This window comes from Pseudoalteromonas sp. SG43-8, from assembly GCF_014164245.1.
GTDB classification, from domain to species: domain Bacteria; phylum Pseudomonadota; class Gammaproteobacteria; order Enterobacterales; family Alteromonadaceae; genus Pseudoalteromonas; species Pseudoalteromonas distincta.
In genome coordinates this window covers 765,213-822,883 of sequence record NZ_JACJEX010000001.1, presented here as the reverse complement: position 1 = coordinate 822,883, position 57,671 = coordinate 765,213, and the positions used below count along the sequence as shown (strand labels likewise).

Annotated in this window: 51 protein-coding genes and 5 pseudogenes (1 of these 56 only partly in view); 28 read left to right on the top strand and 28 right to left on the bottom strand. The window is 37.9% G+C overall.

Translation table 11 applies throughout. The features are described 5' to 3' along the window. The 3 genes in view from H5122_RS03740 to H5122_RS03730 are tightly spaced (at most 10 nt apart) and all read left to right on the top strand, a layout consistent with a single transcriptional unit that may run on beyond the window. On the top strand, positions 1 to 549 hold the end of the coding sequence (locus H5122_RS03740; RefSeq protein WP_182681313.1) for an enoyl-CoA hydratase/isomerase family protein. It extends 603 nt beyond the left edge of the window; the window shows 549 of its 1,152 coding nt (coding positions 604–1,152); the start codon falls outside the window, past its left edge; the stop codon is at positions 547 to 549. A 10-nt stretch (positions 550 to 559) separates the two neighbouring features. Next, complete coding sequence (gene mmsB, locus H5122_RS03735) at positions 560 to 1,459, top strand: 3-hydroxyisobutyrate dehydrogenase (RefSeq protein WP_182675611.1); 900 nt, start codon at positions 560 to 562, stop codon at positions 1,457 to 1,459. A gap of 9 nt (positions 1,460 to 1,468) precedes the next feature. Further along, positions 1,469 to 2,239 carry an SDR family oxidoreductase gene (locus tag H5122_RS03730; protein WP_182675612.1) on the top strand — a complete coding sequence of 257 codons (771 nt, stop codon included), beginning with the start codon at positions 1,469 to 1,471 and terminating at the stop codon, positions 2,237 to 2,239. Positions 2,240 to 2,482: 243 nt separating this feature from the next. Here H5122_RS03730 and H5122_RS03725 read toward each other — a convergent pair. Further along, positions 2,483 to 3,454: pseudogene (locus H5122_RS03725) on the bottom strand (integron integrase). A 242-nt stretch (positions 3,455 to 3,696) separates the two neighbouring features. Between H5122_RS03725 and H5122_RS03720 the strand changes: the two are divergent. The 5 genes from H5122_RS03720 to H5122_RS03700 all read left to right on the top strand — a co-directional run bounded on the left by H5122_RS03720 (position 3,697) and on the right by H5122_RS03700 (position 7,371). Next, positions 3,697 to 4,158, top strand: a complete 462-nt coding sequence (locus H5122_RS03720; protein WP_182675886.1) for a hypothetical protein — start codon at positions 3,697 to 3,699, stop codon at positions 4,156 to 4,158. 145 nt (positions 4,159 to 4,303) lie between these two features. Next, positions 4,304 to 4,534: a hypothetical protein gene (locus H5122_RS03715; protein WP_131692412.1), complete on the top strand. Its 231-nt coding sequence runs from the start codon at positions 4,304 to 4,306 to the stop codon at positions 4,532 to 4,534. Between the two features lie 120 nt (positions 4,535 to 4,654). Then, a complete protein-coding gene (locus H5122_RS03710) occupies positions 4,655 to 5,182 on the top strand; it encodes a hypothetical protein (RefSeq protein ID WP_182675836.1) in 528 nt (175 codons plus the stop codon). Positions 5,183 to 5,314: 132 nt separating this feature from the next. Further along, the gene (locus H5122_RS03705) at positions 5,315 to 5,536 is read left to right on the top strand and encodes a hypothetical protein (RefSeq protein ID WP_002961860.1); all 222 of its coding nucleotides are present in this window, start codon (positions 5,315 to 5,317) and stop codon (positions 5,534 to 5,536) included. Positions 5,537 to 6,213: 677 nt separating this feature from the next. Then, positions 6,214 to 7,371: a DUF547 domain-containing protein gene (locus H5122_RS03700; protein WP_182675837.1), complete on the top strand. Its 1,158-nt coding sequence runs from the start codon at positions 6,214 to 6,216 to the stop codon at positions 7,369 to 7,371. Positions 7,372 to 8,009: 638 nt separating this feature from the next. On the opposite strand, the gene H5122_RS03695 is transcribed toward H5122_RS03700, so the two are convergent. Then, the gene (locus tag H5122_RS03695) at positions 8,010 to 9,038 is read right to left on the bottom strand and encodes a methionine synthase (RefSeq protein WP_182675838.1); all 1,029 of its coding nucleotides are present in this window, start codon (positions 9,036 to 9,038) and stop codon (positions 8,010 to 8,012) included. A gap of 78 nt (positions 9,039 to 9,116) precedes the next feature. Continuing rightward, positions 9,117 to 10,094: a DUF1852 domain-containing protein gene (locus H5122_RS03690; RefSeq protein WP_182675839.1), complete on the bottom strand. Its 978-nt coding sequence runs from the start codon at positions 10,092 to 10,094 to the stop codon at positions 9,117 to 9,119. A 609-nt stretch (positions 10,095 to 10,703) separates the two neighbouring features. On the opposite strand from H5122_RS03690, the gene H5122_RS03685 reads away from it, so the two are divergent. The 7 genes from H5122_RS03685 to H5122_RS03655 all read left to right on the top strand — a co-directional run bounded on the left by H5122_RS03685 (position 10,704) and on the right by H5122_RS03655 (position 17,759). Beyond that, positions 10,704 to 11,453, top strand: a complete 750-nt coding sequence (locus H5122_RS03685) for a spermidine synthase (RefSeq protein ID WP_182675840.1) — start codon at positions 10,704 to 10,706, stop codon at positions 11,451 to 11,453. Positions 11,454 to 11,589: 136 nt separating this feature from the next. After that, positions 11,590 to 12,603, top strand: coding sequence for a DUF5924 family protein (locus H5122_RS03680; protein ID WP_182672636.1), 1,014 nt, complete (start codon positions 11,590 to 11,592; stop codon positions 12,601 to 12,603). A 72-nt stretch (positions 12,604 to 12,675) separates the two neighbouring features. Beyond that, entirely contained in the window at positions 12,676 to 12,912 is a 237-nt protein-coding gene (locus H5122_RS03675; protein ID WP_182675841.1) for a hypothetical protein, read from the top strand. Between the two features lie 375 nt (positions 12,913 to 13,287). Continuing rightward, positions 13,288 to 14,091: a hypothetical protein gene (locus H5122_RS03670; protein WP_182681312.1), complete on the top strand. Its 804-nt coding sequence runs from the start codon at positions 13,288 to 13,290 to the stop codon at positions 14,089 to 14,091. Positions 14,092 to 14,366: 275 nt separating this feature from the next. Beyond that, positions 14,367 to 15,026 (top strand): NADPH-dependent FMN reductase, encoded by a 660-nt coding sequence (locus H5122_RS03665; RefSeq protein ID WP_182681311.1) that lies wholly within the window; start codon positions 14,367 to 14,369, stop codon positions 15,024 to 15,026. Between the two features lie 267 nt (positions 15,027 to 15,293). After that, positions 15,294 to 15,743: a hypothetical protein gene (locus H5122_RS03660; protein ID WP_182681310.1), complete on the top strand. Its 450-nt coding sequence runs from the start codon at positions 15,294 to 15,296 to the stop codon at positions 15,741 to 15,743. A 198-nt stretch (positions 15,744 to 15,941) separates the two neighbouring features. Further along, positions 15,942 to 17,759 carry a protein kinase domain-containing protein gene (locus H5122_RS03655; RefSeq protein WP_182681309.1) on the top strand — a complete coding sequence of 606 codons (1,818 nt, stop codon included), beginning with the start codon at positions 15,942 to 15,944 and terminating at the stop codon, positions 17,757 to 17,759. Between the two features lie 106 nt (positions 17,760 to 17,865). Here H5122_RS03655 and H5122_RS03650 read toward each other — a convergent pair whose 3' ends face one another. Next, positions 17,866 to 18,396: a hypothetical protein gene (locus tag H5122_RS03650; RefSeq protein WP_182681308.1), complete on the bottom strand. Its 531-nt coding sequence runs from the start codon at positions 18,394 to 18,396 to the stop codon at positions 17,866 to 17,868. Between the two features lie 13 nt (positions 18,397 to 18,409). After that, complete coding sequence (locus H5122_RS03645; RefSeq protein WP_182681307.1) at positions 18,410 to 19,414, bottom strand: YHYH protein; 1,005 nt, start codon at positions 19,412 to 19,414, stop codon at positions 18,410 to 18,412. Between the two features lie 205 nt (positions 19,415 to 19,619). Between H5122_RS03645 and H5122_RS03640 the strand changes: the two genes are divergently transcribed. Beyond that, positions 19,620 to 20,051, top strand: a complete 432-nt coding sequence (locus tag H5122_RS03640; protein WP_182681306.1) for a DUF3859 domain-containing protein — start codon at positions 19,620 to 19,622, stop codon at positions 20,049 to 20,051. A gap of 98 nt (positions 20,052 to 20,149) precedes the next feature. Here the strand turns inward: H5122_RS03640 and H5122_RS03635 are convergent, their stop codons facing one another. From H5122_RS03635 to H5122_RS03625, 3 genes are all read right to left on the bottom strand, one after another. Then, positions 20,150 to 20,566 (bottom strand): VF530 family DNA-binding protein, encoded by a 417-nt coding sequence (locus H5122_RS03635; RefSeq protein ID WP_149592379.1) that lies wholly within the window; start codon positions 20,564 to 20,566, stop codon positions 20,150 to 20,152. 72 nt (positions 20,567 to 20,638) lie between these two features. Next, a complete protein-coding gene (locus H5122_RS03630) occupies positions 20,639 to 21,631 on the bottom strand; it encodes an MDR family oxidoreductase (RefSeq protein ID WP_182681305.1) in 993 nt (330 codons plus the stop codon). A 49-nt stretch (positions 21,632 to 21,680) separates the two neighbouring features. Further along, positions 21,681 to 22,316 carry a TetR/AcrR family transcriptional regulator gene (locus H5122_RS03625; RefSeq protein WP_182681304.1) on the bottom strand — a complete coding sequence of 212 codons (636 nt, stop codon included), beginning with the start codon at positions 22,314 to 22,316 and terminating at the stop codon, positions 21,681 to 21,683. Positions 22,317 to 22,715: 399 nt separating this feature from the next. Here H5122_RS03625 and rmf point away from each other — a divergent pair, with 399 nt between their 5' ends. Next, entirely contained in the window at positions 22,716 to 22,886 is a 171-nt protein-coding gene (gene rmf / locus H5122_RS03620) for a ribosome modulation factor (protein ID WP_002960897.1), read from the top strand. Between the two features lie 65 nt (positions 22,887 to 22,951). Here rmf and fabA read toward each other — a convergent pair whose 3' ends face one another. Continuing rightward, on the bottom strand, positions 22,952 to 23,467 hold the full coding sequence (gene fabA / locus H5122_RS03615; protein ID WP_002960896.1) for a bifunctional 3-hydroxydecanoyl-ACP dehydratase/trans-2-decenoyl-ACP isomerase: 516 nt from the start codon (positions 23,465 to 23,467) through the stop codon (positions 22,952 to 22,954). A gap of 203 nt (positions 23,468 to 23,670) precedes the next feature. Here fabA and H5122_RS03610 point away from each other — a divergent pair, with 203 nt between their 5' ends. Genes H5122_RS03610 through H5122_RS03600 form a run of 3 tightly spaced genes read left to right on the top strand, consistent with a single transcriptional unit; the run spans position 23,671 to position 25,776 of the window. Then, positions 23,671 to 24,528: a 6-carboxytetrahydropterin synthase gene (locus H5122_RS03610; RefSeq protein WP_024595367.1), complete on the top strand. Its 858-nt coding sequence runs from the start codon at positions 23,671 to 23,673 to the stop codon at positions 24,526 to 24,528. Further along, positions 24,521 to 25,339 (top strand): M23 family metallopeptidase, encoded by an 819-nt coding sequence (locus H5122_RS03605; RefSeq protein WP_182681303.1) that lies wholly within the window; start codon positions 24,521 to 24,523, stop codon positions 25,337 to 25,339. Before H5122_RS03610 ends, H5122_RS03605 begins: the two co-directional genes overlap by 8 nt. A 5-nt stretch (positions 25,340 to 25,344) precedes the next feature. Beyond that, positions 25,345 to 25,776: an acyl-CoA thioesterase gene (locus H5122_RS03600; RefSeq protein ID WP_002960891.1), complete on the top strand. Its 432-nt coding sequence runs from the start codon at positions 25,345 to 25,347 to the stop codon at positions 25,774 to 25,776. 271 nt (positions 25,777 to 26,047) lie between these two features. On the opposite strand, the gene H5122_RS03595 is transcribed toward H5122_RS03600, so the two are convergent. The 5 genes from H5122_RS03595 to H5122_RS03575 are packed head-to-tail and all read right to left on the bottom strand — an operon-like array spanning position 26,048 to position 31,644. Then, entirely contained in the window at positions 26,048 to 27,370 is a 1,323-nt protein-coding gene (locus H5122_RS03595) for a Na+/H+ antiporter family protein (RefSeq protein ID WP_182681302.1), read from the bottom strand. A gap of 8 nt (positions 27,371 to 27,378) precedes the next feature. Next, the gene (locus tag H5122_RS03590) at positions 27,379 to 29,349 is read right to left on the bottom strand and encodes a DUF3488 and transglutaminase-like domain-containing protein (protein WP_182681301.1); all 1,971 of its coding nucleotides are present in this window, start codon (positions 29,347 to 29,349) and stop codon (positions 27,379 to 27,381) included. Further along, positions 29,349 to 30,335, bottom strand: coding sequence for a DUF58 domain-containing protein (locus H5122_RS03585; protein WP_182674268.1), 987 nt, complete (start codon positions 30,333 to 30,335; stop codon positions 29,349 to 29,351). Before H5122_RS03585 ends, H5122_RS03590 begins: the two co-directional genes overlap by 1 nt. Before the next feature lie 6 nt (positions 30,336 to 30,341). Then, positions 30,342 to 31,247, bottom strand: coding sequence for a MoxR family ATPase (locus H5122_RS03580; RefSeq protein ID WP_182681300.1), 906 nt, complete (start codon positions 31,245 to 31,247; stop codon positions 30,342 to 30,344). A gap of 13 nt (positions 31,248 to 31,260) precedes the next feature. Continuing rightward, positions 31,261 to 31,644 carry a response regulator gene (locus H5122_RS03575; protein ID WP_007582739.1) on the bottom strand — a complete coding sequence of 128 codons (384 nt, stop codon included), beginning with the start codon at positions 31,642 to 31,644 and terminating at the stop codon, positions 31,261 to 31,263. Positions 31,645 to 32,173: 529 nt separating this feature from the next. Between H5122_RS03575 and H5122_RS03570 the strand changes: the two genes are divergently transcribed. From H5122_RS03570 to H5122_RS03545, 6 genes and pseudogenes are all read left to right on the top strand, one after another. Beyond that, positions 32,174 to 33,502 (top strand): hypothetical protein, encoded by a 1,329-nt coding sequence (locus H5122_RS03570; protein ID WP_182681299.1) that lies wholly within the window; start codon positions 32,174 to 32,176, stop codon positions 33,500 to 33,502. Positions 33,503 to 33,654: 152 nt separating this feature from the next. Continuing rightward, positions 33,655 to 34,958: pseudogene (locus H5122_RS03565) on the top strand (ABC transporter substrate-binding protein). 133 nt (positions 34,959 to 35,091) lie between these two features. Then, positions 35,092 to 35,923: pseudogene (locus H5122_RS03560) on the top strand (carbohydrate ABC transporter permease). A gap of 2 nt (positions 35,924 to 35,925) precedes the next feature. Continuing rightward, positions 35,926 to 36,755, top strand: a pseudogene (locus tag H5122_RS03555) (carbohydrate ABC transporter permease). A 10-nt stretch (positions 36,756 to 36,765) separates the two neighbouring features. Continuing rightward, entirely contained in the window at positions 36,766 to 37,767 is a 1,002-nt protein-coding gene (locus H5122_RS03550) for an ABC transporter ATP-binding protein (protein ID WP_182681298.1), read from the top strand. A gap of 248 nt (positions 37,768 to 38,015) precedes the next feature. Continuing rightward, positions 38,016 to 38,975 (top strand): sugar-binding transcriptional regulator, encoded by a 960-nt coding sequence (locus H5122_RS03545; RefSeq protein ID WP_182674272.1) that lies wholly within the window; start codon positions 38,016 to 38,018, stop codon positions 38,973 to 38,975. A 419-nt stretch (positions 38,976 to 39,394) separates the two neighbouring features. On the opposite strand, the pseudogene H5122_RS03540 reads toward H5122_RS03545, so the two are convergent. The 6 genes and pseudogenes from H5122_RS03540 to H5122_RS03515 all read right to left on the bottom strand — a co-directional run bounded on the left by H5122_RS03540 (position 39,395) and on the right by H5122_RS03515 (position 43,236). Then, positions 39,395 to 40,218, bottom strand: a pseudogene (locus tag H5122_RS03540) (alpha/beta fold hydrolase). Between the two features lie 198 nt (positions 40,219 to 40,416). Continuing rightward, positions 40,417 to 40,842: a response regulator gene (locus tag H5122_RS03535; protein ID WP_010552799.1), complete on the bottom strand. Its 426-nt coding sequence runs from the start codon at positions 40,840 to 40,842 to the stop codon at positions 40,417 to 40,419. A 3-nt stretch (positions 40,843 to 40,845) separates the two neighbouring features. After that, positions 40,846 to 41,385 (bottom strand): pilus assembly protein N-terminal domain-containing protein, encoded by a 540-nt coding sequence (locus H5122_RS03530; RefSeq protein ID WP_259395730.1) that lies wholly within the window; start codon positions 41,383 to 41,385, stop codon positions 40,846 to 40,848. 212 nt (positions 41,386 to 41,597) lie between these two features. After that, positions 41,598 to 42,170: a tRNA-(ms[2]io[6]A)-hydroxylase gene (locus H5122_RS03525; RefSeq protein ID WP_182681297.1), complete on the bottom strand. Its 573-nt coding sequence runs from the start codon at positions 42,168 to 42,170 to the stop codon at positions 41,598 to 41,600. Between the two features lie 47 nt (positions 42,171 to 42,217). Beyond that, positions 42,218 to 42,850, bottom strand: coding sequence for a sulfotransferase (locus tag H5122_RS03520; RefSeq protein ID WP_182674273.1), 633 nt, complete (start codon positions 42,848 to 42,850; stop codon positions 42,218 to 42,220). Positions 42,851 to 42,864: 14 nt separating this feature from the next. Then, on the bottom strand, positions 42,865 to 43,236 hold the full coding sequence (locus H5122_RS03515; protein ID WP_002962524.1) for an MAPEG family protein: 372 nt from the start codon (positions 43,234 to 43,236) through the stop codon (positions 42,865 to 42,867). A gap of 152 nt (positions 43,237 to 43,388) precedes the next feature. Here H5122_RS03515 and H5122_RS03510 point away from each other — a divergent pair, with 152 nt between their 5' ends. Further along, a complete protein-coding gene (locus tag H5122_RS03510) occupies positions 43,389 to 44,741 on the top strand; it encodes a DUF2254 domain-containing protein (RefSeq protein WP_182681296.1) in 1,353 nt (450 codons plus the stop codon). 3 nt (positions 44,742 to 44,744) lie between these two features. On the opposite strand, the gene H5122_RS03505 is transcribed toward H5122_RS03510, so the two are convergent. From H5122_RS03505 to ggt, 3 genes are all read right to left on the bottom strand, one after another. Continuing rightward, positions 44,745 to 45,470 (bottom strand): SIMPL domain-containing protein, encoded by a 726-nt coding sequence (locus tag H5122_RS03505; RefSeq protein WP_182681295.1) that lies wholly within the window; start codon positions 45,468 to 45,470, stop codon positions 44,745 to 44,747. Positions 45,471 to 45,624: 154 nt separating this feature from the next. Then, a complete protein-coding gene (locus tag H5122_RS03500) occupies positions 45,625 to 47,319 on the bottom strand; it encodes an NAD-dependent malic enzyme (protein WP_182681294.1) in 1,695 nt (564 codons plus the stop codon). Between the two features lie 142 nt (positions 47,320 to 47,461). Continuing rightward, positions 47,462 to 49,240 carry a gamma-glutamyltransferase gene (ggt, locus tag H5122_RS03495; RefSeq protein ID WP_182681293.1) on the bottom strand — a complete coding sequence of 593 codons (1,779 nt, stop codon included), beginning with the start codon at positions 49,238 to 49,240 and terminating at the stop codon, positions 47,462 to 47,464. A 97-nt stretch (positions 49,241 to 49,337) separates the two neighbouring features. Here ggt and rrtA point away from each other — a divergent pair, with 97 nt between their 5' ends. Continuing rightward, positions 49,338 to 49,922 carry a rhombosortase gene (gene rrtA / locus H5122_RS03490; RefSeq protein ID WP_182681292.1) on the top strand — a complete coding sequence of 195 codons (585 nt, stop codon included), beginning with the start codon at positions 49,338 to 49,340 and terminating at the stop codon, positions 49,920 to 49,922. A gap of 81 nt (positions 49,923 to 50,003) precedes the next feature. On the opposite strand, the gene H5122_RS03485 is transcribed toward rrtA, so the two are convergent. The 5 genes from H5122_RS03485 to H5122_RS03465 form a co-directional block, all read right to left on the bottom strand. Then, positions 50,004 to 52,508, bottom strand: a complete 2,505-nt coding sequence (locus H5122_RS03485) for a prolyl oligopeptidase family serine peptidase (protein ID WP_182681291.1) — start codon at positions 52,506 to 52,508, stop codon at positions 50,004 to 50,006. Positions 52,509 to 52,630: 122 nt separating this feature from the next. Next, positions 52,631 to 53,794, bottom strand: coding sequence for an endonuclease/exonuclease/phosphatase family protein (locus H5122_RS03480; RefSeq protein ID WP_182681290.1), 1,164 nt, complete (start codon positions 53,792 to 53,794; stop codon positions 52,631 to 52,633). 112 nt (positions 53,795 to 53,906) lie between these two features. Then, positions 53,907 to 55,058: a 5-(carboxyamino)imidazole ribonucleotide synthase gene (locus H5122_RS03475; protein WP_182681289.1), complete on the bottom strand. Its 1,152-nt coding sequence runs from the start codon at positions 55,056 to 55,058 to the stop codon at positions 53,907 to 53,909. Positions 55,059 to 55,060: 2 nt separating this feature from the next. Next, positions 55,061 to 55,543, bottom strand: a complete 483-nt coding sequence (gene purE, locus H5122_RS03470; protein WP_002962540.1) for a 5-(carboxyamino)imidazole ribonucleotide mutase — start codon at positions 55,541 to 55,543, stop codon at positions 55,061 to 55,063. A gap of 151 nt (positions 55,544 to 55,694) precedes the next feature. Then, complete coding sequence (locus H5122_RS03465; RefSeq protein WP_076914937.1) at positions 55,695 to 57,284, bottom strand: ABC-F family ATPase; 1,590 nt, start codon at positions 57,282 to 57,284, stop codon at positions 55,695 to 55,697. Between the last annotated feature and the right edge of the window lie 387 nt (positions 57,285 to 57,671).

Genomic DNA, 57,671 nt, shown 5'->3' with positions numbered 1-57,671 from the left:
AGCAACAAATATGATGGCATGCTTTCGCAAATTTTAGCAGCTAAATGGGGCAAAACCGCAAGCTTAAATCATGAGCGTTTAACTAAGTTATTAACCGATTTAGACAACCAATCTGCGCGTATGCCAAAAGGCAATATAAAAGCTAATTTAAAAACGATTCAAAAGCTGGGTGAATTTACAACCTTGCAGGAGCAAGTTGATTATATTTTAGGGCTAGCTACTGACGATAAATGGCTACAACGCGCCCAAAAGTCACTTAAACACGGATGCCCACTAAGTTGCGCACTCGTTAGTGAGCAATTAAAAACAAGTAAAGGCAAAAGCTTATTAGCGTGTTTTAAAATGGAGCTGGGTATGTCGGTTCGTGCTGGCGAAGTAGGCGAGTTTCAAGAAGGTGTAAGGGCGCTATTAATAGATAAAGACGGCGCACCTAATTGGCAATACAAAACATTAAGTGATGTACCACAAACAATAATAGACAGCTTTTTTGTTAATCGTTTTGGCGAAAACCACCCACTTAATGGCTTAGACACGCCAATACACAAATAAAGGAAAGACGATGACTAAACTCAATATCGGTTTTATCGGCTTAGGCAATATGGGCGGCCCAATGGCGGCTAACTTAATTAAAGCTGGACATACTGTGAGCGTGTTCGATTTAAACCAGTCGGTCGTAAATGAACTTGCAAGCAAAGGCGCAAAAGCCGCAGTTGATGCAAAGCAGTGCGCAACAAATGCTGACGTACTTATTAGCATGTTACCTGCGGGCAAACATGTTAAATCGTTGTATTTGGGTAATAACGACGACAGCGGCTTAATTAACGTGCTAAGCAATAATACATTAGTCATTGATTGCTCAACAATAGATGCAGAATCAGCACGCACTGTAGGCAGCGCACTTGGTAAACAAGGCATCAGCTTTGTAGATGCACCGGTATCGGGCGGCGTTGCAGGCGCAACTGTTGGCACTCTTACTTTTATTGTAGGCGGCGAAAAAACAGCGTTTAATAAAGCAAATACAGTGCTGAGTGATATGGGTAAAAACATATTTCATGCAGGCGATATTGGTGCAGGGCAAGTAGCAAAAATATGTAATAACATGCTACTTAGCATTTTAATGGCAGGCACTAGCGAAGCACTGCAAATGGGTATCAACAACGGCCTCGATCCTAAAGTACTTAGCGACATCATGACCGCAAGTTCGGGCCGTAACTGGACGCTTGAACTTTACAACCCTTGCCCAGGTGTAATGGATACAGCCCCTGCAAGCAACGATTATAAACCAGGCTTTATGGTTGATTTAATGGCTAAAGACCTAGGCCTTGCCATGGAAGCCGCGCAGCAAAGTAATTCATCAACCCCAATGGGTTCAATGGCTAAAAATTTATACACTATGCTACAGCACCAAGGTGCGGGTAGTGATGACTTTAGTGCCATTTTTAAACTGTTTTCTAAGTAGGAGCAACGCGTGGAAATTAAAAATAACACGGTAGTAATAACCGGTGGCGCACAAGGTTTAGGCTTTGCAATGGCGCAAAAGTTTGCACTTATGGGTGCCAACATTGCTTTAATAGATATGGCGCAAGACTTATTAAACAACGCATGCGAGCAATTAACGCAGCTTGAAGGTGTAACTAGCAATATTAAAGGTTATGCCGCAAACGTAACAAATGAGAGCGAAGTAGAAAACGTATTTAATACCATTAATAGCGATTTTGGCCACATTGGTGTGCTAATAAACAACGCCGGTATTTTACGCGACGGCATGTTTATAAAGGCTAAAGACGGCAAAGTCGTTAAAAAAATGTCTCTTGAGCAATTTCAATCAGTGATTGATGTAAACCTAACAGGTGTGTTTTTAGCCGGGCGGGAAGCTGCAAGCCACATGATTGAATCTGGTAAAGGCGGCGTTATAGTTAATATGTCGAGCGTAGCGCGCGCAGGTAACATAGGCCAAACAAACTACGCGGCATCAAAAGCAGGCGTAGTGGCACTTACCACCACATGGGCTAAAGAACTTGGCCGATTTGGTATACGTGTAGGCGCTATTGCACCAGGTGTAATAAGTACCGCCATGACCGACGCCATGAAGCCAGAAGCCAAACAACGTATGCTCGCGGTAACGCCAGTAGGGCGCTTAGGGGAAAGCGACGAAATTGCGCATACTGTACAATACATAATCGAAAACGACTTTTTTACCGGTCGCGTGGTAGAAATAGACGGCGGCATTCGTTTGTAAACCGAGGTTGATTAAGGTTGATTAAAAAAGCATGGCTGTTTTGGGCTGTGCTTTTTTGTTTTAAATCGGGGAGTTTATAATCTTGAAAAAGGCTAATAACGGCGTTGGCAATTTGTTGTAAAACATGGGTAGTATACCCGCTGAATTAAAACGTAGAACATTCTAGCGTTCCAATTAACGGCGTTAAAAACTTCTCATATAGATAAACTATATAACCCAAATTTTGCCTTGTTACTGAGATATTTATAATCTTGAAAACGGGCTAATAACCCCGTTGGCACCTTGTTGTAGTACATGGGTATATATTTGTGTGGTACGCACGTCACTGTGACCTAATTGTGTTTGTACTGTACGTATATCAGCACCGCTTTGCAGTAAATGCGTAGCGAAAGAGTGGCGTAAAGTATGTGGCGTAACATGTTTGTTAATATGTGCATCAAAAGCGGCTTTTTTAACAGCGCGTTGTAATTGTTTTTCATCGATATGATGACGTCTTAATTGCTTACTCTCAGGATCAATGCTTAATTTATGTGATGAAAATAAATATTGCCAGCCCAGCTGTCTATTGTGGTTTGGATATTTTTTACGTAATAAATGAGGCATGTAAGCGCCGCTATACAAGGGGTTTTTCAGATCTAATTGCAGGTAACTATCAACTAATTGTATTTGAGAACGTAATTGCGGTGTGAGCTCTACGGCAAGGGTTACAACACGATTTTTGCCTCCTTTGCCATCCCAAATTCGAATGCAGTTATAGTCAAAGTCAATATCGTGTACCCGTAAACGCAGTACCTCCATTAATCGCATACCACTGCCATAAAGTAATCCACAGGGTAAATAATGCTTTGCAGAGCACACTTTAAAAAAATTATTTATTTCTTGCTGCGTTAAAACTACCGGTAGTTTAGTTGCTCGTTTGCTCTTAATAAAACTTAATGATAATGAAAGTGGCTTTTTAATCACTTCTTTAAATAAAAAGCTCAACGCATTTAAGGCTTGTGTTTGAGTGTTAGGAGCAACATTTTGTTGGTTGACTAAACGAGTTTAAAAAGCTAAAAAAAGTTCGACCTCATTGTCTCCCATCGTTGTTGGGTGCCTCATAGAGTTAAATCGAATAAACGAAGCTATCCAGTATATATACGCTTTAATAGTACTTTTAGCATAACGCTTTAGATACATTTGTTCGGCTATCATAGTTAAAAAAGGTGATTTCATGATATGAATCTCTAGTAAAAGTTAACTGTATATATAGACAGTGCTTGTTGTTTTGTCCAATATTACTGATCTCCACCATTTCGGTGTATTTGTGCATTGATTAAAAATAATTTCCAGTTAACTAATTGTTTACAGTTGTTTATTTGATGGTTAAGATAAATGCACTGTAATATATGGACATTTGTCGGTTTATAAAACGACAAATGTCGTAGACAAAGTTGTTATATTTCAGGGAGAGTCACATGAAGTTTTTAGTAGTCTTATTCACATTGTTGTTTTTACTTGGGTGCTCTTCTACTGGCCGAAATGCTAATTTGTATTCTCCACCACTAGAGACCGTTCCAAGTGTCGTTTTTTGGGGTGAAGATAGTCCTGGGAAGTTCCTGGGGAAAGGACATGAAAAAGTCTATTTATGTCGAGTCGATGGTGCCTTCCAAAACAGTTTTACTTTTGATAAACCGACGAGAGTTGAATTGGGGGAGAGGGAAATAAGCATTTGTTACAATGAAGGAGCAAACCACGCTGAGGCTCCCATCAAAGCAACTTTTGATAGGAAAGCTGAATACCAAATAAAATTAGGCGAACATAGTTGGACAGAAGTTAACTTTTCTGTCGTAGATAAGAACACTGGAGAGTTGGTTATAGGGCCAATTAGTGTACCCAAAGTAGCTGGTGATATCCCCTTATTGATATTCGCGCAATGAAATATAACAAATACATGAACCGGATTTTGGCAAGAGCAGCCAAAACCGGTTATGTAGGGTGTTATGTGCTAGGGAGTTAGTATTGGTCAAAATAGTAGAAGAACTAATTGTTAGCGGGAAATGGCTCTATGATGAAGCTGTAGATATGGAGGCTCATATTATTAAAACTAATTTCAAGCCTGGTTCTGGCGACCACGAAGATGAACCTGTCGTTAGAGAGGATCGTTTTGGTGAGTTTTATGGTCTTCATATTGGCGCATACTCAAATACTTCTACTTTTCAGGGAGGAGCATATTCGTCAATTGAAGAAGCACAAAAATATGCGTCAACGGTGTGTCCATCACTAGTATGGAACAAGCGTGAGCCTCGCACATAACAAACAGCTCAATCCGACCTCCACTGCGTTGCTCGTTTTGTGCTTTTCCGCTACGCTCGCACAAAACAATCAACTCCGTTCCGGCGGCTTAGCTGGGCGTTATATGCACAAGGAGGTTCGGTGAAGTTTTTAACATTAACGTTCTTAATTTTATTTTCGACTATATCACTAGCTAAACTCGCCCCATCTAAATGGAGTGATTTAATCCATAATTCAGAGTTTATCGTTTATGGAGTAGCTCAAGAAATTAAAATTACTGACTTAGGAACTGGTCAGGCTAAGTACAAAATAATTGAAAGTATTAAAGGTAAATATACTGAGAAGTACATTACGGTGCATTGGTCTTCAGAAGTGCATGACCAAAGAGTTTATGAAATTAACACTAGTAGCGTACTTTTCGTTAAAAAAGACTCTAAAGGTAACTACGTTGGTACTTCCTACGGAAGATCTTTCTGGAAGGTCAATATAGATTATTCAAATAGAGAAAATAGTTATATTAATCTATTCGGTTCTTTGGGTTTGGTTCAAGATACTCCTGAATCAATTACTGAGTATTTTTACCCAGAAAGATGTGGTGAAATAACGGACTATAAAGCTCGAAAAATAAATTTAAATAAATTAATTCAATATATTTCAGAAAGCTATTAAGTGGCTTGGTCGAACTATAAGAATTTCAAGAAGGACAAAATACAGTTGGCTTTTTGTTCACTACGTTCACCTATTTTAGCCAACTTTATTTTGCCTCTTAAATAGGCGTTATAACCAAAGGAGCTGTAGTGGATGGAATCAAAAGTAAAGTTAACTGGTGGCACGTTATTCGTAATAGCGTTAATTGTTCTCTTTTTGGGGAATGCACGTTCCATAGAAATTGTAGAAAAACTAGATGAGATACAGTCTGATGTTTCTAGCTTAAAAAGTGAAGTTGCATCTTACAAGCAGCAAGTTGAAATATTGAAAAATGAAAACCTTAACTTAAAAGAACAGCTTAGAAGTGGTAATTAGTTATAACAAGCTGTTAAACAAGGACAATGCTCCTGACCCGTTTTAGTGGACACCTCCTCATCACTTTGAGGAAAATAATGATTAGGATGACACCTATCCTAATCATTAGGAAAAAAGCCAACAAAAACAGTATGAAGAGTGCATTATTATAAATAATGAATCACGCAAAAAGCTGAGCTATGTAGACAAAATGAAAGTAAAAATAGACAGCCCAATCGGGCTACGATAGCTGTTTATTAAAGAATGGCAAACGACTCGGCTGTATAGAACCGGCTTTCCTTTAAATAAAAAGCGGAATATTACAGTGAATAAAGGCATGAATAAATTGACCTTACGGGGTCAAAAAAAGTGAATGCCTTTACTTTACACTGCGGCAACTGTATTGCCTTGTTCATAAAATAGAAAAGTTGCAAAAGACGATGAATTAAGAAAGGGAGGCCCTTTTACCCTAAATTAAAGCTACTCAACCAGCCGCAACCCCTTCCAAAACGCCAATTAAAGCAATATCAAACACTTTTTTATATTCTGCGTAAAATTACAGTAATCAATTGAACGAAAATAGGAACTCAGCTATGGTTTGTTTATCAATAAAAATAAATAAAAAACGAGTTAATCTACAGACTCGTTAGGTTGCTCATGAAGAATGTGGGCTATTCTACTCAAAATAAGGATTTTTTATGAGTTTATTTAAATTAGTTAGTTTATTGATCAAGTTTAGTTGTTTGTTGTTGCTTTTAAGCGCCCCAAAATATCTTCATGCTGAGGATAAAGCCTACCCTCAATTTAGCGGTTATTCACCTAAATCTAAGTTAACAATAAACTTTGAACCTGTGAACATATTATTAGAATCGAATGTTCTTGATATGGGGCCATCCAGAAGAATAAATGCTAAACTTGACAAACCTCCGATAGGTACTAGGTTAAGAAATGTTTTCCCCAGTGCTACCCATAATGAAAGTAACAGATTCACATATGAGTTGATAAAATCTCCTAAACAAAAAAGTTTAGTCAATGATGTTAAAAAATATTTAGAATCATTGCCCGAGAAAAACAACCTTAATTTATATTCAAAACAAGAGCAATTGGCCTATTGGCTTAATCTTTATAACATTACTTTAATTAACGAAATTGTTAAGCGGTATCCAATAGTTAGTTTAGAAAAAATATTAACTGGTCCTGACTCACTATTGGATAAAAAGCTAGTAAATATTGGTAGTCTTCAGTTGAGTCTCAGTGACATACAGTATGGGATTTTAGATAAAAACTATAGTAAAGAACCTTTAATTATTTATGGTTTATATCAAGGGTATATCGGCAGCCCAAATATCAATAAAAAAGCCTTTTCAGGTAAAAATGTATATAAGCTATTAAAAAATAATGCAACAGATTTTGTCAATTCGAATAGAGGTACAAAAATTGATTCTCTAAATAGTTTAGAGGTCTCAAGTTATTATGCGAGAAATGCTGATTATTTTCCTAATTTTAGCAATGACCTCAAACTTCATCTGTTGCAATTTGCTGATAAAACAACCCAAGAAATAATAAATAAGTCGGATAAAATTGAGCCCATTATAAATAATTGGGCAATTGCTGATCTATTTGGAAGTAAAAGAGTCTTTGGTGGGGGCATATCTACTAACTCAGCAGCATCAATAGGAATGTCAAGAAATTATGCGTTGACCGATAAAGTCACTAAAGACGCGAACACAGGTGGAAAGTTCAGACTTTCAGCTAGAGAAATAACCAGGTTAAAGGAGTTAATGAGAGTAAGAGCTAAGAATTACGGTGAGACATCCGTAACGATAACAGACCTAGAATTACAAGATGAAAACTAAAATTTACAATATATGAACAGTAGCTCAGTATTGTGAGCAAAAAATAAACAAAATAAACTAGGCACCCATCCTAAATTTCATGAAAAACACTAATAGATTGAACCAAAATAGGAAGTCAGCTATGGTTTTTTATCAACAAAAAAAAATAAAAAACGAGTTAATCTATAGGCTTGTTAGGTATACAAGGAAGTATTGAGTTTGGTGTTGATCCTTAAAGAAAAATTCAAAACTATTTTTGAGTCTACTTTCTTAATCGTTGTATTCTTACTTTGTGGGTTGGCAATTAGTGAGATCCTAATTCAGCCGTTTGCAAAACTCGTATTAATATCTATATTCTTTTTAGCATGGTTTATATTGCTAATTTATGGCTTAATTTACAAAGAGTCTTATATGTTTAAGTGTTCTGTAAAAAGTAGATTATTAATATACTTAGCTGAGCAGTTTATATATTGTTCTTTGATCATAATTACAGGTATTGTTCTCTTTCGAGCAGTGTATACCTAACAACACCTCTGAGGTGGACAGCAAGCTCTAAAGCTCACTTCCCACCGCAAGTTTTAACAGTGGTGATCTCTTACTTTTCAATGCCGCTAGGTAAGTTGATTCATCTTAGGGCGTATGTAGATTTAAACCCTATTTTACTTATTTAGTTCTTTTCTTATAATTTCAGCTCCAGCGCTCAAGGCATTTAATTTGCCGTTAGCTATATGGTGAGGTAGTGGAGCCATACCGCAGTTTGTACACGGGTAGAGTTTGTCGGCATCTACAAATTGCAGTGCTTTACGCAGCGTATTAGCTACTTCCTCTGGCGTTTCGATAGTGTGATTTGCTACATCAATTGCGCCTACCATTACTTTTTTACCGCGAATGAGTTCTAGTAAATCCATTGGTACATGCGAGTTATGGCACTCTAGTGAGATAATATCGATATTAGATTGCTGAAGCTTAGGAAATGCTTCTTCGTACTGTCGCCATTCAGATCCTAGTGTTTTTTTCCAATCTGTATTTGCTTTAATGCCGTAGCCATAGCAAATATGCACGGCGGTTTCGCATTTAAGCCCTTCAATTGCGCGCTCTAAACAGGCAATTCCCCAGTCGTTTACTTCATCAAAAAATACGTTAAACGCGGGCTCATCAAATTGGATGATATCAACGCCTGCAGCTTCTAACTCTTTTGCTTCTTGATTGAGAATTATGGCAAATTCCCACGCTAGTTTTTCGCGGCTTTTATAATGATCGTCGTAAAGCGTGTCAATCATGGTCATTGGGCCTGGTAATGCCCATTTTATTGGTTGCTTGGTTTGCTTGCGTAAAAATTTAGCGTCTTCAACAAACACTGACTTTTGGCGGCTCACAGGGCCAACAACAGTGGGTACGCTTGCATCGTATCGGTCACGAATTTTTACTGTTTTACGTTTTTCAAAGTCAACGCCATTTAGGTGCTCTATAAATGTAGTTACAAAGTGTTGCCTTGTTTGCTCACCATCGCTAACAATATCAATGCCTGCTTGTTGTTGGTCGAATAATGACAAGCGTAGGGCGTCGTGTTTGCCTTGAGTTAATTCATCACCTTGTAATTTCCAAGGTGACCAAAGTGTTTCTGGCTCTGCAAGCCATAAAGGCTTAGGTAAACTGCCAGCGGTAGATGTAGGTAGTAAGTTTTTCATAATAAATAATGCCGTATATTTTAGTTAATTATTAAACGTAGCGTTAAGCGCGTTATTACTGGTTGTTACTATTAGTTGTTATGACAGATAGCGAGTAGAGAATTGCTCAAGGACCGTTTGGTACGGCTTGATAAAATGCTCTTGCGCAAACTTGCCTTGCTCACTGGCTAACTTGCCGCGCTCTTCTCGGTCATACACAATTTGCGTTAGTGAGTGATCCAAGTTTTTTAAGTTTGGTTTATATGATTTACCCGCTGTTGCGTTGGCATTATAAATCTCTGGTCTGTAGATTTTTTGAAACGTTTCCATCGTACTAATGGTGCTTATAAGCTCAAGATTGCTGTAATCATTAAGTAAATCACCAAAGAAAAACAATGCTAAAGGCGCGGCACTATTTGGTGGCATAAAATAACGTACCTGTAAGCCCATTTTTTTGAAGTATTGCTCAGTTAAAGACGATTCATTTGGTTCGTATTCAACGCCAAGTACCGGGTGTTGGTTTTCAGTGCGGTTGTAGGTTTTGTTATCTGACACACTTAGGCATATAACAGGTGGTTTTTTAAAGTTTTGTTTGTATGTATCCGAATTTACGAATGACTGAAATAGTTTGCCATGTAAAACCCCAAAGTCATCAGGAATACTAAATTGAGGCTTGCCTTTATTGTGCTCTTGTAGGAGTACGCTAAAGTCGTAGTCACGCACATACGATGAAAAGTTGTTTCCTACAATGCCTTCAATGCGCTTATTAGTTTTATGATCAACAATATTTGTTTTTAATATTTCGATTGATGGGAAGCTTTCGCCGCCGTCTTCAATACCTATCTCAACAGAGACAATTTCAAGCTCTACAGCATAACGCTCACCTTTGGTGTTATCCCAGTGGGCTAGGGCATTAAAACGGTTGTTAATCATGTTTAAGGCGTTACGCAAGTTTGCTTTGCGGTATTCACCTCTGGCTAAATTAGCAAAGTTGGTTGTGATACGCGTATTAGTTGATGGATGATAATTTTCGTCGAGTGAAACGCTCTTAATATTAAATGTAAAATCTTTTTTCATCGTGTTTATATCCAATTTTATAATTTAAACCTAATTGATGCTCTGCGCTTTATTAGCCTTGCAACTTACTTAGCTGGTTTTGTTCAGCGGCTTTAAGTTGTTAGTAATAGTGTTTAGCACTAAGGGATGAGTAATTTATACGTGGATTGGCATATGAAGAAAAACGGTTTAATTTCACATAAAACATGAGTCATATTCATTACACATTATTGTTAGATGCGATTACGTAGTAATTGACGAAAAAAAGGCATATATCGATAAAAATAAAGTATGGATGTTTAGCCGTTTAGACTTCTTTGGTGTTGATGTGTACTTTATTCATGTTGAACATGAGGAATATTCAAAGAGTTTTTTTGTAGCTATATCAGTATATTAGTTTGTTTTTAGCGTATTGCGTCGCTGTTTATAATAAATGTCATCACGGGTAAGTTCCAGCTAGCTATATAAGTAGATACCTTAGCTAATCTAATCTCAAAAGATAAAAAGACTTTTCTGAGTACGTATATAAATGCCTGTAAATTAATAAAAGGCTATAAATCATATTAATAGCCATGGCAGTACGTTAAGTAAGTTATACTCGTTTTTCATCACCTCACCTATTGAGTATTCGTGGATATCAAAGGCACTTGTATTGCATCAACTATTGATGAGCATGGCCCTGTTTATGTATATCAAACAAAAAAGAGTCTTATTCTCAGCTTTGACGGAAAAATTTATCAAAGCTGTATTAAATTAAATAATATTAATGGGTTAAGCTTAGCTTATACGCAAGCTATGATGGCTGCGCTTTTTTTTATTCCGCACTTAAAAACCGCGATGATAATGGGACTTGGGGCGGGCTCTATCGCAAAAAGTCTTTATCATGCGTTTCCCGCGCTGACTATACATACCGTTGAATATCGTAAAGCCGTTGCTGATATGGCTATAAAATATTTTGAAGTTCCCGTGTCAGAACGTTTGTTTATTCATATTGATGATGCGGCAAACTACATGAAAAACACGCAGATAAAAACGGATGTTATTTTTTCTGATTTATACAGCTCAGAAGGGATGGAGTCAGATCAGGTGCAATCATCCTACTTACGTGATTGTAAAAACGCGCTCACTTTTGATGGTGTTTTAGTACTTAATATTTGCCATACCAAAGTTGGGCAAAGAGAAGCGTTTGATCAACTACTTGAGAAAGAATTTGCAGGACAGATTTTTAGTTTTATTATTGAAGGCGGGAATAAAATTGTTTTTGCTTTTAACAATAAAATGCCTGTACTTAGTGAGGATGAATTACTTGCTAAGGCTTACGCGTTACAAAAATTAATAAACGTCCCAATGACGCGCTATGCCGAGCTTTTATTTAATTAAAAATGGTTAGTTTGATGTACTGTTAAATGGCGCGTTTAAATCCATCCATCTATCTGTTGTTCATTTAAACTTGGTTAAACTAATCATTCTCTGAATAAAAATAATAAAGTACGTACCCGTACGGAAACACTCATACATGGATTACTGTAAAAATATAATCGCTAAATTTATAAGCGCGATGCAAAAGCGGCCTGGATTATTGGCTGTGTTGGCGTTTTTGTCGGGCGTAGCCAGCTTTGCACTTGTAGATAGAAAAGAGTCTTTTTCGCAAGTTATTGCGATATTTTTACTTATTAGTTGGTTGTGGCTAATTATTGATAATTGGCTACGAGACAAAGTAGAAGAAAAATTTGGTGTGGCTGTATCTCCTAATGTAATGCGTTTTGCTCTACAAATGGTACAACAAGAAAGTCTATTTTTTGCTTTGCCGTTTTTTTTAGCGGTTACGCAGTGGGACCATCCTCAAGCGTTTTTTACCTCCCTCATTGTGGTGTGTGCGGTTATATCGGTAATCGACCCCTTTTATTATAAGAAGCTTGCTAAAAACCGTACGTTATTTAGTGTGTTTCATAACTTTGCTTTATTCGTTGTTTTACTTGTTACCCTACCTATTTTGTTAAACCTTACCACGAGCCAAAGTTTAGCTGCAGCCCTTGTAACGGCTGTAGTGGTTACTCTTCCGAGTTTAAACAATTTAATGCCTAATGCACGCTGGTGGCGCTTTCCTATTCTTGTATTGATTTTATGTGCTTTGAGCACTGCTGTGTGGCAGTTAAGAAGCTATGTGCCTCCTGCTGCGCTGCGATTAACCGATATTACGTTAGCTCATGAAGTTGATTTACAGCATAAAAAGCCAGTTGGGAGTATTAAACAGTTAGACTCTTATACACTGCATCATCAAGGTTTATATAGTTGGACCGCTGTTAAAGCACCAAGAGGCTTAAATGAAAAAATATTTCATGTGTGGCTTCATAATAAAAAGGAAGTTGATCGGATCACGTTAAATATAAACGGCGGGAGAGAGCTAGGTTACAGAGCATGGACCCACAAGGTAAATTTTCCTAGCGACTCTGTTGGTAAGTGGCAGGTAAAAGTAGTCACCGAATCAGGTCAGCTAATAGGTTTAACGAAATTTACTGTTACACCTTAATTAACTTAGCTGGCTGTATTTCAAACACATAGCTGATATAGTTTTTGTATTCCAAACTAATGGACATAGTTGATGAGTATTGCATTTGAGATTTTTATTTGGCTAATAGTTGATACTGGCTTGAGCTTTTTATTTTACTCGACCGGTTGGCTACTATTAAAAGTGGTTACGTTTGGGCTGTATAAAAGCGAGTTTAAAGACTTTGCATCTTATAAAGCGAGTAAAGCTAGAAGAGTCGACTTAACCTTCTTACTAGGTTTTGGTTTTTATGTTGCACTCATTGCCGTTATGGCTTATTTAAGTCATTAAATTTGCTAATAAATTAGGTTAAGAATAAGCAGCCTATTGAGTTGTTGCTGCTTATGTTTGTCCCGTTACCGCACTTTTTTTCCTACTTATACTTTTCCTGTTTTTGCAATAGGGAACACCTCACCGTGAGTACTATAACTATCATTTTAGCTATTAAATTAAGTACCTGCTAGAGAATTGCTCGGTGCGTATATAGCTTTGGTTTGCTGGTTAAAACCCGAGCTAATTGCAACTTGTAGTTTATGGGTAATACTTAGTAAATACTTCAAATCTAATAAATAAAACAATATATATGCATCTATTTATTTCGCTAACACGTTTTATAACAATACTATGCGCCACTTTTACCATTTATGATGGTTTTGGATTTAATAAATGACTCACTATTTAAAATATGTATTTGTTATTACGACTCTAGCGGTAGCAAATACAGCTTACGCACAAGCAAAAACACAAGAGCACTACCAAGAGCTTGAAGTGGGCGTAGGCGGAAATATTAAGCATACCCATACTGACGTAAATTATAAAAATAAAGAGTTTGATTTACATATTCACCCATTATGGGAGAGCCGATATGTTACCGAAGGTCGAGATAACCTTGTCGGTAATGGCATTGCATCAATTGCTACTGAGGTTAACTATAAAAACTTTGCGGTGATACCTTGGGCGGCAAAAGGTATTAGTAGTGATTATTCAGAGCTTAATTTAAATGCTATTTATACCGCTCACTTATCTGAGCGGATAGAGATGTATGTAGGCTATAACTATATTAAAGCTCGCGAAGATGGCATTGATGCTCACGATAATGAGCTAAGCCTCGACGTTGCGTATTTTTATGCAGACGATATTCAATTATTAAGTAGTGTTTATCATTCATTTGATGCCAGCGGTACATTTTTGGAGATGGCAGTAAAAAAAGGTTTTTATATTAACGATTTACTATCAGTAGATATTCAATCAGGCGTGGGGTTTAATGCGGGGTATGTTAGTGATGGGCACAACGGAGTAAACAACGTTAAGTTTACTGCAAACTTGTCGTATCAGCTTTTTAATCAGTTAGCCCTATACACATATTCAAGCTATAGCATTGCAGTTAATAAAGATGAAAAACGCTTTGCAGGTGACGAGACACTTCGAAATATATTTTGGGGTGGTGTAGGGCTAAGTTATCAATACTAGGGCGTACTTTTTCAAGGATGAGTTTGAAGCAGTGTGTTTTACTTTTAGGCAGTTCAGAGCCTACTGGGTAAAACTCTTGCTGCATGATTAAATCGATCTTAGGATCAAATAGTAACACACGATAAAATATGTTTAACGGCGCGGTTGTTGCTAAATTTCAGTTTTAAATTTAATTATTATTATGCTTTGAATCAATAAACAATGCGTATGTGTAATACACAATAACTAAAAAATGTTAGTGTTTAGCTATCGTTTAAAAAAGTTGAGAATTACATATGAAGTTTTTAGTATTTTTAGGCACAGTACGCGATAGCACTCCACCAAAACCAGCTCGCTTAGGCTTAAGGGTTTCTAGGGCTTGTATAGAATGCTTAACAGAGCATTTTGGCGATCATGAGTTTGAGCTAATTGATGCGTTGGACTTTCCTAGCGAAAACGTATTTAAACCACACTTTGCATACGCTAAAAGTAATGCACCTACAGAGCTCACTCTATTAGCTGATAAAATTAAAGCCGCAGATGGGTATATAATGATTAGCCCTGAGTACAATCACAGCATGAGTCCAGCTCTCGCTGACTTACTTAATCATTTTGGTAGCTCACTGTTCTCGTATAAACCAAGTGCAATAGTAACTTACTCAGCAGGACAGTGGGGTGGTGTAAGAGCGGCCATTAGTATGCGCACGTTTTTATCTGAACTTGGCTGTTTGCCGGTATCGGCTATGATCCACGTGCCAAAAGCGCAAGATGTGTTTAGTGAGGATGGCAAACCTGTTGCAGGGGAGAGTCAATCATCGTGGTTTAATTATTTCTCACGCACGTTTGGCCAACTAGTATGGTGGGCGCAGGCTGCTAAAGAGCATACCGAGGTGGTTGACCCACAAAGTTTTCTAAAAAGCTTTAAAACAGATCCTTCTCAGCGCAATGCCCCTTAATATGCGCTAATTAATTGTTTGGATTGATTATAGAAACATAGCTGCATATAGTGGTATCATTAACGCTACATATTTTTAATAATGCATAATACCAATTCGCAATAATAGTTAATCAATTTAAGGGATTAAATCGCTAACTGCATTAAAAATTTTTGATATAGAACAACTCAATAACGAAATTTTTGCTTTGTTATCAACACGATTTTCTTGCCTCAAAATAGATCACTGAATTATGCGTATTGGTGTAAGAAACAAGGAAATTGTGTCTTGAAATATCTAGCCTTACTAAGTGTGCTAACGCTTAGTGCATGTAGTTCTGTTCCCCATAAAGTTGAAATGAGCCAAAGTACAACTGCAAATATGAACCTTATCGCTTTAACTGAGCAAAGTGCACCAAAGGGTGTTGCTGGCACTTACCAGTTTCAAATTAAAGCGGCGGGAGCTCAGGGGAGTTGGTTGTATTTAAATACAGAAACAGATTATCGCGACAGGCGTTCTATTACTATATCAATACAGCCTAATGTGGTAGCAGAGCTTCAAAGTAAATACGGACAACCAGCAGACACCTTTTTTATTGATAAAACAATAGAAGTAACAGGCGAAGCTAAACGAGTAACTATCGATTTTATGAGCCGTGGTAGAGCCACTAATAAATATTATTATCAAACGCACATAGCTGTGTCATCAATTAAGCAGCTTCGTGTTATAGAAAGTTAGCAAAAAGCAATGCACTGTATTCATATACAGTGCATCGTAAAAGCTTACTTTGAGCTTTAACGTTTACACTTAAATTTACTGCTATGGCGCTACTTTAGCGCTGTTTTATTCCACGATATCAAAACTCTTATTTAACCTATTGTAATCTCATTACATAAAACTAATAATTGGTTAGTTTTATAAATTTGAGTACCTGTATTGAAAGCCAAAGAAATCCGCAATTTTTATATCAACGAAGAGCAATCTGTTTATTTGCTTTCGCACCGCGATGCTAAAAAACACCGCCAGTGGCTTAATATTTGTATTAAGCAGCTAACACTGCTGGGCTACAAAAACGTTGAAATGATTGGCTCGGGTGCTTTTGGTTTTGTGTTTGCAGGTGACGACGATAACGGCTCACCTTGGGTATTTAAGTTTTCGCGTATTACGCTTGCCCAAAGTGTACGCGACCGCCTAGAAGACGAAGCGTATATGCTTTCGCAAATTAATAACCCCTTAGTGCCTACCTTTTATGCATTTGAGCGAATTAAAAAACAAGGGATTTTAATGATGGCTCGGGCCATTGGAGAGGACCTTGAAAAAGTATCGCTTAAAACAGGGCGCTTTAGTGCCGCGCAAATAATGGCGTTAGCTGTTAGGTTACGTAATGTATTAATTGATTTACGTAGTCACAAAAACGGCGTTAGCCCACAACCTATAGTGCATGGCGATATAAAACCTTCGAACCTTGTTTGGGATGCAAACACTGACGCGCTTTCGTTAGTGGATTGGGGCAGCTCTGTGTATGCACAGCTCGATAGTGATGGTAACCCTGTTGCCAGTAACTTTATGGATTTAATGTCGGGCGATTTAAGCACAACGAATGCTCGTATGGGCGATGTGTACTTTATTGGTGAAGCGCAAATGTCGGGAGAGCAATCATCCCCACGATTTGACGAACAAGGTGTAGCCGCTACGTTGTATGCGCTAGCGTCGGCGCAGTCGTGCCGCTTTGGTGCGCAAGCCATCCCTGCAAGCAGCTTAGGGCTCCCAAAAGAGCTGGCTAAAGTGATTGATGGCATGCTGTCAAAAAGTAAGGCCATACGTGACGGTGCTGGTGATTACTTTATGCGTAACATTACAACTATGGCCAAAATGTATTTACCTGAGCTTGATAAAAAACAAAAAAAAGCAGATATCCCTTTTTGGTATGGCAACGATGAGCAGCCCGACACGGTGGTATATAGTTCACGAAAACAGTTTTTACGCCAAGCCGATCTTAACCAGCAATTACTTGATATAAATGATGCGCAACTTGACCGCTACTATAAAGAGTTTTTGTTTGATACAGGCGATACCGAAAAAGCATTTTTAGCATCAATAAGCCGATTAGCTAAGTACCCTGTAGTAGGTGGGCTTAGTTTTCATTGGAAGGATGAGTCAATGTTTGTTGAATCGTCTTTAATTATGCATGACGAATCATTGGGTGATGCCTTTAGTGATGCGATTAATAACACAGTGATGCTAGCCCAAGCGATTAATCAAAAGGGGTTATTTAAGTGTTGTTTGTTTGACGCCCGTAAAACCATTCAACTAGAGCGAGATGGAACCGGTGCATTTAAGTTTGATAGCCTACCAGAGCTTGAATACGAAGTTGTAAGCATGAAAGCAAACGACATAACCCGCCCGCATTCATACTTTGAAGACGGTAAAGACCCTGATGAGCAACTACAGCTACCAAAAAAAGTTATTAAGTGCGTATTTGAGCTTAACCAAATTCATCATACGGGGTGTATTATTTTTGAAGCACTGCCGGACAGAATGAAAATTCACCATTACTACCGTTTACTCGATTCGAGCAAAGAGGTTGAGTTTAAACGTTTGCTAAATAAACTAATGCAATACGCGGTAAATATTACGGACGTGGGTGTTGCGGGCTTTATGAAGTTACCATATAAAAACACCCGTGAGTTTAGTTTATGTGAGCAGCAACAAGAGCATTATTTTCCTAAAAATCCCAAGCTTGTATCTTTATAGAAAGAACCCTTCACTAAAGAGTATTAAATAAGAAGACAAAGATAAAAAAGAGCACAAATTGGTTTAACTTGTACTCTTTGCTACTTAATTATTTGGGTAAGTATTACTAATTATTAAACACCTTACTAAAGGGCGACGTTGGTGATAGCTCAAATTGATGAGTTAGCTTTTGCGTTTTATTAGTCGCTGTAATTTGATAATGCTGCTTATGCTCATTGTTACTAAATAGCTTAACGTTAAAGTTAACTTTGGTTAGTTTACTTGGCAAAGAGTAGCGCCCAGTAATGGTTACTTGGTCTATATTGTCGCTTTTATGTTTATGCGACGCTTCTGGGTTTAGTAAAAGTCCGTCAATAGTAAATTTATACTGATGATCTGCTAAATAAACGTTCTTTTTAACTCGCTTACTTATTAGTTTTTTATGAGCGTTAAACTCAATTATTGACACTTTGCCATCCTTGTTTTCATCAATCCCTTTAAAAGCCGACATAGGGATTGAAAGCACAATAAACACGTTATTATCAACAAAATTCAGCGTACCGTGATCTGCAACCATTAAATGCGCATTTGCTAATGTTGATGTGCTCAATAAGCCCAATGTTGACACACTTAACAGGTAATTTTTCATATAAGGCATAGCTTACTCCTAACTAAACGTCGCCTTTAACACAGCGTTGAAAAAACGGGTAAGTGTCTGTTGCGTAGTAGTGGTATATCCCATCAGGAAACTCAGGCGTTACACCAACGCGGCCATTACATTCATCTAAATCACCAGAGCCTGCTACGTATTCCCAATCTTGTGCAAATGTACCTAATGGGTATATATCGGTAGAAGGGCGGTTTGCGCTTACGGTTGTTATGTGTTGGTAGCTACCGGTCATTGCGGTTAGGGCTGAAGTTGCATCACTTGAGTCTGAATAGCCGTAACGTGCATATATAGGAAAGCCATCTGCTGCCCAGCCTATTAGAGTCATAGTGGTGCTATTGCCGCCTCGCATTGCTACAAAGCCTTCTGGCATACCATGATAGTGATATGTGCCATCGGGTTGTACATGTGCATTGTTGTCGTCTGTTCCAAAACTAAACGTGTCTTGGCTTAGGGCTTCTATATTCCAGTTGCCGCTATTGTCGCCTAAATCGCAATCGGTGCCTGAATCATCGCAACTTCCGCCTGTGCCTGCGTCTATTTTAATGCCATTAAGTACAACGCCTATCATTCCACGAGGACCACCAAGCATGGTTGCTTGTGTTGTTTCTATTGGCTCAAGTGTGTAGCTTTCATTTACTGATTGCTCAGAAATAGTATTTGGGTTATCAGCATTAGGGAATGTGCCTACTTCGTGATCGGGTATGCCATTAGCTACTAAGTCGCGTGTAGTTCCTGTACATGACCAATCTGCAGCGCTGGTGGCTTGTACTGATTCTGACTCGTTATATTCACTGTAGCTATATTCACAAAGCACGCCTTGGGTTGAGCTACTCGTACCTGTACCGTTATCTGAGATGGTTGATGATGAATCTGTAGTTGTTGAGGTATCAACTATGCCTTCGCCACCACCGCAAGCAACTAACGATGAAACAACTAGAGCCAAGGTACTTAGCTTTATAGCATTTACCCTATTTGAGTTTTTAATATTAAGTGCGTGTAGTTTCATTGCTGCTTACCTGATCAATTAAGTTACTCAAACAATAATCAGCAATTGTGCAAATAGTGTGTAAACAATGATGACAAATTAGCAATGTATAAATAGGCGAAGTATTAAAGCTAAGTTGAGATTTAACTTTATTGGATTGTGTTTTATTTTAAAATTTCAAAAAGTTAAACTAATGCTAAACATGGCAATATAAAAGGTTACCTTAATGGCTAAAACAAAACCTGTAGTGACGTTACAAAGTCACGGTATTTACTCTAAGTGGGATAACGAAAGTAAAGCATTGCCACAAATAGAGCAATTTACAACAAATGTAATAGCTGAGGTAGATGTTGAGTTTGGCTTAATCGTAAATATTAAAAAGGGTAAAGGCGAAAAGCTTCACTATTGTATATACCATCCAGATATTCCAGACAATGACGGTGATGTAATGGACCCCTTTGAAGGCGATGTATACGTTAAAAACAGTGATTGGAACTTTTACTTAGGCGATACGCTTTGGCTGCCAATAGAAAATAAGTTGGGTGATTGGCGTATGACGATTGAGCTAAATGGAAAAATTATTGCTGATAAAACTTTTAAGGTGGCATTAGAGGTAGAGCGTACTGAAACAGATTTTTGGAAAAACCGAGGGTATTGATTTCTATTTGTTAGCTATACGGCGTGGATGTAATAGAAATTAATAAAAGAGACTTGTAGAGCCATTTAAAATAGCTCTACAAAATTAAATTAGCGTGTTTAGTTACCCCAAGGGTTACTAGAATTAGAGCGTTGTTTACGATCGCGAGCACGTTGCTTTGATGCTTTTTTTTCCATAATACGTTTTGCATCACTAAAACTTAACTCACATGGCTCACCAGGTTTATGATCAGCTGGGATCACGCGATCACGTGGCGGTAATTCGTATTGCACATCATCAGGCTTAGGTAAGTTTTTAAGACGATAAAGGTAAAAGTTATCTACTTTTTCTTGTGCCCATTGTGTTTTACGTAAAAATTTAACCGCTGACTTTATATCAGGATTGTTTTTAAAGCAGTTAAGTTGTAAATAAGCGTGTAGGAGCTCCCACCCGTATTGTTCAACCAGCTCTTCAACCACTTGTTCTAATTTAACGCCTTGCAGTGGATTATTACTGAAAAGTTCTTGGTTGCTCATAGGTGTTGCCTCGTTATTAAAATACAAATTGCATTATAAATTTAATAACGGGGCTTTAACAGTGTAAATAGCTTAACTTTGACAATTAACTACAATACGACCGCGAATTTTGCCTTGCATAAGTAGCTCTGCGTTATCAATTACGTATTCTAGTGAAATTTCAGTCGAAATTTTATCTAAGTAATCAGCGCTAACTAATTTTGCTAAACGATCCCACGCTTCAATTCTGTCGGCTTTAGGGCGCATTACGCTATCAATGCCTAATAGTGACACACCACGTAATATAAATGGGGCAACTGAGGCAGGTAAATCCATGCCTTGGGCAAGTCCGCAGGCCGTTACTACACCCCCATACTTTAATGATGCACAAATATTAGCAAGTGTATGGCTACCTACTGAATCTATTGCCGCTGCAAAGCGCTCTTTTTGTAAAGGCTTACCAGGGTTTGAAAGCTCATTTCTGTCAATTACCTGTTTAGCACCTAACTCTTTTAAATACTCACTTTGATCTAATCGACCTGTTGCTGCTGTTACGTTGTAACCAAGCTGGTTTAATAAAAAAATAGCAAAGCTGCCTACGCCACCATTGGCACCGGTTACCAGTATTTCGCCAGACTCAGGCGTAATACCTTGTTTTTCAAGTGCTATAACACTTAGCATAGCGGTATAACCGGCTGTACCTATTTGCATTGCTTGTTTTGGAGAAATAGCTGCAGGCAAGGGGATTAGCCAATCGCTATTAAGTGCCGCTTTTTGAGCAAGCCCGCCCCAATGTTTTTCGCCTACACCAAAGCCATTTAATATTACGTTATCGCCGTTTTTAAATTCATCGCTGGTGGAATTTGTAACCGTGCCCACTAAGTCGATACCTGGCACCATAGGAAAACTGCGTACAACAGGGCCTTTACCAGTAATTGCTAAACCATCTTTATAGTTAAGTGTGCTGTATAGCACGTCGATAGAGACGTTTTCGTTTGGTAAATCACTATTTTCGATAGTTGATAATGAGGCGCTGTAGTTATTATCTTCTTTATTAATAACAATGGCTTTAATTGGGTTACTCATGGGATATCCTTTTAGACCGATCGTCTTTTAATTGGTAAATAAAAACGCATTAGGTTAATAATGCGCGTAAAAACATTTCTGTATACAAAGTAAGTGGAGTATTTGATTTTGTGAGCTTGGCGCGCATAACCGCACCTTCCCAGCCAATCCAAAAGTACTCACTCATCAATTTTGTATTTACATGGTTTGCAATAGTGCCTTGTTGCTTAGCTTGGTTTAAGCAAACCTCTACATGGCTTTGCCAAGCGGTGTAGCTTTGCATTAATCTGGTTTTAAACCCATCACTTAAATGGTTAAGCTCTTGATTTAAGTTACCTACTAAACAGCCACGTTTGTAATCGTATTTTTTCATTCCTTTAATTGCGCTTTGGGTAAAATTAACGATTCGCTCAAGTGGGGGAACATCTTCTTGCTGTAGGTAATGGGTAAGCTTTGCAATAAAGTAACTGTCGTATGCATCAACTAGGGCAATGCCGTAGGCTTCTTTACTTTTGAAGTAATGATAAAAAGAGCCTTTAGGTACAGCCGCTTTTTTTAAAATAGTATCGAGCCCCGTGGCGCTAAAGCCAAACTCAGTTAGGGTTTCTAGACCCATGCGAATAAGTAACGCTTTGGTATCGGCGTTCTCTCTGGCTATTTTAGGTGGGCGACCACGGCGTATTGGTGTTGATGTATTTTTGTTCATGTACGTATATTAGACCGATCGACTTTAAATAATCAAGTATAATATTAAATTGTTTAAAAAGAATGCAAATTGGGTGAATAAAAATAACCGAAATAAAAGTGTCACGATTACATTTTTGTTTGGAACTTAGTCAATATTAGTCGGTCACAAATAAAGCACATAAGTGCTTTTTAGCGATTATTGAGTCGCATTTTATTTAGCATAAAACCGGTCAAATTAAATGTTGTATGACCACTTACTTTTTTAAATGTTAATTCATTTTTGCATCAGCAGCTTAGTTAAAGTCAAACAATTTAATTGCTTTTACGATTTGAATTTTACATTTTTATTAACTATTCATTAAATGTAGATTTCACTAATGCTACACAATATACAAATAAAAAGGTGAGGATATTACCGATGAAGAGACAGAAAAGAGATCGTTTAGAAAGAGCTCATTCTCAAGGTTTTAAAGCAGGTTTAGCAGGTCGCTCAAAAGAGCTATGCCCTTATCAACAAGTAGATCCCAAATCAGAGTGGTTAGGAGGTTGGCGTGAAGCGATTGAAAACCGCAACATGTATAAAACCTAAAATCAATAATCGAATTTAAGCAAAAAGGCCTCCACGTTGGAGGCCTTTTTGTACGCATTTAAAAATTAAAACGCGCTAGTGTCTTGGAACAAGCCCACTTTTAAATCTTTTGCTTCGTAAATTACTCGGCCATCTACTTCTACAGTGCCATCTGCAACGCCCATGAACAATTTACGTTTAATTACGCGTTTCATTACAAGGCGGTAAGTTACTTTTTTATTAGTTGGTAAAATTTGGCCAGTAAATTTAACTTCACCCACACCTAGCGCACGGCCAAGACCTGGGCCACCAGACCAACCTAAGTAAAAACCAACTAGTTGCCACATAGCATCTAAGCCTAAACAACCTGGCATTACTGGGTCGCCTTTAAAATGACAATCGAAAAACCAAAGGCTAGGGTCAATATCAAGCTCAGCAACAATTTCGCCTTTCCCATGAATACCGCCATCAGCAGTAATAGAGGTAATGCGATCCATCATTAACATGTTGTCGCTTGGTAAACGGCAGTTACCTTCACCAAACATTTCACCTTGACCACACAGGATCAACTCTTCTTTTGTATAGCTATTTTTAGGTTCCATAACACTTATCTTCGCTTAGAAATTGCCAAGTACTTTAGCGTACACTTGTACGCTAAACAACTCGGAGCAGTTAAAAAATCAAAATATTGCATATTAAATCATCAATCAATCAACGCGATTGGTTTTTGCACTATAAAACCGCGCAATTACAATCAGAAATCATTATAATTAACGCTGTCTTATAACCAGTCTAAAGGAAGTTTATGATCCTTTTTGTTAACTCACTAACTGTGATTGATTTTTCTTACTTATGTAACAAACGCGGCGCCGTTGGCGAGAGCTGGATTGTTGATTTAACTTTGCACGGTAAACTTAACGAAGAGTCTATGGTTTTAGACTTTGGTTTAGTTAAAAAGCAAATTAAAGGTATTATAGATGAGTGTATTGATCACCGTTTAGCAATTCCTACAGGGCTTAATGGCACTGTATCTGAATTTGACGAGCATAAAACACTCGACTGTACATTTGGTGAAAATAATCACTTAGCTATGAGCGCTCCTCATCAAGCTTATTGCATGATTAACGCAGACGAAGTAACTGTTGAATCGGTTACCGAATTTTTAATTGCGACTATTTTACCGAAGCTACCAGATAACATTGAAAAAATTGAGCTGTCTCTTAAGCCTGAACACAGCCAAAGTTTTTACTATCATTACAGCCATGGCCTTAAAAAGCATGACGGTAATTGCCAGCGTATTATTCATGGGCATCGTTCTCAAATTGGTATTAGCCTAGATGGTATCTCTATGCCGCGCTTGCAAAAAGAATGGTCTCAAAAGTGGGAAGATATTTACTTAGCCACCAGTGAAGATCAAATTAACGCAGCTGATTTAAAACACATAACAGCCAAAGCGGGTGATGTATGTTTTGCTTATACATCGGCACAAGGCTATTTTGAAATGGCTATAAGCGAGTCTCGTTGCGACATTTTGCCAGTAGATACCACTGTAGAATGTATTGCTGAACATGTAGCTGGCCAAATTAAAGCCCAATACCCAGAAAAAGCAGTGAAAGTAACGGCTTATGAAGGTGTTGGAAAAGGATCGATTAGTTATGTTTAAAACACTTTTAGCAACAGCGCTTGTTGCCTCTGCTAGCTTTAGTGCTATGGCGCTTGAGTTAAAAGGACATTTAACACAAGGCGGTTTAGTTACAGGAAAGCTAGAAAACGCTAAATCAGTAAGCTTAGATGGCAAAAGCTTAAAACTTTCGCAAAATGGTGACTTTGTATTTGGTTTTGGTCGTGACGCTGAAACTACTCATATTTTAAAATGGGTAGATAACAATGGTAAATCGCATTCACAGCCAATAGCTATCACTAAGCGCGAATATAAAATTGATAAAATTACCGGCGTAGCTAAAAAATATGTCTCTCCGCCAAAAGAAGTTAGTGCGCGTATAAGCCGCGAAGCAGTTGCTGTGCGAAAAGCCAGAGAAGTAGACTCTGATTTACTGTACTTTTTAGACCCTGTTTTAAAGCCTGCAGAAGGGCGCATATCGGGTGTTTACGGTAGTCAGCGCTATTTTAATGGCGAGCCACGTCGTCCGCACTTTGGCTTAGACATAGCCAATAAAACAGGCTCTCCTGTTTACGCGCCTATTAGTGGTACCGTGGTATTTGCTGAACCTGATTTATACTACTCAGGCGGAACATTAATTATTGATCATGGCCATGGTATTACCTCAACTTACATTCACTTAAGTAAGCTTGATGTAAAAGTGGGTGATAAAATTGAGCAAGGTAACAAAGTGGCTGAAATTGGTGCAACTGGGCGTGTAACGGGTCCTCACCTAGATTGGCGTTTTAACTGGAAAGGCGAACGCCTTGATCCTGCATTACTTATGCAAGATACATTAGCAAACAAAAAGTAGAGATTATGACTGACGTAAATCGCGATGCAATAATTGCTCAGCGTATTGAAGACTCAACCACATCGGTAACTAAAACCGTGTTTCCAGGGCGTACTAATCATCACAATACTTTATTTGGTGGTGATGCACTGGCGTGGATGGATGAAGTGGCATTTATAGCAGCGACTCGTTTTTGCCGTAAGCCTTTGGTAACTATATCTTCAGATAGAGTCGATTTTAAAGAAGCCATACCAGCAGGTACTTTTGCAGAGCTAATAGCTAAAGTAGTGCATGTAGGTAACACCAGCTTAAAAGTTGACGTAGATATATTATTAGAAACTATGCACAAAGACGATAAGCATTCAGCCATTAGTGGCAGCTTTACGTTTGTTGCAGTTGATGATAACCACAGACCGACTCCGGTAGTATGCGACAAAATGATTTATGGTTTTGATTAACTTAAAGCTTTGAATATACGCTAAAGTAAATTTATATAAGCACCTTAATTGGTGCTTATATAAAACCGGTAAAAGAACACATCATACTAAATATTCATTAAGTATAACCTCAACAACAGAGCTAGTATTAACTAAAAGAAAGTAATCAAACTGGGGGGGATTGATAGGGGTGAGAGTTGTTGGATTTGGATACTAAAAAGGTATGCTTTTAACATACCTTTTTGTTTATATTTAGCTTTTAATTACATTTATTAAACTTACATAAATGTGATTAAAGTACCATTGCTGCAATCCAGCCAAATATCAGCAGCGGAATGTTAAAGTGAATAAACGTTGGAATAACAGAGTCTCTAATGTGGTCGTGCTGGCCGTCGGCATTTAAACCCGATGTTGGGCCAAGCGTTGAATCTGAAGCAGGGGAGCCTGCATCACCTAAAGCGCCCGCAGTACCAACAAGCGCAGCGGTAGCCATAACAGAAAACCCAAGGTCTAAACATAAAGGAACAAACAAAGTTGCAATAATAGGCACTGTTGAAAACGAACTGCCAATTCCCATTGTAATTAATAACCCGACTAACAAAATAACACCGGCAGCAAGGGGTTTATTACCATCAAAAAGAGCGGCCGTGCTGTGCACTAAGCTTGCTACATCGCCAGTGGCTTGCATAACAGATGCAAAGCCTTGTGCCGATATCATAATAAAGCCAATCATGGCCATCATCGCAACGCCTTTGCTAAATACGTCGCCGTTTTCTTCCCACTTAACTACACCAAAAACACTAAATATCATTACACCTACTAAGCCACCTAAAATCATTGAGCCACTTAGGTTTTGTGCAACAAGTGAGGCAAGTACTGCAAAAAGCCCGACAATCATTACTTTTCTAGGGTTTTCGACTTCAGCCGATTTACTAACAGTTGTTAATGGGAGCTCGGTGTATTCGCGGCGTTTTTTGTAGGTAATAAATACCGCAATAAGCAATCCAATAAACATACCTAATGCAGGAATTATCATCGCCACAGGGACTTGGGTATTTACAATGCCTAGGCCGTTATCAACTAGGTTTTTGTACAAAATAGAATATAAGTAAATACCCCCAAAACCATAAGGAAGCACCATGTAAGACGTTGCTAATCCAAATGTTAAAATACACGCTATAGCACGCCTGTCTAACCTTAACTGATTAAAAACAACGAGTAACGGCGGGATCAAAATAGGAATAAACGCTATGTGTACAGGGACTAAGTTTTGCGAAGAAATCGCACAACCTAAAATAATTAATAAAATGAAGTAACTTAAAAATGTTTCATTACCGCTGCCTTTTGCATTTACTTTAGCAAGTAGCTTATCAGCGAGAATACGTGTTAAACCCGACTTAGAAATAGCAACGGCAAACGCGCCGAGCATAGCATAACTTAGTGCAATTTCAGCTCCAGCTGAAAGGCCAGAATTAAACGCATCAACACTTTCTTTTATGCCCAAGCCTGCAGTAAGACCTGCAACTAACGCGCTTATGATCATGGCAACAATGACGTTAACGCGAGCCAGAGATAGCCCGAGCATTAAAATAACGCCTATAACAACAGCATTCATAGTATTCTCTATTTGGAAATTTTAATTAATTTTATCAGATCTTTAGCCTGAGTTTTACGCTCTTTCGTAAAAGGTTTTTTACCATAGCGTACTTGGTTAAATAACTGCCTAAAAGTGTTTATAGATTGTGCAGAATGAGGAAGTTGACCAGCAAAAAAGTCTAATTGCTGACTCGGTGTTAAATTATCGGGTGTATTTATTTTTTGTTTTTTAGCCCATGCTTTTACTTCATAAAACTCTTTAACCATAGGCGCTAATTTAGCTGGGCGTTTTGGTAAGTTTAAATAGATAAAATAACCTATAAAACAAAAACCAGCTGTTAGTAAAACCATTAATGGTACAAGCCAAATATTTTTACTACCAAAAATTGATTTTAAAAAATAATTTTGTTTTTCTTCGTCAAAACCAAGTACCCAGCTAGACCATTGATAATCGAGGTTTTCAAGTTCCAACCTTAACCAATTAATAGCGGGGAAATTACTTAAACTCACTAAACCAAAATCAAGATTACTTTTAAATTCGTCATTCAGTTCTTCGTTTTGCGAAAGCGAGCCATTTAAACGCTCTGGTGCGACAACAGCGGTTGCATCAAAAATAACCCAACCTTCGTTTTGTAAATATACTTCTACCCAAGCGTGTGCGTCGTATTGGCGAACAGTGAGCGTATTATTATCTTGATTTAATTCGCCACCTAAATAGCCACTTACTAGTCGAGCGGGTATACCTGCGGTTCTAAAAATGTACGCAGCGGCACTGGCATAGTGGCCACAAAAGCCACGTTGATTATCAAATAAAAATTGATCTATGGTGTTATCGCCGCTCATAGGAGTGGGTGTTAATGTGTAAGTAAATCCCGTACCTGCAAAGTACTGTAATAAGCTATTGTAAAAATCGCGGTCAGAGTGTGTATTTTGCTTTAAGCTTTTAGCAAGTGATGATGTTTTTACATTCTTTTTATTGGAGAGGTATTTGTAGCGTTTTTCTTCAAATTCGCCAAGCGGTAAAGCTGTGAAGTTAAAGCTATTTACATCGTATTGTAAGTTTTTAGCTTGGCGACTTTTTTTACGCAATAAACCTAGCGAATTACCTTCAACATTTGGTGAGTTACTACTGGAATATGCTAAACCATAGAGCCATTTTTGTGTAGCAGGCTCTGCAATAACTGAGTAGCTTGCAATAAGTTGCTCATCATTTTCGCTCTGCGTATTTGTTTTTACATTATTATATTTTAAAAAGTCAGACGTAAGCCACGCATTACCATTAAACTCATCATGGACTATTGCTCGCCAATAATAAGGCGCTACAGGTTTTTCTTCGTTAAATTTAGCTCTAAACACAAGTTCATCTGAGTTTGAAAGCTTTGCAATATCGAATGGATCGACTTGTTCAGAAAGCCCTGTTTTAGCAAGCTTAGGCCCAGGAAGCTGCCAAAAGGCGGGCATTTTTGGTAAAAAAAGCAGTAAAAATATAGCTAAAGGAAGCGCTAAAAGTAGCAATTTACCACTTTGCTTAGAGGCGATTTTTAAATTATGTTTGGACTCGAGTAGGCCAAGTACTGCAAAGTTTAATATGTATAAACAACTTACAGTTAAAGTCGTTAAAATACTTTGGTTAAACAAATACACCGATGAGAGTGAAAAAAACGTAAGCGTTGTAATTACATGATAGTGTTTTTTGGTTTTAGCCTGCAGCAGTTTAAATAAACTAGCAAGTAGCAGCATAGCCACAAATAAAATAACCGTATCCGACATGCCTACTGTGTAGAGCATTAAACCTAATGACACACCTGCGAGTATATTTGCCAGCCAAGCATTTGGCTTTGGTTTATTACTTAGCGTTATGTAAAAGTTCCATGCACAAATAAGTGTAAGTACACCAACAAAAACAAGCGGTAAATGTGATACAAAAAACACAATCAAACATGCATATATAAAAGACAGCGAATAATTTATTACTTTTTCATTTTTAAGTATGTCCATTACACATCACCATTAAATGAGCATAATAATTCTAAGCATTGCTGCTTATGTTGCTGTCCGGTATTTGTATTTATTGTTTTATTCGGCAGCTTTAACATAAAAGGGGTGTTTTTCTCGGTTGCTTCACACACTAAAAAGCATAACTGGCTTAAACGTTGTTCTGTATCTCCATTCATTAACGTAAAATCGAAGAGCGCATTTGCTGTTTTAAAGTCTACAAACTCTTTAACTAACAACTGCTGTGTTTTTGCGTAATGCTTCCACGACACTCTTTGCAAGCCCATCTCAGGTAAGTGTGGGATAAGAGACTCAAACTCTTCGCTACCAGATTGTGTAGAAATACCTTTATCGGCTTGCTCATCAAGCATAGAAACATGCGCATCACTGTGTACTTGTTCATGCGACGGGTATACAAATATATCTTCTTGTAATTGAATGTAGCTCCAAACAGTCATCAAACCAAAGGGATAGTTACTCGCTATTTTAATACGTTGCACTGAGTACTTACCGCGTGAGCTGTAGGGTAAGTTGAGTGTAAGTAACTGAGGTTTACTATCAACTTGGCCGGTATGTTTGTGAGTTTGCTCACTATCTTGATATGTTAAATTAATAGATTGGGTAACAGAAGGGCTTTGTAATTCAAATATAATACTCGGTTTTTGAGGAGCGTAGCTGTTAAATGCATCTTTAAATTTAACTGTTAAGCCTTTAGCGTTACTGTAGCCCATTAATACAGCAATAATCATTACCACAAACATAAGATAAGACATTATTAAAATTAAATTATTTTGATAATTAATGCCCATTACAAAGTTTAAAATAGCAACAATTACAAAGTACCAACCGAGGGATGATGGCAATACATAAATTGTTCTGTGTTCAAGTGTAATTGAGTTTTTTAAATGTTTATTTTTTAATAACTTATTAAATACACTTTGCTTAAATGATTTAAATAAAGAAGGGCGCTTAGCTGTTTTTTTTGGCATAAAAATTTATACCGGAACTAAAACGTTTTTTAAAATATCATTTACTTGCGCTTCACCTGACTCATTATGCAAACCTAATCGATGCTGACACACACTTGCAAATACAGCTTGAACATCTTCTGGCATTACAAAATCACGACCATCAATAAAGGCCCACGACCTAGCCGCTTTAGCCAGAGCCATACTAGCACGAGGTGATAACGATGATGCAAAAGCGTTGCTTGTGCGTGTGTAATTAACAAGCTCTATAATGTAGTCAATAACCGGGCTACTTAAAGCAATTTGGCTTATCTGGGTTTGAATTGCCGCTAACTCTTGTTGGTTAATACGCTTAGGTAATTGGCTGTAATCTCGTTTTTGCATATTCAAAATTAAGCGTTTTTCGGCTTCTTTAGGTGGAAAACCTAAGCTAATGCGCATTAAAAATCGGTCTAATTGCGACTCAGGTAACGGGTAGGTACCTGATTGATAAAGCGGGTTTTGTGTTGCTATCACAAAAAATGGATTTGGCAGCGTATATTTTTTTCCATCAACTGTTACTTGCTGCTCTTCCATTGCTTCAAGCAACGCACTTTGTGTTTTGGGTCCTGCGCGGTTTATTTCATCAGCTAAAACAACTTGGCTAAAAATAGGGCCTTTATGAAACGTAAAACTGTGCTCGGTAGAGTTAAACACATTAGTACCCAAAATATCAGCAGGAAGAAGATCACTGGTAAATTGTATACGCTGATACGATAAACCTAGCACAGCTGACAATGCATGAGAAAGAGTGGTTTTTCCCATACCAGGCAAATCTTCAATGAGTAAATGTCCTTCGCTAAATAAGCATGTAAGTGCCAGTTTTATTTGTTGTTGTTTACCAAATATAACACTCGAAAGATCGTCTATAATCGCAGTAACAGTACTATGCATGCTAACCTTATTATTATTCTATTATTTCAAGACGCTTCATTACAGTGTCTACTTTTTTTGTGTTGAAAGGTTTTGCAATAAAGCCTTTAGCGCCCATTTCCCACGTGTTTTGTACGTTTTCGAGACTATTGTGGCCAGAGCACATAACAACATGAGTGTGCGGGTAAGCACTATTAATGTATTCCAAAATATCTGCACCGTTAGAGTCAGGTAAATCTACATCTACAAATATAACGCCTGGCGGTTTATTGTTCATAATAGGTTTAGCTGAGCTAAAATCGGCGCTTTCTAATATATCTTCAAACCCTAAGTCAGTTAAAATTTGGTTTAGATAATCACGAATTTCCTTAACGTCATCAATAATGAGGATGGGCTCTAGCGGGCGAACAAATTCCATATGTAGGTTACTTCTATTTTGAATACATCTAAGTGCTTTAATACTAAGCTAACCCCATCATAAGCTCAAGAACGTTACTTAAAAAACACTAATAAATAAACTGTTTATATGTTTACCCAACAACCTATTTTTAAAGGATTACCTGCTTTCATATCTTCTACTAACTTATATTTTTATTAATAGTATTGAACAATAATGACGTATCCATAAGAAATTCCTTAATCCAATACAGTATTCAATCAAAATTTGATGTAACAAATTTGCTACTTAACTTATTGATTCAAAAATATTTACATACAAATTCGATTTTTTGTAAACGTTTTGTAATAAAAAATCGTTGACCTTCAAAATTCATTCTGTGATTATGCCCAGAAGATGGGCTTATGCTCACAAATGCAGTTTCATTAACCATTTAATGTTTTGCTCAGACAGCCTCATCTATACACACTGAATTAATACCAATTTCATTAAATGAAAATGCAATTTAATAAAGTTGGCATTACACACCACACTAAATAAAGAGCTTATTATGTTGAATAATAAAAAGACTAAATTTGCAATTTCTCTCATAGCGGCAGCTATGGCTACATCGGCTCCAGCACAGGCTGATATTTCTGAATATTTAGATCGCGTTGACGTAGACTTTTTACTAATGCAAAACTTTCAGTCAATTCAGGCTAAAGACGGTGCATTTCGTCCAGAAGATGAAGAACAAGAATCAGGATTTGGCCGTATTAGAGCAAATCTAATGCTTAAATTTCATATTAACGAATTCATTACTGCCGATATAGATATTGCAGAAGAGCCTAATGACTTTGGTGGCGAAGATCGTGACTTTTCATTTCACAACGATTTTGCAGGTGTTGAATTTGACTTACTAGGCCTTTATGGCACACCAAAAGAAAACGCAAATTTAACACTGCGTTTAGGTAACATTGGTGGGTCGCCTTTCCAATTTAAAGGTTTTCAAGACGGCGCAGATAACCAAAGTAATGCACTTATTGGTAATGGTATTACCGATTACGCAACCGCAGAAAACGGTGCACAGCTAAGTTACAGCGAAACTTTCGATAGTGGTGTAGTACGTGCGTATAATGTTACAGGTCACATTACGACTTCAAGTTTCGGTGAAGCATTTCAAGAAGACAGAGGTTATAACTACCGACTTCAAGGTACTTTAGAATTTGAAGGTGGCTTTAAAGCAGGTTTAAACTTATTAAAAGCGAATCAAGGCGACCAGTTACGTTTTGAAAATGGCGTAGCAAGTCTTAATGGTGTAACCACAACAAACTATCGCTTTGGCGATGGTGAAAACTATAATTTCTCAGCGTCACCTTCGAATGAGCGTGACACTCACGTTGGCGCAATGCCAGGGCTTGAGCAATCAATCATCCAGCTTAACTTAGCTTATCAACCATCTGACGAAACTAGTCTAATTTTTATGGTTGGTAAATCATCTGATGACTACACATTTGCAGATGCCGCTGGTAATGCAGTTGCCGGTATTACCTACTTTGGTACAAACGGCATAGCTGATGAAAATGGCACTACTTTTGATTCAAACAGTGTAATAGAAGGCGACTCATCGGTTGAGTACTTCGTGTTTGAAGCACAACAATATATTATTCCTAAAAAGCTATATGTAGCGGCTCGTTATGCAGAAGCCGAAAACACTTCCGACTTAATTGAACAAACAGACAACACAGTAGAGCGTATTCAAGTAGCCGCAGGTTACTGGTTTAACGATAAAACGCTTTTAAAAGTTGAGTATGTTAACCAAGAAGAAGGTGTTAATTCGGGCGGCCAAATCGGTAAAGGATTTGACGGCTTCACTTCTGAAATATCTGTTAAATTTTAAATCATTATCCAACTAGTCTAACTATTTAAACAAAGGACCTATAAAGGCACTTTGCGGGCAGTTTTATGCGTTAAAACTGCCATAAATAGAATTGGCAATAGATTGAAATTTAATAGCACTTGTTAAAGCATAACGTGTATGGGGAATACCCGATGAAAAATAAATTAATTATGCTCGCGTGTGGCTTTATAAGCATGGGCGCTGCGGCAAAAGAAACAATTACAATAGCGACTGTTAATAACGGTGACATGATCACCATGAAAGAATTAAGTAGTGACTTTACCAGCAAAAACCCTGATATAGATCTAAAATGGGTCACTCTAGAGGAAAACATTCTTCGCCAACGTGTCACTACCGATGTAGCAACAAAGGGCGGCCAATACGATGTTATGACCATAGGTACTTATGAAGTACCAATTTGGGGCAAACAAAATTGGATAAAAGAGTTAGATAATTTAGGTGAAAACTACGATTTAGACGATTTAATTCCGGCAATTCGAAGCGGTTTAACGATTAACGACAAACTTTATGCTGCACCATTTTATGGTGAAAGTTCAATGGTTATGTACCGCACTGACTTAATGGAAAAAGCAGGGCTAACTATGCCTAAAGCCCCAACATGGGACTTTATACGCAAAGCTGCTAAAGCGATGACAGATAAAAAAGAAGGTGTTTATGGCCTTTGTCTACGTGGTAAAGCAGGTTGGGGCGAAAACGTTGCGCTTATTACATCCATGGCAAATTCGTTTGGTGCGCGTTGGTTTGATGAAAATTGTAAACCTCAGTTTAATACCCCAGAGTGGGAAAATACCCTTCAGTATTATGTCGATGTGATGAAAGAATCTGGTCCTGCGGGTTCATCTGAAACGGCTTTAATGAAAACCTTGCACTATTTCAAACCGGAAAATTTGGTATTTGGATTGATGCAACCGTTGCAGGCGCATTTGTTACTAACAAAAAAGATTCAGAAGTTGCCGATAAAGTAGGGTTTGCACTTGCGCCAAATAACGGTCTAGGTAAACGCGGTAACTGGTTATGGTCTTGGACTTTAGCCGTACCGGCAAGCAGCAAAAAACCAGATGCCGCAATGAAATTTATTAGCTGGGCAACATCTAAAGAATACACTCAACTTGTAGCCGACAAAAAAGGTTGGGCAAAAGTACCGCCAGGTACACGTAAATCACTTTACAGTAATCAAAAGTACATGGACGCAGCACCGTTTGCGCAAATTACCTTAGATTCTATTCAATCTGCAGATCCTAAAAATCCGACCGTTAAACCAGTACCTTATGTAGGTATTCAGTTTGTTGCTATTCCTGAGTTTCAAGGAATTGGTACAGCTGTTGGGCAACAATTTTCAGCAGCATTAACTGGCCAAATGACTGTTAAGCAAGCGCTTAGTACGTCTCAGCACCTCGTTGAGCGAACAATGCGTAAAGCTCGCTATCCTAAATAGCATGTAATGGGCGGGTAACTGTCAGATCAAGTCTGAGCTAGTACAGGTAAGTACTCAAACTTACCCAATATTTTATGTCAATTCTATTTACTTGTTAGTTATAAACACTATCTCGCGCACGCTTGCTCGGTTTATGCTTCTTCCTAGTGTAATTTTATTACTTGCTTGGATGATAGTTCCGCTGTGTATGACACTGTATTTCTCATTTATTGATTACAACTTACTCGTTCCAGGGGATAAAGAGTTTGTAGGCTTTTTAAACTATGAATTTTTCCTAACTGATCCGGCTTTTTTTGAATCATTTTTTAACACGCTTTACCTAGTAACTGGGGTTTTACTTATCACTATTTGTGGTGGTATTGGCTTAGCTATTTTACTAGACCAAGCAATATGGGGACGAGATTACGTTCGCATTATGGTACTAGCCCCATTTTTTGTAATGCCAACTGTGTCGGCATTAGTATGGTAAAACATGCTAATGAACCCAGTTAATGGCTTATTTGCACATTTCGCGATTTGGCTTTGAACCTATCGACTTTTTTGCTCAAATGCCGCTATTTTCAATCATCATAATTGTGTCTTGGCAGTGGTTACCATTTGCAGCATTAATACTGCTAACAGCAATACAATCATTAGACCGTGAACAATTAGAAGCGGCTGATTTAGACGGAGCTGGGCCATTTAGTAAGTTTTTTTACATCGTTTTGCCGCACTTATCGCGCGCTGTAACCGCTGTTATTTTAATCGAAACTATATTTTTACTGTCAATTTTTGCCGAAATATTAGTTACAACCAGCGGTGGGCCTGGTTATTCGTCGACCAATATAACGTACTTAATTTACACGCAATCACTACTTCAATTTGATGTAGGTGGCGGTTCGGCAGGGGGCATAGTTGCAGTTATTATTGCAAATATAGTCGCTATATTTTTAATGCGCTTAATTGGCAAAAACTTGGAGGGTTAATTATGACTATAAAAGATAGCCGTCGTTCCAAACTAATTTATACCATTGCTGCATGTACAATAAGCGGCATGATTTTCTTTCCAATTTTATGGACGTTAATCACCAGCTTTAAAACGGAAGCTGAAGCAATTTCAGCAAGTCCAAGCTTATATGCATTCGATTGGACACTCGAAAACTACCGCGATGTACTGTCACGTTCGCAATACTTTAACCATTTTTGGAACTCTGTAGTTATATCGCTAGGTTCAAGTTTGCTGGGTTTATAAATTGCTGTACCTGCAGCTTGGTCTATGGCTTTTGTACAAACTAAAAAAACAAAGCATTTATTAATGTGGATGCTTTCAACCAAAATGTTACGGCAGTAGGGGTACTTATTCCGATTTATTTATTGTTTCGAGACTTTGCGCTACTCGATACAAAATTAGGTTTAGTAATTGTAATGACACTCATTAACTTACCAATAATGGTATGGATGCTGTACACCTACTTTAGAGAAATACCAAACGAAATACTTGAAGCTTCACGTATGGATGGCGCAACAATTGGAGAAGAAATATTTCATGTTTTATTACCAATAGCCTTACCGGGTATAGCCTCAACGCTCTTGTTAAATGTAATTTTGTCGTGGAACGAAGCTTTTTGGACACTTATTTTAACCGCTGCAAATGCTGCACCTTTAACGGCATTTATTGCCAGTTACTCAAGCCCTGAGGGGTTATTTTACGCTAAGTTATCGGCAGCATCTGCCATGGCCATTGTGCCAATTTTAATACTTGGTTGGTTTAGTCAAAAACAATTAGTGCGTGGATTAAGTTTCGGCGCAGTAAAATAGGAGAATACACATGGGCAGCATCACACTAAAACAAGTCACTAAAAACTTTGATGAAGTTAACGTAATTAAACCGCTCGACTTAGAAATTAAAGACGGTGAGTTTATCGTTTTTGTCGGTCCATCGGGCTGTGGTAAATCTACATTACTTCGTATGATCGCAGGTCTTGAAGATACCACCAGTGGTAATATAGAAATTGATGGCATTGACGCTACAAAAACACCGCCTGCAAAAAGAGGCTTGGCAATGGTGTTTCAATCCTATGCGTTATATCCGCATATGACAGTGCGTAACAATATTGCTTTTCCTTTAAAAAGAGCCAAGGTTAGCCCTGCAGAAATTGAAAGTAAAATTGCTAACGCCGCTAAAATACTTAATTTGACCGATTATTTAGACCGAAAGCCTGGGCAATTATCGGGCGGTCAGCGCCAGCGTGTAGCGATAGGGCGCGCAATTGTACGTCAGCCTTCGGCATTTTTATTTGATGAACCACTTTCAAATCTTGATGCGTCACTACGTGTAAATATGCGTTTAGAAATATCTGAATTACATAAAAGTTTATCTACAACAATGATTTATGTTACGCACGATCAGGTTGAAGCTATGACAATGGCAGATAGAATCGCGGTATTTAATGCCGGTATTATTGAACAGGTAGGAACACCTTTAGAGCTTTATAAAAACCCAGTAAACAAATTTGTAGCTGGTTTTATTGGCTCTCCAAAAATGAATTTTATAGATGCTCCACAAAATGAAGATGCGAATGTTAGTTGTATTGGTATACGACCAGAGCATATAACACTCTCTAGTGAGCAAGGAACGTGGGCTGGTACTGTAGGTGTAATTGAACATTTAGGATCGGAGAGCTTTTTACATATAAATATTGAAGGCAAAGGGACCGTAACAGTAAAAGCTGATGGTGATTGTCCGTTAAAATATGGCGACAGTATTCACCTAAGCGCACCGGCTGATAAAGTATTAAAGTTTGATAATAGCGGTTTAACAATTCGCTAAAGCCAATTTTTAATTACCTTAAATAGCACCTTTATAAGGGTGCTATTAACTAAATTCTAATTACATAATCCTATGAAACCTAGGTATTTTTTATTAAGGAATGGTATATTTACAACTATAAATAACAAAAACGTTATTTATAAATAGATACTCCAAAATTAATAAAATAATTTATATAGCAGCACATATAATTGAAATTATTTAATGAAAATAAGGACTTAGTTTTCCTTCTATTTTAAGAGGTTTACGTGGTAAAGCTATCAAATACAGAAATTAGAAAGCTAGATGATGCAGCCAGAGCAGGGTGGTTATATTATGTTGGCGGTAACACACAAGATGAAATTGCTAAAAAGCTAAATATATCTCGCCAATCTGCACAAAGAATGGTCGCATTATCTGTTAGCCAAGGATTAATTAAAGTTAGACTTGACCACCCGATTGCCAAATGTATGGATTTAGCAGAAAAATTAAAAAGCCGTTTTGGGTTAGATTCGTGTGAAGTTGTACCGAGCGATCCCTCTGAACCATCATCTACATTAGGTTTGGCTCAAGCTGGCGCGGCAGAAATAGAACGTCATTTAAAATCAGAACAACCCAAAGTACTTGCTATGGGAACCGGTCGAGTTCTACGTTCATGTGTAGATGAGCTAAGAACCGTTGATTGTCCGCAACATAAAATTGTAGCCATGCTAGGTAATATGGCTTTGGATGGATCGGCTTCACCTTATGATGTTGTAGTAAGAATGGCCGAACACACCAATGCAAAACATTATCCAATGCCATTGCCAGTTTTACCAAGAAGCATTGAAGAAAAAGAACAGTTACACGCACAACAAAATATTACCGGTAATTTAAAACTCGCTAAAGATGCCGATGTAACATTTGTGGGTATTGGTAGCTTAGGTGAAAAGTCGCCATTACATATAGATGGTTTTATTGATGCGCAAGAACTTAAAGAGTTACAAGATCTTGGTGCTGTTGGTGAAATGATTAGTTGGGTGTTTGATAAAAACGGTAAGCTTTTAGATTGCACAGTTAATCAGCGTGTAGCAAGTACGCAATTAAAAACAAATGCTAACAAACAGATTTATGCGATAGCTGCTGGTGAAGAAAAAGTGTTAGCCATTTTGGGCGCAGTAAGGTCAAACATGATCAGTGGATTAATTACTAACGAATATACAGCTGAGCGTTTACTTAGTATTGATTAAACAAATTGATAAATAAAGTATCTGTATTAGTAATACTAGTTATTGTAATAAAAACACTTAATGTCCGATACCGTCTAGTATTGGACATAGTAAGGGCGCATTTAAGCGCTCTTTCTATATATACATTAACTACCTATAATTTATATTATGTTAAATAGCATAAATAAATACATAACTAAGTTACTCACCTTCATTAATTAACGTATAAACGCGATATTTTGACTATTTAATAAGCATTAACCTACTTATCTTAATAGTTAGTGCCTTACCCATTTACGGTATTAGCTTATTGAACATATAAAAATACCGCTTAGTTATTAATATAATCAAGCGGTATTACAATGATTGCCTATTAGCTACTTTACACAATCAAACTTAACATATTGAAATTAATAGATTTAAATTATCCTAGTAATTCACTAGAATAATTTATCATTCATAAAATCACTAATAAGCTCAGACACTTTATCTGGATGTTCATCAATAACCCAATGTGCGGCTTTATCTATCCAAACCAATGACGAATTTGGAATTACTTCTTCTAACATTGGTGCATACTTTGGCTTTTGAAACTTGTCTTCTTTACCCCATATTATGAGTGTTTCATGAGGTAAGCTTTTAAGATCGCCTGTAATAGCTTCGGTATATTCTTTATTGAGCCTGCGCATGTTACTAAATAAAGCGGCTTTTCCTTTTTCATTACTCCATGGTGTTAAGTATATTTTCATCAACTCTTCAGTCATTACGTTCGAGTCGTAAACATCTTTGGGCATGAAATCTCTTAATGTATCAACAAATTCATCTACAGATGTTTTTTCTTCTACGCCTGGTTCTAGTAAAGGTTAAAATTCTGGTATTGGTCAAGAATCAAAACATACACTATCAAGTAAAAACAACCCGTTTACTTTATCCGGATGATTTACAGCCATTAATTGAGCAACACCACCACCAATATCATGTGTAGCAATATTAACTTTAGAAATACCGAGCTCTTCTATAAACTTACACATTATTCTACATTGCCCATTTATAGATACATCAGTGTTACTTGGCATATCTGATTCACCAAAGTTAAGTAAATCTGGTGCTATTACCCGATATTTTGAAGCAAGTTTGGCATCACATTTCGCCATAAAAATTTATTAGTCGGAATACCGTGTATCAATAATGAAAGTGTACCTTGTCCCATTTCTTGATAAGCAATTTGATGACCTTCTACTGTAACGCACTGTGTTATGCTCATGCTTGCTCCTCGTTAACTTTAAAAATTATAATATTTCGTGAACTATAAAATTGGAATATAACCTTATAAAGCAAATTCCATCCCAAGATGAGTATTTTTTAGTTATTCAAAAATTATAATAATTTAAAGTCAAACCCTTGTAATACTTGGGCTCTAGGCTAAATAAAAAATAGTTAACCGCCCTACTATTTAAATTTATCATTCCAAAAAATATCTAATATTTTCTATTAATACACTTTGCTTAACTGGCTTCAATAACAGGCCGTTAAACCCAAGCTTCACATACTTGTTATCACTATTTTCGTTTTCACTAAATGTATGAGCGATAATTTTTGTTGCTGATGCGTCAGCATGCTTTCTTATTTTTAGCATTGCGTCGGTGCCTGTAAATTGCGGCATTACTATATCCATTAAAATAATATCGTAAATATTTTGAGAAACCATAAGTAGCGCCTCTATAGCACTTGATGCGAAATCTATTAAAATATTTTCTTCGTTAAGCATTTTTCTAATTACTATTTCTATTAGCAAGTCATCATCTACTAAAAGCAGTCGTTTAGTTTTATTTATTGGCGTTACTTTAAACTCGATAACTTCAGCCATATTTTCAATAGTGTTTTTCATGTTTTACCTCATTACTGTTCCACTAATATACGCTAATTTATAACGACTAACGGGTTGTGATGCTTGTGAGCTACTGGCGTATAGGTAGTTTTTTGCAGCCTCGTAAGGGGCATGACGATAATTTATAGTAGGTACTTCACCGCGTAATACAACAGCATGGCGATCGGGGGCTATAGTTAGCTGCACGTCAGGGTGAATATCGTTTAAGGCATTTTTCAGTACGCTATAGTCTTCGGTAACACCAAGTAAAAATGTTTCCGAGCTTTTATCGTCGTACCACACCATCATAGATGTACGGCCCAACTTTTTAGCTAAAATTAGTAGCTCGCGACCATTAACCACGTTCACATCAAGCGTTGTTTCGTGGCCAAGTGCTATACGCGAAATATCACGGGTAAACACAAAGCGAGTATGTGTCCATTTAACTAAGTGTGATACTTTTTGTACCCGCTCACCATTTGCCTTTTCTATATAATCTAAATGACTTTCACTGCCTACGGCGCTAAAAGATATTAGTAATAGTATAAAAGTAAATTTTAACATAAGCCTTTCCCTCAATTTGCTTAATGTATAGATAGCAAGTATGAGACCAAACGCTTTTAGCTTTATTATCAATGCATTAAGATGTGTGAAAGTGTGTTTTATTATTTTGATTCGCAAATTGCAAATCAATAATTCATGAAGGGTTTAACCAAGAAATGAGAGTAGAGGCAGGTGGCGCAAAGCGAATAAAATAGGCTCTGCGCTAATTTTAGTTAATGCAAAGCAGCTGTAAATGGGATGCTTTCACAGATTTTAGCTTCTGCTGTAAGTAACTCTTCTAGGCGAGTATCAACTTCTTCTTTATCAAAGTATTCGTAAGCAAGCTCTACAAAAAGGTTTTTATGTTTTTCTTCTGACTTGGCAATCGCAACATAAAAGTCTTTTTCTTTACCCTCAGGAAGTGCTTGTGCAACTAAAGAAAAACGCTCGTGACCACGTGCTTCAATTACACTGCCAACCAGTAATCGGTCCATTAAAAAACCATCACGACCATGTCTAAACAGTGCACGTATGTGTTTTATGTACGGATCTTTTTTGTCGTCACCTAAGTTTACATCGCGCTCTAAAAGTAACTTAAGTACTTGTTTAAAGTGTATTAATTCTTCTAATGCTAAGTCGGTCATGGCTTTTACTAATTTACGTTTGTCTGGGTAATGCGAAAGCATAGACATAGCCATACCCGATGCTTTTTTTTCTGCAGCGGCATGATCTTGTAAAAAAGTATTAAAGTCAGCAAGGACAACTTCGGTCCATTCAAATGGGGTGTGGTATTTTAATTCAAACATGTTCTGTACAACTTAAATAATAATGCGGGGATTTTAACGTATTTGTTTTAAAAAATCTTGTAAGGCAGTAATTTATCTATGCGCCCTTTAGCGGTGGATTCAACTTTTAGCGGGTGTTTAATATCGTTCCATGCGGTGACTTTACCGCCCATATTCATTTTTTCAAAATCAGCTTTGTCACTTTTTAATGCTAAAAAATCGCATAGTTTTTTGTAGCTATCGGGCTTTGCTATATCAATGGATAAAAAATCGTTGTCACGATTCTTAAAGTACGTTTGAGCATCATTAAAATGTGTTTCATAGCAGTGAGCTAAGTAACTGTCGTCGCTAATATTATTAAGCGAAAGCTCACTAAATGTGTTTAAATAACAGCGTTTTATATGAATATTAAAGCCCCCGTCGCCGCGCGTTAAATTAGTGTGCATACGCGTTAAAAGCTGCTTTATTGATGGCAGCCATGAACCAAGTTCGCGCTCTAAATAAATAAACTTAGAGTCAGGATAATGAATATCAAGCGCTTTAAAATCGTTAAATATGGGAGTGTCGGCAATCGCGCTGGCATTTTCAAAACAGGCATTAGTATACGCGGTATGCGCTGTTGTAATGCCAAGCTCTAAAAATGCATGGCACACACTGGTTGTGCCTGTACGCGGTAAACCTATTATAAATATTTTGCTCATTAACTTTTCTTTAATTAACCGCGTGTTACTAGTAATACAAAGGCGCTGATAATCATGACTAAAAATGTAGTAATAGTACCTATTTGGCGGTATTTTAGGCTTTTTTCTACTATGCCTAAATTTTGAAACACACGCCCTACTAATAACGCACCACCTAATATATGGCAGTAATGGCTAGCAAGCCCTTGGTACTCTGCTAAAAAAAGCAAAATTAGAGCAAATGGCACGTACTCCATAAAATTTGCGTGGGCACGCACAGCACGTTGCAGCGTTGCATTACCGTTATCACCAAGTGATATTTGCTCCGCACGGCGCACTTTTATTACGTTAAAGCTTAAATAAATGTAAAAGAATGCGAGTAATGCAGCATAAGTTGAAATGATCACGGCGTTTTCCTGTTATTTTTATCGCATAAATATGCGCTCTATTATTGTGGGCGTGATAATAACACATAAATTTGAGCAGCATTATCAGAAGTTTAATAATTGCCTATGCTAAGCTAGAGGTATTAAGTTAGTAGAAAATACATAAGGATTTTATGTTTGTACCTCGCAAAGTAGCCGACAGTTACCGTGAAATGATTAACAGTATTGGCTTTTACCCTTCGATGCTTTCAGTGGGCTTTTTAGTATTTGCCATTATAACTATGTCGGTTGAATATTTAGCCCCTATTGAACAGCTAAAATCGTTTATATCGGTTGTACTTGTTGATAGCGCCGAAAACGCGCGTACTATTTTAAGCACTTTAGCTGGCAGTATTATTTCGCTTACTGTGTTTAGTTTTTCGATGGTAATGGTGGTTTTAAATTCAGCCAGCGCGAGTTTATCGCCCCGCGTAGTGCCTGGGCTTATTACGCGCAAATCACACCAAATGGTTTTGGGGTTTTATTTAGGCAGCATAATTTACTCTATTATTATGCTTATAAATATTAATAAGCTTGATGGTGGCAGTACGGCAATTCCTTCAATAGGTGTGTTGTTTGCACTTGTTTTTGGATTGATTTCATTAGGTTTGTTTGTATTTTTTATACACTCAATCTCACGTGCTATTCAAGTTGATAACGTGTTAAATGGCTTGTTTAGCCAAACTAAAAACGAAATTAAAACAATAATACAAAGACAACAAGAGAACCCAGTTGAGGACTTTCCAGACTTTAGCAAATGGCATTCGGTTAACAGTAAAACAGAAGGATATTATAAAGGCGTACATACCGATAAGCTGTGTGCTATTTTGGCTGAGCAAGATATAAAGGTGTATATATCTGTAAACCAAGGCTATTTTACAGTTAAAGGTTACCCGTTTTTAAAATGTAATAAAGAGATAGCAAACGATGAAGAGCTGATTAATAAAATTCTCGACTGCTTTATTTTTTATATAGAAGAGTACATTAGCGATCATTACCGTTATGGATTAACGCAAATATCAGAAATTGCAGTTAAGGCAATGAGCCCAGGAATAAACGATCCCGGTACTGCAGTTAAATCAATTGATATGCTGAGTATTTTACTTATTCAACGACTTTCAATTAACGATATTAACTACTCGTTTAAGCACAGTGATAATGCCCCATTGTTGTACCTTCATGAAACAAGCTTTGATGAGTTATTACATGACAACTTTACACCGCTGCGTAATTACGCCAAAGGCGATGCATACGTAATGACAAACGTGCTTGAGGCATTCAAAAATATTTTGTTTGTAGCCCATAAAGATACCGATGCACGAAACAGTTTATTTAATTATTTAAATGCGATTGTTGATGACATCAATGAACATGTAACTAATGAATACGACAGACGCGAAGTGACTAATATGCTCAACTCTATAGCGCGTATCAGCCAAGAGCAAGGTGAGAAGTTGGTGGCACGTTTTGAGCACCACCAAAAATAAAGTTTAATCTATGTAGTAAACAGCGTAGCTTGACGCTGTTACTTTAACCTCTCCAGAATGGTAGGCATCAGGTACATAGTTACTTGGTGCGCTATCAGCCATCATTACTTTTTCTGCGCGCATATAAGGCTGCGACTGCACATTGAGTGGACTTAGTGACGCGCTGTATAATCCTTTTAAGTCAACGCCATATTCGTCACTAAACTCTTTTGCTGCGTCACGTGCGTCTTTAATTGCTAACTTTTGCGCTTTTTTATGCAGCTCGTTGTAGTTGCTTGCTAAAAATTGCGTTTGATTAATTTCGTTAATACCGTTGTTAACTAAGCTTTGTAGTAACTCAGGGTATTTATTTATATCGCTGAGTTTTACTGTTAACGTACGAGAAACCTTAAAGCCTTTAAATTCTTGATTACCGGTAGTGCGGTTGTATTGGCTATCACGGTTTATTGAAATTTGCCCTGCGTTTATATCTCCCTCTTTAACACCAATCTTTTTTACGAGCTTAATTGCCTTGGCGATAGTTAAGTCGGTTTTATTTTTAGCAGCAATTAAGTCTTTATCAACTTCGGTAATACCTACACTTAGCTGTACGTAATCTGGCATTGTAGTAAGAGTCGCTTCGCCCTTAACATAAATATGAGGAGCATCGGGAGTCGCTGCCGCAAGTGCATCAAAGCTAAGTACGTTTAAAGCCAGTGCACTACCTAAAACAAAAGTCAGTGTTTTCATTAAGTCGATCCTTTAATTATGTAAAAGCAAGTAAACACCGTACGTGGTTAATTAAATATGAACAAGCACAAAAAAACAGGCAATTGCCTGTTTTTTGTTAAGCGTTGTAACTAATGCTATTACGCCATTTACTTTTAATTACTTATAAACCTAATTAAACACTACAACGTTTATAGTTACGGTATTTTGGTAACCAGTAATTTTTGTCGATTGCTGCCCATAATGCATCATCCGTAATCTCAAGAGCAACGCCTTCTTCGATTGCCTTTTTAGCGATGGCAAATGCAATACGTTTACTTAGCGTTTCAATTTCAGTCAAGGCTGGTAATAAACTACCTTTACCTGTGTTTGCACGCGGCGACGACTCTGCAAGCATTTCGCTAGATACACTTAACATTGCATCTGTAATGCGTGTCGCTTTAGCGGCAATAACACCTAAACCAATACCCGGGAAAATATAACTGTTGTTACATTGTGGGATTGGGAATATCTCGCCATTGTACTCAACAGGATCAAATGGGCTACCTGTGGCAACAAGTGCTTTACCGTCAGTCCACTTAATCACATCAGCAGGATTCGCTTCTACTTGCTTAGATGGATTACTTAATGGGAAAATAATTGGCTGTTCACAACCGGCATGCATAGCGCGTATTACTTGTTCTGTAAATAAGCCAGGTTGACCAGAAACACCAATCAAAATGTCAGGCTCAGCACAGTGCATAACATCAAGCAGTGATGCGTACTCGCCGCTGTACGTCCAATCACTTAACGAGCCTGTAGGTTGTGCAAGTGCTTGTTGGAAATCGCGTAAGCCTTCCATACCCTCACTAAGCAAACCAAAACGGTCAACCATAAATACTTGGCTACGCGCTTGTGCTTCTGAAATACCTTCAAAAACCATTTGGCTAATAATTTGCTCAGCAATACCACAACCAGCAGAGCCTGCACCCACAAAAACTACTTTTTGCTGGCTTAGGGTTGAATTTTTAACACGACACGCAGCAAGTAAAGAACCGACCGTTACAGCCGCAGTACCTTGAATGTCATCGTTAAAGCTACAAATTTCATTGCGGTAGCGCTTAAGTAATGGCATTGCATTTGGCTGTGCAAAATCTTCAAACTGAAGTAATACATTTGGCCAGCGACGTTTAACCGCTTTAATGAATAAATCTAAAAACTCATCGTATTCGTCTTGAGCAATACGCTTATGGCGTGCGCCCATGTACATAGGATCGTTTAAAAGTTTTTCGTTATTAGTACCCACATCAAGCATTACAGGCAATGTGTATGCTGGGCTTATACCACCACACGCTGTGTAAAGCGACAATTTACCAATTGGGATACCCATGCCACCAATACCCTGATCGCCAAGGCCTAAAATACGCTCGCCATCGGTTACAACAATAACTTTTACTTTACCTTTGGTAGCGTTGCGTAAAATGTCGTCAATTTGGTAGCGATCTTCATACGAAATAAATAAACCACGTGCGCTGCGATAAATGTCTGAGAATTTTTCACAAGCATCGCCCACTGTCGGTGTGTAAATGATTGGCATCATTTCTTCAAGGTGGTCACGCACTAAACGGTAGTAAAGTGTTTCGTTGTTATCTTGAATCGCACGTAAGTAAATATGCTTATTAAGGTTGTCGGTAAAGCTAGAATACTGCTGATAACAACGCTCAACTTGCTCTTCTATTGTTTCAAAGCGAGGAGGAAGTAAACCAGCAAGATTGAAATTTTCGCGTTCTTTTTTACTAAAGGCGCTGCCTTTATTTAATAGCGGTGTTTCAATTAGGCCAGGGCCAGAATGATGAATATATAAGTAGTTAGGATCAGTATTAGTTGTCATATTTCCAGGCTTTAACGGATTCTTAAGTTATGATCTGTCATTATCAGTGTTAGAGGTTTAATTGCAACGACAATTAAGCTAGTCAGACCATTGAGAGAAAATACATGCGGGCTTCACTGCCCGCATGCATATTATACATAATTTAAAATTTGATAGTGGCGTTATTATCAGTTAAATCAGATAACGCAACACCTTCACGGCGCGGATCAGCGCCACCATATAAGGTATTATTTTTAACTTCAACTGCGTGTAAGCCTGAGTTTAAATCAATAATACGCACATTGTGGCCGCGCTTGGTAAGTGCAGGCGCAATGGCTTCGATGGCAGTGCCTTTTTCAAGGCTGGTGTAATCGTTACGATTTGTTGTACGTGGTAAGTTAATAGCGTCTTGCGCTGATAAATTCCAGTCAATAACACCCACAACAACTTGTGCAACGTAATCGATGATACGGCTACCACCAGGTGAGCCTACAATTAAGCGTAAGCTGCCATCTTTATTAAATACCATTACCGGTGACATAGAGCTACGCGGGCGTTTACCAGCCTCTACACGGTTTGCTACAAGCTTGCCATTTTTACGTGGCGATAACGAAAAGTCAGTTAGTTGGTTATTTAAAATAAAGCCATTAACCATAACTGTAGAGCCAAACGCCATTTCAATTGAACTGGTCATCGACACAGCATTACCTTTACTATCTACAATAGATACATGTGAGGTAGAAGGTAACTCGTATGAATCATCCATTGCATAACTTAAATACCCTACAGGATTACCTGCTACCGCTTTTTGGTCTGTTTCGGTAATTAATTTAGCGCGTGAGGCAATATAATCTTTGTTTAAGAGCTCTTGTGTAGGTACTTGGGTAAAATCGGGATCGCCCATGTACATATCGCGATCGGCAAATGCAATACGCGAAGCTTGGCTAAAGTAATGAATCGCCTTTTCGCCGTTTGGCTTAAGTGCGCTCATATCTTTATGCTCAAGTAGGCCAAGCATTTGTAGTACTGCTACGCCGCCACTACTTGGTGGTGCCATAGAACACACGTTATAAGCACGATATTGAATACATACCGCATCACGTTCTTTACTTTTGTAATCAGCTAAATCTTGTACGCTTAATTTACCAGGGGCAATTTTAGAGTGTTGTACTGCATTAACCATTTGTTTAGCATTTTTGCCTTTGTAAAATGCATCAATGCCCTGCTTTGCAATGTCTTTGTATAAATTAGCAAGAGGTTGATTTTTTTTAACACTACCCACTTCAATTAATTTACCATTTGGGTAAAAGTATTCGTTAATAATTGGCATGCTCAACACGCCAGGGTTTAACTGTCGGGCTAATAAGCCATGTAAACGCGGCGAAACTACAAATCCTTGTTCTGCAAGTTCAATAGCCGGTTTAAAAAGCGCTTCCCACGGTAATGTACCGTATTGTTTATGTGCGCTTGCAAAGGCATGTAAAATACCGGGTACACCAACAGAGCGTCCACCTACTACGGCTTCAATCCATTTAACGGCTTTACCGTGTTTATCTAAAAACAGCGTTTCGTCTGCATTTGCAGGTGCAGTTTCGCGGCCATCAAAACTAGTCAATTTATTGTTAGCTTTGTTGTAATACATCATAAATGTACCACCGCCAATACCTGAGGATTGCGGTTCAACTAAAGTAAGCACTAGTTGAGTAGCAATCGCAGCATCTACGGCACTGCCGCCTTGGGCTAAAATTTGTTGACCGGCTTTTGAGGCATATGGATTTGCCGCAGCTACCATGTATTTATCACCTTGCACTACTTTTTTATGGATTAATCCGGTAGCAGCTTCAGGTTCGCGAGTTTCAATTTGAGTTGTTTGCTGTGCAAATGAAGGCAGTGATACTGCGCACAGTCCAATGGCAAATAATGAGTTAAGTTTAAAATGCATAAAAATACTAAAAACACTTAATTACGTAGTTGTATTTGGCATCTTAAAGTTAAACGGGCACAATATGCAAAAATTTTGACTAAAAAAATATAATAAAATGCTTAATTTACCTATTCAACCTCGTTATATATTACCGCCTATTATTTTGCTGCTTTTTAGTACCATTTTTGCTGCATTTGATTTAAATAGTTTACTTGAATTTAACCGAAGCCTAATTGATGATGGCGAACTGTGGCGAATTTTTTCTAGCCAATTTGTTCATGCTAATTGGGCTCATTTGGGATTAAATGCCAGTGGTGTTTTACTAATATGGTTACTACATGGCGAATACACATCCCCTACTCGCTACGCTTTTAATGTAATTTCGCTAGCACTGTGGTGTGGACTCGGTGTTTATTGGTTTTGCCCAAACATACATATTTACACCGGATTAAGTGCTCTACTGCATGGTGTAATTATTTGGGGCGCAGTTAAAGATATAACCGTAGGGCTTAAGTCGGGTTATTTATTATTTATAGGCGTATGGATTAAAATAGCGTTTGAGCAATTTAGCGGCCCTAATGCTGATATAGGAAAGCTTATTAACTCCACTGTGGCTATTGATGCACATTTAATTGGTGTAATTGGCGGGACTCTTCTTGCCATACCACTGGTTATAGAGCTCTTTAAAAAGAAAAAATAAAGTTAGATTTTGTTTAACCCAATAAAAACGCCGCATTAGTTAACTAAACCAATGCGGCGTTTTTGTTTTTATAATTAAAGCTTAAAGCGTTTCTTTAAATAATTTATGAATACGGCGGTATTCGTCTAACCAGCTTGAAGGCTGTACAAAGCCATGCGGTTCAACAGGGAATATAGCTGTTTCAAAGTTTTGTTTTTCAAGCTCTATTAAGCGCTGTACTAAACGCACTGAGTCTTGAAAAAACACGTTATCGTCAACCATTGGGGCATTAATTAATAAACGTTTGTTTAAGCCCTCAGCGTAATAAATTGGCGAGCTGCGCTCATACGCAATCGGGTCAACATCAGGATGGTTTAATATATTAGCTGTATAACCTGTATTGTAATGTGCCCAATCGGTAACAGGTCTAAGTGCCGCACCCGATTGAAACAACTCAGGCGCGGTAAACAATGCCATAAAGGTCATAAAGCCGCCGTAAGAGCCACCATAAGTGCCGACTGCTTTGGTATCAACGTTGGCATTTTGCGCCATCCATTTAACGCCATCGGCTAAATCTTGTGTTTCAGGCGTTCCCATTTGACGATAAATTGCGGTGCGCCAATCACGCCCATAACCTTTAGATGCGCGGTAATCCATATCCATTACTATGTAACCTTCATCAGCGAGCAATGAATGAAACATAAATTCACGAAAATAAACCGAAAATCCCATATGTGAGTTTTGTAAGTAACCCGCGCCGTGGTTAAAAATAACCGCTTTGCGGTTTTTACCTACTTCACCTTCAACGTAATCAGCTGGGTAGTACACTTTTGCGTATATTGGTTGTTCGGTATGGCTAGATGGCACGGCAACAATTTTAGGTGCAGTTAGCTTTTTAGCTAAAAACTCATCCGACACTGTATGGGTTAAGCGCGTTGCTTTTGTATTGGCTTGTGCGTCAGCTACATAAAGCTCATTAGGCATGGTAATTGTAGAGTGCTTAAGGAGTAACTTAGTTTCATCTGGGCTCAACGTGTAATCGGTCATGCCGTTTAAGTCAGTAACTTGCTCACTCTTACCAGTTTGCGGGTTAACACGGTAAATTTCGTACAGACCTGGGTGTTCAACATTCGCTTTATAATAAATTGCGCTGTTGTCACTGGTAAGCGTTAAGTTAGAAACCTCAAATTGGCCTTGTGTTAGCGCGGTTGCACTACCATTAACTGGTTTTTTATAAAGCTGGCTGTAACCCGACTCTTCCGATAGGTAATAAAGCGTGCTCGAGTTATTTAACCAACCAAAGTCGTTAAACGCGTAAGCAATCCATGCATCGTCATGTAGGCGATGTTGCGACACAAGTTTGTTGTTTTTAAAATCTACAGTCGCAAGCCAACGGTCTTTGTTGTCCCATGCTTCGAGCATGATAGCCACTTGCGAGCCGTCATCGTTCCATACTATTGGGCTTTGCTCAAAACCCCAGTCCATAATAAGGTTAATGCCACGAGGCGCCTTTTTAGACTTATATGTTTTACCATCACGTGCATAATTTTCTTTTTTCACTGCGGCTAAAACATCTTCGTCAAAGCCCGGTAAAGTATTAAAGCTAAGTGAAGTTTGCTCTTTGTTAGTTAAATTGATGTAGACAAGCTTTGAGGTTTCTTCTTTAGCATCTGCTACACGTCGGCGTGCTTTTTTAGGCTCAATGGTTGCATCATTAGTGATGTAATTTGGCATAATATCGCCATCACCGCGCCAATCTGTTTGCTTTTGTACAACGACTAATAGCGCATCACCATTTGGCGAAAGCTGTGCTTCTGCAACTTTATTACCGTCACCTAAGTAGTAAGCCGTGCTAGCAATTGAATCGTTTTGTTCATTAATTTGCTCATTACGTGCTTGCTGATCTTTTTTATTTTTTTGTTGAAGCGCCACAAATTTAATCAATTTATGCTGCTCTTTAGCAATATACGTGCTTGGCTCTTCAATCCCTTTTGGCTTATCAGCAAGTTTTAAGTTAGCAAGTTCATTGGTTAAGCCTGTTTTTAAATCAACTTTAAAAAAAACATTGCCTTGGCGGTAAACTAAATCGCCGTTATTTAAAAATTGTGGTTTAGACTCGCTTGCTGATGTCGCTGTAATTTGCTTAAGTTCACCGGTTTTTAGGTTTTTAACAAACACATTGCCTTTAAATGTGTAAGCCGCCATTGTTTTATTTTTAGAATAAACGGCTTTATTTGAACCCACAGTATGAAGTTTATTAAGCGCTACCTGCTCTGCTGTTTGGCTGTTAACAGATTGGCTAAATAAATTGCGTAGTGTATTACCTTGCTCTTTTTGAGCATAAATAATAGTAGCAGAATCGCTAGCCCAGTAAGCACGCTCTGGCTGATTGCCCATCCAATCATGATCGGCCATTGCTTGTTCTAGCGTTATTTTTTGTGAGCCGATATCTGTTGGCGTGTTTACAACCGCAGCAACCTTACTTGCTGGTAAAGCACTTTGCTGTGTTGAAGAGGTGTTAGCGGTAGCGCTACAGCCTACAAGCATAACACTTGAGGCAACAGCTAAGGCCACTAACGTTTTAGATGAAGAAAAATTAAAAATCATAGTGCTTCTATACGGTTATTATAATTAGGCCGTATTTAAGCAGAAGCACTCAAGCTATTGCAATTATTTAAGACAAATAGCCATTAAACAGGGTAAAGCTCAGTTACTAATTGTAATAGACGTTATTCAATTTCTAAATCAAGCCACACCATGCGGTGATCGCTCGATGCGTTTCTATCTTTAATTAAACGATATTCATTACTGGTTTTAGTTGGCCAAAACACCCCACCGTTCTTAATTTTTAAGCCATAGTTTGACGGTAAAACGTAATCAACACGGGCTTGCCAATTAGCACTGTAATTTTGTGCATAAGGCACATCATACTGCTCTTTAGCACCTTCACTTTTTGGAACAAAGCTTGCATTGATAAGTGGGTTTTTAAGTAATTGGTCGGTAGTATTTGTACGGGCTTTGTCCCCCTCAGGGGCTGCGTTTAAATCGCCTAAAATAACAAAACGAGAGTGAGCTTTTAAACCGCCTTTTTCGCCTTTATCGTCGTAAATATACTTAGCATTTGAAACGTAATCGGCTATTAACCTTACTTCATCGTGGTTACGCTTGCCGTTTCTATCCTCTTCACCGTCAAATACAGGCGGTGTTGGGTGAGATGCAATTACATGAATTGTTTTATCATTTACGCTAATAGGTAAATCCCAAAACGATTTAGAACTGAGTCTAAGTGCTTGCCATTCTTGTGCGTTATACCAGTTTTCACCTGTTTTAGGCATTACAGGCATTTGTGCATTTGGCATGTCTTTATATTTAAAGGTTTGAAGGGTTCTTACTTTATCAAAATTAATTGGGTATTTTGACAAAATAGCCATACCATAATGCCCTTCAAAAAAGCCAAAGCCTTGTGCATCGCCCATCACGCCATTTTTTTTGCCATCGTTATCTAAATCAAACTCGGTAGCTAGGCCTGTATTTACAGGTGCAATATAAGAGTAAGGGTAGTTAATAGCGGCTTGTTTTTGCTGACCTACATTTAAATAATGCTGATTAAAGTATTCAATGCCTTGCTCTTTTGGGATGTAATCAAATTCGTTAAGTAAAATAATATCAGGGCGAACACGCTGAATAATTTCCGCTATGTTCTTAATTTGCTGGTGGTTAGCTTTAAGTGCATTAACTAAAGCATCACTTTTAACTTGCTCACCTTTAGGCGTGTGATTAGTTGCATCCATACTTACATTAAAAGTTGCAACACGAAGAGATTCCGATGCAAATGTATTTAAGCTAAATAATGCAGTAATGGCTAGCACGCCAGATATTGTTTTTAGTTTCATTGTTTTACTTCACAAATTTAAAATTAGACTTTAACAGTATTACATATTCAAAGCCCATTTTTATGACAAAAAAATACCGGCTTAAGCCGGTATTTATATAAATGTATGATAGCTATTCACTGAGCACTAAATTGGCAGCTGCTTTTAAAATACCAGGATAATCTTGCTCTGGTAGGTACTCTGTAAGTTCACCAAGTTTGTCTGCAAGCTCACTCATATTAACAGCTGATACATTAATATGGCCCATTTTACGACCTGGCTTAGCTGTTTTACCGTACCAATGGCTCGTTACATCAACCGTTTTTAATACTTCACTTGGAATACTTGGTTGGCCTAATACGTTTATCATCGCAGTAATGTGTTTAAGCTCTGTATTACCAAGCGGCAAACCTGCAACAGCACGCATGTGGTTTTCAAACTGTGAGCAATGGCAGCCTTGTTGCGTCCAGTGGCCTGAGTTATGTACACGCGGTGCAATTTCGTTAACGAGTAACGTGCCTCTTACATCAAAAAACTCAATTGCTAATACGCCAACGTAGTTAAGCTCGTTTGCTATTTTTGTAAATGCATCGTTTGCTTGAGCTTCAACACTTTGATTATTTTTACCGGCAATAGAAAGCGTTAATACACCATTTGTGTGCTCGTTTTCTGTTAGCGGATAAATAGCAACATTACCGTGTTTGTCGCGTGCACCAATAATAGATACTTCACGATCAAACGGAATCATTTTTTCGGCAATAATCGTATGTGGCGCAAGTTCGGTGCCTGATGCAATAAAATCAGCCATTTGTGACCAAATTTCGTCTATTTGATCATCCGATTTTAAACGCCATTGGCCTTTTCCATCGTAACCCGCTTGGCATGTTTTAATTACAAGTGGTTTACCTAGTGTTTTAACGGCAAGTTCTAAATGCGCTTTTTCAGTAATTAATTGGTACGGCGCACAAGTTACGTTTGTTTTATCAAGCAATGCCTTTTCAAGCGAGCGATCGCCACCGGTTTTAATAGCGGCTTTTCCTGGGTAAAACTTATTACTGTTACAGCAAAGGGTTAATACGTCATCAGGAATGTGCTCAAACTCGGCAGTAATGGCATCAGCGTTTGATATTGCTTGCTCAAGCGATGTGTTATAAATGTCACCGGTTAGCGGGTGCATAATTTGTTTACTGCCTACATCGTACGAAACAACGTTTAAATTAAGCGGCGCTCCTGCAAGGCTCATCATACGTGCAAGTTGCCCTGCACCTAATATTAAAATATTCATTATTACTCTGCAGGGTTTGGATTAGCTAATATAGTGTCGGTTTGAGCTTTACGAAACGCTTCAATTTTTGCAAAAATTTCTGGATTTTGACATCCTAAAATTTGTGCAGCTAATAAACCCGCGTTTGCTGCGCCCGGCTCACCAATTGCAAGCGTACCTACTGCAACGCCTTTAGGCATTTGGCAAATAGATAAAAGTGAATCAACACCATTTAATGCTTTTGATTTTACAGGTACGCCAAGTACGGGAAGCGACGTAAAAGCAGCCGCCATACCAGGTAAATGCGCTGCGCCGCCAGCACCAGCAATAATAACTTTAATACCACGTTCTGCGGCTGAACTTGCGTAATCAGCAAGTAATTGAGGAGTGCGGTGTGCAGACACGACTTTGGTTTCGTACTTAATGCCAAAATGCTCTAGCATAAGTGCTGCATGTTCCATGGTTGGCCAATCTGATTTTGAACCCATAATAATGCCAACAGTCATAAATACTCCTCAGTAATGTATTTTAAAAATAGCGGACTTATGTCCGGTTTTAGGCGGGTATTATACCCAAACCAAGTTTAATTGCGACTCACAAAAACAAAAAAAGCCATGTTTAAACATGGCTTTTTAGAGTTAACGGGTAAATAGCTAATTAAGCTTCTTTACTCGCTAGGTATTCTGCGTAGTTGCCTCTAAAGTCGATAACTTTACCGTCTTTAATTTCCCAAATGCGGGTTGCAACCGATGATACAAACTGACGGTCGTGAGATACAAACATCAATGTACCCTCGTAAGCTTCAAGGGCTAAGTTAAGCGCCTCGATAGATTCCATATCCATGTGGTTAGTTGGCTCATCCATTAACAATATGTTTGGTTTATGCATCATAATTTTACCAAACAACATGCGGCCTTGCTCACCACCTGAAATTACTTTAACTGATTTTTTAATATCGTTTTGAGAGAATAACATACGGCCTAAGAAGCTACGAACCACTTGCTCGTCGTCGCCTTCTTGTTGCCATTGCTCCATCCACTGAAACAAGTTCATGTCGGTTGCAAACTCATCAGCGTGATCTTGCGCGTAGTAACCAATATTAGCATTTTCTGAGAACTTAAACTCACCAGCTTTAGGTGCTAAGCGCCCTGCTAATGTATTAAGTAATGTTGTTTTACCAACACCATTTTCACCAATAATAGCAATACGTTCGCCAACTTCTACTAAACCTTCAAGTCCAGAAAACAACGTATTGTCGTCAAAACCTTGTGTTAGGTTGGTCATTTCAAGAGCGTTTCTGAATAACTGCTTTTCTTGGTCGAAACGGATAAACGGCGTTTGGCGTGAAGACGCTTTTACTTCGTCTAATTGGATTTTGTCGATACGTTTAGCACGCGATGTTGCTTGCTTAGCTTTAGAGGCGTTAGCAGAAAAACGAGAAACAAACTGTTGAAGTTCAGCAATTTGGTTTTTCTTTTTAGCGTTTTCGTTAAGTAATTGCTCACGTGCTTGCGTTGCTGCAAACATGTATTCGTCATAATTACCTGGGTAAATACGAAGCTCGCCGTAGTCAATGTCGGCCATGTGTGTACACACAGAGTTTAAAAAGTGACGGTCATGCGAGATGATTATCATGGTACAGTCGCGCTGATTTAACACGTCTTCTAACCACTTGATGGTGTAAATATCCAAGTTATTAGTAGGCTCATCAAGTAGCATAATGTCTGGGTCTGAAAACAACACCTGTGCAAGTAGCACGCGCAGCTTAAAACCCGGTGCAATTTCTGACATTGGGCCAAAGTGTTGGTCAGTGCCAATACCTACACCTAATAAAAGCTCACCTGCTTTAGATTCAGCAGAGTAACCATCCATTTCAGCAAATTCAGTTTCAAGATCGGCTACTTTCATACCGTCTTCTTCACTCATTTCAGGTAAAGAGTAAATACGGTCACGTTCTTGTTTGATTTCCCACAACTCTTTGTGGCCCATAATCACGGTATCGATTACTGAGTATTCTTCGTAGGCAAACTGATCTTGATTAAGTTTAGCAACGCGTTCGTTAGGATCAGTACTTACATTACCTGAAGACGCTTCAAGCTCACCACTTAAAATTTTCATAAATGTTGATTTACCACAACCATTTGCACCGATTAAACCGTAACGGTTACCATCGCCAAATTTTGCTGAGATATTTTCAAATAATGGTTTAGCACCAAATTGCATGGTGACATTAGCTGTACTAATAATAGCGCTACCCTCCAAAGGAGTAATGATGTATTTAAATTGCGCGCAGTTTAAACCAAAATGGCCTGTTTTTCTATGAAAGTTTAAAAGCAAACCACTGCGTTTTAGCCATTTATTATGGCTATGTAGTTAGTAGTAAAAATAACGGATTAGATTTAATGGTTTCGTTAATTTTTATTCAACTTATTCTAATTAAAATCCATAAAGTATGTTTTATAAACAGGCATAAGAGATTAGAAATTACAATACAAATTAGAGTAAAAACACTTTTAACGTGTTTGTGTGTCTACTTAACTCATTTTTGTTCACCCTATAATAATAAAAAGTTATATTTATGAAAATAAAGTACTTTTAGAGCTTTTACACTAGTTGCTACTTTTTAACCAAGAT

Coding starts and splice junctions, on each gene's coding strand:
- H5122_RS03715 (WP_131692412.1), top strand. CDS start 4,304: ATGGAGGCTCATATTATTAAAACTAATTTCAAGCCTGGTTCTGGCGAC.
- H5122_RS03480 (WP_182681290.1), bottom strand. CDS start 53,794: ATGAAACTAAAAACAATATCTGGCGTGCTAGCCATTACTGCATTATTT.
- H5122_RS03570 (WP_182681299.1), top strand. CDS start 32,174: ATGTTGAATAATAAAAAGACTAAATTTGCAATTTCTCTCATAGCGGCA.
- H5122_RS03600 (WP_002960891.1), top strand. CDS start 25,345: ATGACTGACGTAAATCGCGATGCAATAATTGCTCAGCGTATTGAAGAC.
- rmf (WP_002960897.1), top strand. CDS start 22,716: ATGAAGAGACAGAAAAGAGATCGTTTAGAAAGAGCTCATTCTCAAGGT.
- H5122_RS03580 (WP_182681300.1), bottom strand. CDS start 31,247: ATGCATAGTACTGTTACTGCGATTATAGACGATCTTTCGAGTGTTATA.
- H5122_RS03645 (WP_182681307.1), bottom strand. CDS start 19,414: ATGAAACTACACGCACTTAATATTAAAAACTCAAATAGGGTAAATGCT.
- H5122_RS03665 (WP_182681311.1), top strand. CDS start 14,367: ATGAAGTTTTTAGTATTTTTAGGCACAGTACGCGATAGCACTCCACCA.
- H5122_RS03630 (WP_182681305.1), bottom strand. CDS start 21,631: ATGAGTAACCCAATTAAAGCCATTGTTATTAATAAAGAAGATAATAAC.
- H5122_RS03720 (WP_182675886.1), top strand. CDS start 3,697: ATGAAGTTTTTAGTAGTCTTATTCACATTGTTGTTTTTACTTGGGTGC.
- H5122_RS03640 (WP_182681306.1), top strand. CDS start 19,620: ATGGCTAAAACAAAACCTGTAGTGACGTTACAAAGTCACGGTATTTAC.
- mmsB (WP_182675611.1), top strand. CDS start 560: ATGACTAAACTCAATATCGGTTTTATCGGCTTAGGCAATATGGGCGGC.
- H5122_RS03550 (WP_182681298.1), top strand. CDS start 36,766: ATGGGCAGCATCACACTAAAACAAGTCACTAAAAACTTTGATGAAGTT.
- H5122_RS03510 (WP_182681296.1), top strand. CDS start 43,389: ATGTTTGTACCTCGCAAAGTAGCCGACAGTTACCGTGAAATGATTAAC.
- ggt (WP_182681293.1), bottom strand. CDS start 49,240: ATGCATTTTAAACTTAACTCATTATTTGCCATTGGACTGTGCGCAGTA.
- H5122_RS03525 (WP_182681297.1), bottom strand. CDS start 42,170: ATGTTTGAATTAAAATACCACACCCCATTTGAATGGACCGAAGTTGTC.
- H5122_RS03585 (WP_182674268.1), bottom strand. CDS start 30,335: ATGCCAAAAAAAACAGCTAAGCGCCCTTCTTTATTTAAATCATTTAAG.
- H5122_RS03625 (WP_182681304.1), bottom strand. CDS start 22,316: ATGAACAAAAATACATCAACACCAATACGCCGTGGTCGCCCACCTAAA.
- H5122_RS03680 (WP_182672636.1), top strand. CDS start 11,590: ATGGATTACTGTAAAAATATAATCGCTAAATTTATAAGCGCGATGCAA.
- H5122_RS03535 (WP_010552799.1), bottom strand. CDS start 40,842: ATGAAAAACACTATTGAAAATATGGCTGAAGTTATCGAGTTTAAAGTA.
- H5122_RS03610 (WP_024595367.1), top strand. CDS start 23,671: ATGATCCTTTTTGTTAACTCACTAACTGTGATTGATTTTTCTTACTTA.
- fabA (WP_002960896.1), bottom strand. CDS start 23,467: ATGGAACCTAAAAATAGCTATACAAAAGAAGAGTTGATCCTGTGTGGT.
- H5122_RS03670 (WP_182681312.1), top strand. CDS start 13,288: ATGACTCACTATTTAAAATATGTATTTGTTATTACGACTCTAGCGGTA.
- H5122_RS03635 (WP_149592379.1), bottom strand. CDS start 20,566: ATGAGCAACCAAGAACTTTTCAGTAATAATCCACTGCAAGGCGTTAAA.
- H5122_RS03500 (WP_182681294.1), bottom strand. CDS start 47,319: ATGACAACTAATACTGATCCTAACTACTTATATATTCATCATTCTGGC.
- H5122_RS03700 (WP_182675837.1), top strand. CDS start 6,214: ATGAGTTTATTTAAATTAGTTAGTTTATTGATCAAGTTTAGTTGTTTG.
- H5122_RS03485 (WP_182681291.1), bottom strand. CDS start 52,508: ATGATTTTTAATTTTTCTTCATCTAAAACGTTAGTGGCCTTAGCTGTT.
- H5122_RS03705 (WP_002961860.1), top strand. CDS start 5,315: ATGGAATCAAAAGTAAAGTTAACTGGTGGCACGTTATTCGTAATAGCG.
- H5122_RS03590 (WP_182681301.1), bottom strand. CDS start 29,349: ATGGACATACTTAAAAATGAAAAAGTAATAAATTATTCGCTGTCTTTT.
- H5122_RS03530 (WP_259395730.1), bottom strand. CDS start 41,385: ATGTTAAAATTTACTTTTATACTATTACTAATATCTTTTAGCGCCGTA.
- H5122_RS03690 (WP_182675839.1), bottom strand. CDS start 10,094: ATGAAAAAAGATTTTACATTTAATATTAAGAGCGTTTCACTCGACGAA.
- purE (WP_002962540.1), bottom strand. CDS start 55,543: ATGACTGTTGGCATTATTATGGGTTCAAAATCAGATTGGCCAACCATG.
- H5122_RS03675 (WP_182675841.1), top strand. CDS start 12,676: ATGAGTATTGCATTTGAGATTTTTATTTGGCTAATAGTTGATACTGGC.
- H5122_RS03605 (WP_182681303.1), top strand. CDS start 24,521: ATGTTTAAAACACTTTTAGCAACAGCGCTTGTTGCCTCTGCTAGCTTT.
- H5122_RS03695 (WP_182675838.1), bottom strand. CDS start 9,038: ATGAAAAACTTACTACCTACATCTACCGCTGGCAGTTTACCTAAGCCT.
- rrtA (WP_182681292.1), top strand. CDS start 49,338: ATGCTTAATTTACCTATTCAACCTCGTTATATATTACCGCCTATTATT.
- H5122_RS03595 (WP_182681302.1), bottom strand. CDS start 27,370: ATGAATGCTGTTGTTATAGGCGTTATTTTAATGCTCGGGCTATCTCTG.
- H5122_RS03520 (WP_182674273.1), bottom strand. CDS start 42,850: ATGAGCAAAATATTTATAATAGGTTTACCGCGTACAGGCACAACCAGT.
- H5122_RS03650 (WP_182681308.1), bottom strand. CDS start 18,396: ATGCCTTATATGAAAAATTACCTGTTAAGTGTGTCAACATTGGGCTTA.
- H5122_RS03505 (WP_182681295.1), bottom strand. CDS start 45,470: ATGAAAACACTGACTTTTGTTTTAGGTAGTGCACTGGCTTTAAACGTA.
- H5122_RS03475 (WP_182681289.1), bottom strand. CDS start 55,058: ATGAATATTTTAATATTAGGTGCAGGGCAACTTGCACGTATGATGAGC.
- H5122_RS03575 (WP_007582739.1), bottom strand. CDS start 31,644: ATGGAATTTGTTCGCCCGCTAGAGCCCATCCTCATTATTGATGACGTT.